Source organism: Arthrobacter sp. K410C (assembly GCF_059090105.1).
In genome coordinates, this window is record NZ_JBNHFJ010000002.1 from 1 (window position 1) to 57,152 (window position 57,152).

The following is a 57,152-nucleotide window of genomic DNA, read 5'->3' on the forward strand; positions in this document are numbered from 1 at the left end:
AATGGGACGGAGCGCTTTCCTGAGAAGTACCGGATCACTGGACGCTAAAGTGGACTCCTCGCACATTCACGAGTCCAACTTTTGGGGACCAGTTCAAAGCGGAGGACCGGGCTTTTCCGGAGTGGGACTACTTGGTGATGGGTTCGAGTACGGGATCGCCCTGGTAAGCGGTCTTCACGTTCTCGGCGGTGACGATGACTGGCTCCAGCAGGTAGGCCGGGACAGTCTTGACCCCGTTGTTGTAGGAGTTGGGATCGTTGATCTCCAGTTCCTTGCCGGCCTGGAGGTCCTTCACCATGGTGATGGCGTGCTCCACGAGCTTGCGGGTGTCCTTGTTGATGGTGGAGTACTGCTCGCCGGCCATGATCGACTTGACAGACTCAACCTCGGAGTCCTGGCCGGTGACGACGGGGATCTCCTTGCCGGCGGCCTTGACGGAGGTCAGGACTGCGCGGGCCAAGGTGTCGTTGGGGGAGAGGACGCCGTCGAGCGACTCGCTGGAGTAGCTGCCGGTGAGCAGGGTGTCTGCGCGGCGCTGGGCGTTCTCAGCCTTCCAGCCCTGCGTGACAGCCTGTTCGAAGTCGGTCTGGCCGGAAAGGACCTTCAGGGTGCCGTCGTCGATCTTCGGCTTGAGGACGCTCATGGCGCCGTCGAAGAAGACCTTCGCGTTGGCGTCGTCAGGGGAGCCGGCGAAGAGTTCGATGTTGTAAGGACCGGAACCCTTCTTCTCTTCGAGGCCTTCCAGCAGTGCCTGGCCCTGGAGCTCGCCCACCTTGAAGTTGTCGTAAGCCACGTAGTAGTCCACGTTCTCGGTGTTCAGCAGCAGGCGGTCATAGGCGATGACGATGGCACCGGAATCCTTGGCCTGTTTGAGCTGGGTGCCCAGCTGGGAGCCGTCGATGGCGCCCACGATGATGACCTTGGCACCCTTGGTGACCATGGCGCTGATCTGGTTCTGCTGTTCGGACACGCCGCCGTTGGCGAACTGCACGTCAGGCTTGAAGCCAGCCTCGCTGAGGCCCTCATTGAACAGCTTCTCCGCGAGGACCCAGTTTTCACTGGTCTTCTGCGGAAGTGCGACGCCAATGGAGGCGCCCTCTTCGAATCCGCCAGCACCCTCGGTCCCGCCGCCCGTGCCGGTTTCCGAACGGCCGCAGCCCGTCAGCGCCAGTGCTGCGATGGCAGCTACCGCTGCGGCCTTTCCTGCTTTACCAAACATACGCATTGTTGGTTCTCTTTCTCTTTTGTGGTGAAACGCTATTCAGGCTGTAAGGCTCAGGCTTCCCGGGCGATTGCTTCCTTGGTGGAGGTGGTCTCGTCCGGCTGGAGGGGGTTGCTGGGGCCGCCACCGGAGGGGCGGTTGAAGTTTTGGGTGAGCAGGCCGATGATCGACTTCTTGCCCTGGCTCTTGTTGTAGACGTCAAAGGCGACGGCGATCAGGAGCACCAGGCCTTTGATGATCTGGGTGAGGTCCGCGCCAATGCCCAGGAGCTGCAGGCCGTTGTTCAGGACTGCCATGACCAGGCCACCGATAATGGATCCGACCACGGTGCCCACACCGCCGGTGACAGCTGCACCGCCGATGAAGACTGCGGCGATGGCGTCAAGTTCCCAGCCGACGCCGTCGAACGGTCCGGATGCGGTGGACCGGCCCACGAAGATCATGCCCGCCAGGCCGGCCAGGATGGACATGTTCATCATGACCAGGAAGTTGACCTTCTTGGACTGGACGCCGGACAGTTCGGCCGCGTGACGGTTGCCACCCACCGCGTAGACGTGGCGGCCCAGGACGGTGCGGGAGGAGATGAAGCCGTAGATCAGGACCAGGACTGCCAGGATGAGGCCGGGGATCGGGAACGACGTGCCGGGCCGACCGGTGGCGAAGAGGTATGTGGCGTAGAGGATGGCGGCCGCGATCAGGACCAGTTTCAGTGCGGTGACCCACATTTCCGGGACCTCCGCGCCGAGGGCCTTGGCGCGTGCACGGGACCGGAGTTCGCCCCAGACCACAAATGCAGCGGCGGCGATGCCCAGCAGGAGGGTGAGGTTGTTGAACCCGGTGTTCGGGCCGACTTCGGGAAGGTAGCCTGCCCCGAGGTACTGGAAATCGCTCGGGACCGGGATGGTGTTGGACTTGCCGACGAACTGGTTGAAGCCGCGGAAGAGGAGCATGCCGGCGAGCGTGACGATGAATGCGGGTATCCCCACGTAGGCGACCCACCACCCTTGCCAGGCGCCGATCAGCGCCCCGAGCGCCAGGCCCAGGAGCACGCCGGCGTACCAGGGGATGCCCCAGTCCCTGATGGCCAGGGCAACGGTGACCCCTACGAAGGCTGCAATGGAGCCCACGGAGAGGTCGATATGCCCGGCGATGATGACCAGGACCATGCCGATGGCCAGGATCAGGATGTAGGAGTTGCCGTTGAAGAGGTTGATGACGTTGCCGGGGGTGAGGGTCCGGCCGTCGGTGGCGATTTGGAAGAAGACGATCAGTGCCACAAGGGCGAAGATCATGCCGAACTGGCGGGTGTTGCCGCCAAACAGCTTTTTGAGGGCGTTCATGGTGTCAGTCCTTGTGTCCGGAAGGTTCTGGGATGATCCAGAGGGTCAGGCGGCTTCGGCTTTTCGTGCGGAGGTCATTAGTTTCATCAGGCTTTCCTGGCTGGCCTCGTCTTTGTTGAGGACGCCGGTGATGGCGCCTTCGAAGATGGTGTAGATGCGGTCGGACAGGCCCAGGAGTTCGGGGAGCTCCGAAGAGATGACGATGACCCCCTTCCCCTGGTTGGCGAGCTGCTGGATGATGCCGTAGATCTCGTACTTGGCGCCAACGTCGATGCCGCGGGTGGGTTCATCCAGGATCAGCAGGTCCGGGTCGGTGAACATCCACTTCGACAGGACCACCTTCTGCTGGTTGCCGCCGGAGAGCTTGGCAACCCCTTCCTCCACGGACGGGGTCTTGGTGCGCAGCGACTTGCGGTACTGCTCAGCCACCGTGAATTCCTGGTTGGGATCCACCACGAAGTTGCGGCTGATCTTCTTCAAGTTGGCAGCCACCGTGGTGGTCTTGATGTCGTCCAGCAGGTTCAGCCCCAGGGACTTGCGGTCCTCCGTGACGTAGCCCAGCCCGGCGTCAATGGCCTGGCGGACGGACTTCAGGGTGATTTCCTTGCCGTCCTTGTAGATCTGGCCGCTGATGAACCGGCCGTAGGAGCGGCCGAAGACGGAGCGGGCAAGCTCGGTGCGGCCCGCGCCCATGAGCCCGGCGAACCCGACGATTTCGCCCCGGCGGACGAAGAAGCTGGAGTTCTTGCAGACCAGCCGGTCCTGCACGTTGGGATGCCCCACGGTCCAGTTCTTGACCTCGAAGAACACCTCGCCGATCTTGGGCGTGTGGTCCGGGAACCGGGATTCGAGCGCGCGGCCCACCATGCCCTTGATGATGCGGTCCTCATCCACGCCGTCGGCCTTCACGTTCAGCGTTTCGATGGACTTGCCGTCACGGATGATGGTGATCTCGTCGGCAATCTGCTCAATCTCGTTGAGCTTGTGGGAGATGATGATGCTGGTGATGCCCTTGCCCTTCAGGCCCAGCATCAGGTCCAGCAGGTGCTGGGAGTCAGACTCGTTCAGCGCTGCAGTGGGCTCGTCCAGGATAAGGATCTTCACGGACTTGTTCAGGGCCTTGGCGATTTCCACCAGCTGCTGCTTGCCGACGCCGATTTCCTTGATGGGGGTGTCGGGGTCCTCGCGCAGGCCCACCCGGGCCAGGAGGTCCAGGGACCGGAGCCGTGCTTCCGCCCAGTCAATGACACCGCGCTTGGTGGGTTCGTTGCCCAGGAAGATGTTCTCCATGATGGACAGTTCCGGGATCAGCGCCAGCTCCTGGTGGATGATCACGATGCCGGCGTGCTCGCTGGCCCGGATGTCCCGGAACTGCTGGACCTGCCCCTGGTAGACGATGTCGCCGTCGTAACTGCCGTAGGGATATACCCCCGAAAGGACCTTCATCAGGGTTGACTTGCCGGCGCCGTTCTCACCGCAGATCGCGTGGATCTCTCCCGCTTTAACCCGCAGGCTTACGTTATCCAACGCCTTCACGCCGGGAAATTCCTTGGTGATGGACCGCATCTCCAGGATGATCGGTTCGTTTTGCGTGGCCTGGGACGTCATAAGCCCTAACCCTCCAATGCAATGACTTCTTTGTCCGGCCGGCAAAGCGCAGGGCCGTCTGATGAAAAAGTAAACTGGATCACAGCTGTTGTCGTCAAGTCTTGAACGCAATTGCCGGATAACGAAACGGTCTAGCTTTTCCTGATTCCGGCATGCTGGAACACCAGCGCCGCCGCCCCAAGCGCTTCGGCGCGGTCCCCGAGGGAGGACATGGTCAGGGTGGTGGTTTCGCCGATCACGGGCACCGCGTGCCGCACGAGGCCGCGGCGGATCGGGTCCAGCAGCAGGTCGCCGAGGCCCGCCAGGGGCCCGCCCACTACGATCACTTCCGGGTTGATCAGGTTGGCGACATTGCCCAGGGCGCGGCCCACGGACAGACCTGCGTCGTCCACGACGCGCAGCGTCGCGGGGTCACGGTTCAAGGCCTTCCGGACGATGTCTGCAGGCGTCAGGGGCCGGTCCTCGCCGCGGCTCAGGAGCTCGATCATGGTGGTGGTGGAGGCAATGGTTTCCAGGCAGCCGCGGTTCCCGCAGCGGCAGACGAGGCCCTGCTCGTGAATGGTCGCGTGGCCTATCTCGCCGGTGATCCCAACGTTCCCGTAGTAGGGGGCGCCGTTGAGGATCAACCCTGCGCCAATGCCCGAACCGATCTTCAGGAACATCAGGTTGCTGACCCCTGTGTGCTGCCCCCAGGTCACCTCCGACCACGCGCCCAGATTCGCGTCGTTGTCAACAAGTACGGGGATTCTCAAGGTTTCCTCAAGGTGCTGGAGGATGTTGATACCCACCCATTCGGGAAGGATGGCCCCCTGCGCCACGGTTCCGGTCCGGCGGTCGATGGGTCCAGGAATTCCGACGCCGGCACCCACCACGGCGGACCGTTCAATGCCGCTGTCCTGCAACAGTTTGTCCAGCAGGACGACGGCGGCCTGGATCCCCTCCTCTGCCTGGTGGCCGAGGGGAAGCATCACCGATTCCTCCGCAATGATGTGGTAGCTGAGCGAAGCGAGGACCACCCGCAGATGCCGCCGGCCAAAGTCGATCCCCACCGCCACGGCACCGTTGCTGTTGAGCCTGACGTTCAGCGCCCGGCGGCCGGAACTGGTGATCGGTTCCGTGGATGCGAGGCCCGTGTCCAGCATGATTTTAACGATGTTGGACACCGTTGCGGTGGAGAGGCCCGTCTGCCGGGCAAGCTCTGCCTGGGTGGACGGACCGCCCATCAGGCTCTCGATGATCCGCTGCTGGTTCAACTGCCGCAGGGCAGACTGGGAACCCGGATTTTTTGGCTTGCTCCTCGTTGAGCGCGGGGTTGCGGACATGCTAAGAAGATTGCCCTATCCGCAGTCTTGGCGTCAAGAAGTTAACGCATTACTGCTGCAGGGCCGCGTGCGGAGGGCCGGGACGATCCGGCCGCCTAGGTTCGCCCTGCGGTGCAAATGGCCCCGTCCTTTGCCCGGCCTCTCTGGCTACGCTGGGAAGAGCGGCCCATCACGCGGCCGCTCCAACGATGGAAGGTGGTAGCGGTGCTGCTGGCACTCTTGCAGGCAAACTCTGCAGTCCTTGATCCTGAGGCCAACTGTGCCGTCATCGATGCCGCCGCCCGGGAAGCAGCAGCGGCCGGCGCCCGCGTGCTGGTCACCCCGGAGCTTTTCCCGGTAGGGTACGCCCCCCGGAAAGTCCGGTCCGGGCTGGATCCGGCAATCCTCCCCGTGCTTCGCGAAAGGCTCGCCGCCACCGCCCGCCATCACGGCATCGGGCTGGTCTACAGCCTTCCCCGTGTCACGGCCGAGGGGGACTGGCAGATCAGCGCCACCCTGCTGGCTGCGAACGGGGATGTGCTGCTGGAGTACGGGAAAATCCATTTGTTCGGACCCGACGAGCGTGCCGCCTTCAGTCCGGCAGCAGAGCGTCCCGCCGTCGTGGACTTCCAGGGGATCCCCACGTCCATGGTCATCTGCTACGACGTGGAATTCCCGGAAGCCGTGCGCGCCGCGGCGGCCGGCGGTGCCGAGCTGCTGTTGGTGCCCACGGCACTGGCCCATGGGTTCGACGACGTCCCCCAGGTGCTGCTGCGGGCCCGGGCACTTGAAAGCCAGCTGACCGTCGCGTACGCCAACCATTCGGGAGTGGAGGACGGGTGCAGGTTCCTCGGCGGCAGCGTTGTGGCCGGGCCGGACGGGAAGCTGCTGGCCGCAGCGGGGGAAGGGCCGCAATTGCTCTTCACGGAAGTGGATGCGGAAGCGGCGAAGCGTGAGCGGGCCGCCGTGCCCTATCTGGACGAGCGCCGCCCTGACCTCTACCGCGCCTGGGAAGCCTAAGTACCTGTATCGCCGGCTGGCGCTCCGCTGCCTGGCAACGCCGCGGAGTCGGCAAACTGCAGGGCGATCCATAGCTCGGCCCGCGTTCCGGCGTGCGCCAGGTCCACATCCAGGATTTCCGCCAGGGCGTTGATCTGCCGGCGGACGCTGTTCCGGTGCAGTCCTGTGTCCTTGGCTGTCGCGTCCCAGTTGCCGTTCGCGCCCAACCATGCACGGAGGACCTGGAGCTGGGCTTGGCGGCGCTCCGGCTCCTGCCCAAGAACAGGCGCCAGCAGGCGGGAAGCCAGCATCCCGCCTGCCTCAACGCCCAAAAGGCCCGTGACGGACCACGTCAGTTCTTCTTCCCGGACGGTGGTCCCGGTGGCCTGGACCCGGGGACGCAATGCCGAAGCGCTGCGGTAGGCGGCGGCAAGGCCTGGCAGTTCCGTGGCCCGGCCCACCACCAGCCGCCAGCCCAGCTGCTCCACCTCGCCCAGCAACTGGTCTTCCACCTTCAGCCGTGTCACGGCGGCAAAGCCGTAGTCCGTAAGTTCCACCATTTTCGTATCGAACAGCCGCCGCCACTGCAGCAGTTCGCGCACGGGACCGTCAGCGGCAGCCGCTGCCTTGGGCCGGATTCCCTGTACCACCCGGACCAGCCCGCTGCGGGTGCCCCCGACGCTCTGCGCCAGCAGGTCCCTCATGGTGTTCAGCTCCGTGGTGCTGGCCCCTGCAATGCTTTCCGGATGCAGGAGCAACGCCGTGGCCAGCTGGCTGGGAGCCAGGGAACCACTGGTTCGCTGCCGGACCAGGAGTTCCAGCAGGCCCACTACCGAGGAGACCACGTTGTTCTGCGCCGGGGTCAGCGGCTTGTCCGTGCCAAGCAGCAAGCCGCCCAGGGTGGCGTCCCTGGTGCTCCGCAGCGGGTGGCCGAACACCAACGCTGATCCTGGAACATCAAAGGCTTCGGTCTCCACGCGCGGGCCACTTCCGGTGAGGAGCCTTTTGAGCAGCGGCTGGAGTGTGGAAAGTTCGACGGCGGTGCCCGCCCGGGCGCGGACCCTGCCGTCCGCGCCAACCAGGATGGCCCATGCCGGAACCCGCTCTGCCAGGGCCGCCAGCAACTCGTGCTCCGGCCGTGGCGACAGGACCGCCCGCATGAGATGGCGGTTGGTCTCGGCGAGCTGGCGGAACACCTGGGCGTTTCCTGATTCCAGCAGCTTGGAGAACTCGAGTCCCAGCGCAGCGAACGGGATGCTGGCGGGCACCGCCACCAGCGTCAGGCCGTGTTTCCGGCAGGCCGCCACAACATCACCGGGCACAGCGGCGAAGTACGGTTCGAGGCCGAACCCGAGTGCCGCGACTCCCGCCGCGACGAGGCGGCGGACGTAGGCGTCGGCGTCGGCCCCCTCTGCGGCTCCCTCGCCGCCGCGGCCCGTACCGCCGTCGTCACCGGGGCCGCTGCCCCCACGCCTGAAAGGAAGCCCGGCGGTCAGCACGAACTCGCCATCAAGCAGGTACGGCGTAGGGTCCTCAAGTTCACTGGGCTCCACCCACCGCAGGGGAGTGTGGCCGTTGCCGGCATCGTGCAGCATCGCCACCCCGGCTGGCAGCCTGGCCAGGAACTGGTTCAGTGTCACCGCGTCCAGCTGGGCAGGCAGCCCGCCGGAAGCGGACTCGCTCTCTGGTGCATTGCGTCTCATGAGTGAAGACTATAGGGCATTTTGCACAGCTTGAGATGCGGCTCACACCCCTACGCTGGGTGAGGGGAAAACCAGTCCAACCATCCACCGACACGAACGGACGTCAACGATGACTGTGCCTACACTTTCGGGCCAGGTACCTGCCCGCGCGGCCGCCCGCCCCACCCTTGGAGCGCAGCTGCTGCGCCGTAAGCCCATCGCCCAGATGGTCAACGAGGCCGAGTCCGGACAAGGCGGACCCCGCCTTGTCCGCAGCTTCGGCGTCCTGCAGCTGACCATGATCTCCGTGGGCGCGACGCTGGGCACCGGCATCTTGGTTATCCTCGGTGAATCCGTGCCGCTGGCCGGTCCGGCCATCTGGATATCCTTTGCGATCGCCGGGCTGGCCGCGCTGCTGTCAGCGGTGTCGTATGCGGAAATGGCCGGCCTGGTGCCCGTGTCCGGCTCCAGCTATTCCTACACTTACGCCACCATGGGCGAGGGCATGGCGTGGATCTGCGGCTGGTGCCTGGTCCTTGAGTATGCGGTGTCCGTAGCCGCAGTGGCCGTTGGCGCCGGGCAATATGTGAACGAAGCCCTGGCCGTGTTCGGTACAGCACTGCCGGACGCCTTCTCCCAGCCTCCGGGCGACGGCGGCATGGTCAACATCCCCGCCATGGTCATCGTGGTGCTGGCCACCGTCCTGCTGGTCCGCGGCGCCAAGGAAAGTGCCTGGATCAACACCGCCATCGTGGTGGTCAAGGTAGGCATCCTGCTCTTCTTCTGCGCCGTCGCCTTCACCGCCTTCAACGCAGGCAACTTCGAACCGCTGCTGCCGATGGGCGCCGCCGGGGTTTCCGCCGCCGCGTCCCGCGTCTTCTTCTCCTACATCGGCTTCGACGCCGCCTCCACCGCCGGTGAGGAAGCCCGCAATCCCAAGCGGGACCTGCCGCGCGCCATCATGCTCTCCATGCTGATTGTCACCACCATCTACGTGCTGGTGGCAGTGGCCGCAATCGGCGCCCGCCCCTGGGGCTGGTTCGACGGCACCGAGGCGGCCCTGGTGAAGATCCTGGAAGAGACCACCGGCCAGCCGTGGATTGCCCTGGTCTTCGCCGTGGGCGCCGTCCTGGCAATCGCCAGCATTGTCCTGACCGTTCTCTACGGCCAGACCCGCATCCTGCTGTCCATGTCCCGCGACGGCCTCATTCCTGCCGTCTTCGGCCGCGTCTCCCGCCGTACCGGCACCCCCGTGGCCGGAACGCTGCTGGTGGGCATCGCCGTCGCGCTGACCGCCGGACTGGTGCCGCTGGGCGCGCTCGCGGACGCCACCAGCATCGGTACCCTGTTCGCTTTCGCCCTGGTGAATGTGGCGGTCATCTACCTCCGCCGCACGCGGCCAGAACTGGAACGGACCTTCCGGGTTCCGCTGTTCCCGCTCACTCCCATCCTTGGCGCGCTGATGTGCGGCTACCTGATGGCCAACCTCGGCGCAGACACCTGGGTGACCTTTGCCGTGTGGATGCTGGTGGGCCTGGCCGCCTACCTCGCCTACGGACGGCGCAACTCCAGGGTGGCGGCCCTGGATGAGGGGGAATACCGTGAATTGTCCGCCATGTCCCCTAACAAGTCCTGACCGCCCCTAGCCGCTTACCGACGCCCCGAATCAACAAAAGGCAGACCTTCCATGACCATCGCCACTGAACTTCCGGCCTCCGACCCGTCCAGCACCTCCACCCTGACAGAGGACGGCGTCAGCCGGCGCCCGGAAGAGCAAACCGCGCCCATCACCATGCTCAATCCGGACTTCCCGTTCAGCTACGACCACTACTTGGCGCACCCGGACGGGCTGGGATCCGTTCCGGAGGACATGCTGGGCACCGAAGTTGCGGTTATTGGTGCGGGGCTGTCCGGCCTGGTGACGGCATATGAGCTGATGAAGCTGGGCCTCCGCCCAGTGGTCTACGAAGCGGACCAGATCGGCGGGCGGCTCCGCACCGCCGCCTTCCCGGCTGCCCCGGGTGTGGTTGCGGACCTGGGCGGCATGCGGTTCCCGGTCTCCGGCAGGGCGTTCTACCACTACATTGACCTGCTGGGCCTGGAGACGCAGGATTTCCCCAACCCGCTGGCCGAGGCCACCTCCAGCACGGTGATCGAACTCGCGGGCAAGAAGCACTACGCGGAGAAGCCCACCGACCTTCCGCCCTTCTTCCGCGAGGTTGCGGACGCGTGGAAGTCGGCAGTGAACGACGGCGCCAAGTTCGCGCAGATGCAGGACGCCATCCGTGCGCGGGACACGGCCCGGATCAAGGAGCTGTGGAACGAGCTGCTGCCACTGATGGACGAGCAGACGTTTTACGGGTTCATCGCCGCCAGCGAGTCCTTTAAGGAGGCAGGGTTCGCGCACCGCGAGGCATTCGGGCAGGTGGGCTTCGGCACCGGCGGCTGGGATACCGACTTCCCCAACTCCATCCTGGAAATCCTGCGGGTGGTGTACACGGATGCGGACGACCAGCACCGGCTCATCCGCGGGGGAGCCCAACGGCTGCCCGAGGCACTGTGGCAGCACGCGCCGTCGGGCATGAGGCACTGGCCCGAGGGCACATCGCTGGCGTCACTGCACTCCGGCTCGCCCCGCGGCGCTGTCGGCAAAATCAGCCGCGACCCGGACGGTAACCTGCGGGTCCGCGAACGGTGGGGCCGCGAAGCCAGCTACCCGGCCGTGGTGACAACGTGCCAGTCCTGGCTGCTGTCCACCCGGATCCACACCGAGGAGGCGCTGTTTCCGGCGGAGCTGTGGACCGCCATCGAGCGCTCTCACTACATGCAGTCGTCCAAGACGTTCGTGATGGTGGACCGGCCGTTCTGGAAGGACATCGATCCGGAAACCGGCAACGAGGTCCTGTCCATGACCCTGACCGACCGGCTCAACCGCGCCACCTACCTGCTGGACAACGGCCCAGACCAGCCCGCCGTCATCCTGCTCTCCTACACGTGGAACGACGACGCGCTGAAGTGGCTCGCCCTGGACGCCGACGAGCGGGTGGAACTGATGCTGCACTCGTTGGAGCAGATTTACCCGGGCGTGGACATCGCCAGCCACATCGTGGGCCAACCAATCACCGTGTCGTGGGAGGCGGACCCCAACTTCATGGGTGCCTTCAAGGCCAACCTGCCGGGGCACTACCGCTACCAGCAGCGGCTGTTCACGCACTTCAAGCAGGACCGGCTGCCCGAATCCCAGCGCGGCATCTTCCTCGCCGGCGACGACGTCTCCTTCACCGCCGGCTGGGCCGAAGGTGCGGTCACGACGGGCCTGAACGCGGTGTGGGGCGTGGTGAACCACCTGGGCGGTTCGTCGGCGCCGGCCAACCCCGGCCCGGGCGAACTGCTGGGCGCCATCGGCCCTATCAACCTGGACTGATTCAGGAGTGAAGCTGCCGGTGCTGGGCCGCGAGCTCGACGTACCGGGCAGCGTTGGCGCGCACGCCGTCGTACTCCTCATCAGTGAGTTCACGGCGCACCTTCCCCGGAACGCCCGCCACGAGCGAGCGGGGCGGGACCACGGTTCCTTCCAGGACCACGGCGCCGGCCGCCACGAGCGAGCCGGCGCCGATCACCGCGCCGTTGAGGACCGTGGCGCCCATGCCGATCAGGCAGTCGTCTTCCACTGTGCAGCCGTGCACGACGGCGGCGTGCCCCACACTGACGCGCTCGCCTACCGTGCAGGGGAAACCGGGGTCGGCATGCAGCACCACGTTGTCCTGCAGATTGCTGCCCGCGCCCACCGAGATGGCAGCGGTGTCGGCCCGCACGGAGACGCCGTAGAAGGCGCTGGCGTCCGGGCCCAGGCTGGCGTTGCCGATGATGGACGCCGTAGGAGCAACGAAAGCTGATTCGTGGACTGCCGGGCTGCTGCCGGCGAAGGGGTACAGGGGAGCCATGGCAACACCCTAGGCCACTCCCGGGCGGGCTGGCTTGTGTGCCCCAAGTATGACTCTGTCGTCCGCGCCTAGTTGGGGGACCCCGGGGTGCGGAGGACCAGGAACTGGTAGTGCTGGGTCCAGGCGCCCCGTCCCGGCCCTGAGTCGTCCCCGGTTCCCTCCGGCCACGTACGGAAGTGTTCCACCTCGCCGTGTTCGCCGAAGATCCGGCGGACGGAAGCGTCGCTCCGGCGGCTGAAGAACCTGCGCGGCTCCTCGTCGTCTTCCGGGTTCAGGACTTCTTCATCGTCCCCGGACCAGAGTCCGACGGCGATGGGCGAGCCAGGCGCGCAGACCCGCACCAGCTCGCTGGCGACCTCGTGGATAAGGCTGTTGGGCACGTGCAGCAGGGTGCTCATGGTCCAGCCGGCAGCGAAGGAGCCATCCGGGAACGGCAGGCTTCGTCCGCTGGCCACACTGGCGTTCAAACCTTTGGCGGCTGCAAGGCGGACGCTTTCGCCGGACAGGTCCACGCCGCAGTAGTGCAGGCCGGCACGGACAAACTCAAGGCCCTCGACGCCCGTGCCGCATCCGAGTTCGATGACGGAGTGCCGGTGTTCGTCCTTCAGCAGCCGGATGAACCACTCCCGGCATTCGACACGGTTGGGTGTGGCAGCCCGGGTGTTGCGGACCCTGGCCTGCCGGTCATAGAACAGTGCGAGGTCGGCCTCGTGGTCCGCGTGCTTCGGTGCGTCAGCCATGGCTTCAGCCTAGGGCCGGGCGGCTGGTTCCGGAGCTAGTTGAAAACCACCGTCCGGTTGCCGTCCAGAAGCACCCGGTGTTCAGCGTGCCACTGCACCGCCTGGACCAGGGTGCGGCCCTCGACATCGCGGCCCATCTGCACAAACTGCTCGGGGGTACGGGCGTGGTCCACGCGGATGACTTCCTGCTCGATGATGGGCCCCTCGTCCAGTGCGGCCGTGACGTAGTGGGCGGTGGCGCCGATCAGCTTCACGCCGCGGGCGTGGGCCTGGTGGTACGGCTTGGCACCCTTGAACGAGGGCAGGAACGAGTGGTGGATGTTGATGGCCTTGCCCGTCAGTTCGGTGCACAGCTCATCGGACAGGATCTGCATATAACGGGCCAGGACCGTCAGCTCGACGTCGTGCTCGGCGATCAGGGCCCGCAGCTTGTCCTCGGCCTGGGCCTTGGTGTCCTTGGTCACGGGGATGTAGTGGAACGGGATCCCGTAGAAATCGGCCAGCCCGGCCAGGTCCTGGTGGTTGGAGACGATGGCCGGAATCTCCACCGGCAGGGTGCCGGAACGCTGCTGGAACAGAAGGTCGTTCAGGCAGTGGGCGGACGTGCTGGCCATCACCAGGGTCCGCACCTTCTGGCCCACGGCGTGCAGGCCCCACTGCATGCCGAAGGCCTCAGCCACCGGCTCAAGCGCCGCACGCAGCTCCGCTGCGGATGCCGCCGTCGTCACTTCCACGCGCATAAAGAAGTTCCCGGTGGCGGGGCTGCCGTACTGCTGTGAGTCCAGAATGTTGCAGCCTGCCACCAGCAGGGCACCTGCCACGGCGTGGACGATTCCGGGCCGGTCGGGGCAGGACAGGGTTACTACATACGCTTGGTTCAGCTGCTGTTCACTCACGCGTACAAGCCTACCCGCGCGGCGGGCACCGGTTTTGGTAGGCTGGAAGGGTCGCAACTGGCGTTGGGTGGCTAACCACCAGGGAGCGGCAATCACGAAGACCACGGATCGTACGCCTGGGCCGAGGGTCATGTCTTGCCGGAAGTGGGGCTGCACTTCGTCCAGTGCTGCAGCGCCATGCCCCGCGCTTTCACGCCCGTTCATCAACGCGGTGCGAAGACGCGCCAGCCGGTAGCCTGACCTAAGCAGTGCCCAATCCCTAGCCAGGAGTTCTCCGTGACTACCACAGCCACCTCAACCACAGCCGTCAGCAACCAGCCGCTGGCCGAGCTGGACCCCGAAATCGCCGCAGTCCTGGACCAGGAGCTTGGCCGCCAGCGCGGCACCCTGGAGATGATTGCCTCCGAAAACTTCGCGCCCCGCGCCGTGATGGAAGCCCAGGGCTCCGTCCTCACCAACAAGTACGCCGAAGGCTACCCGGGCCGCCGCTACTACGGCGGCTGCGAGTACGTTGACGTCGCAGAGCAGCTGGCTATCGACCGGGTCAAGGCCCTGTTCGGCGCCGAATACGCCAACGTCCAGCCCCACTCCGGTGCGCAGGCCAACGCGGCAGCCCTCTCCGCCATGATCACCCCTGGCGACAAGATCCTGGGCCTGTCCCTGGCCCACGGCGGCCACCTGACCCACGGCATGAAGCTGAACTTCTCCGGCAAGCTCTACGAAGTAGCGGCCTACCAGGTGGAGGAAGACACCTTCCGCGTCGACATGGACAAGCTCCGCGAACAGGCCATCAAGGAAAAGCCGCAGGTCATCATCGCCGGCTGGTCCGCCTACCCCCGCCACCTTGACTTCGCAGCCTTCCGCTCCATCGCGGACGAAGTGGGCGCACTACTCTGGACGGACATGGCACACTTCGCCGGCCTGGTTGCCGCCGGCCTGCACCCGAGCCCTGTCCCGCACTCCGACGTCGTCACCTCCACCGTGCACAAGACGCTGGCCGGTCCGCGCTCCGGCGTGATCCTGGCCAAGGAACAGTGGGCCAAGAAGCTGAACTCCAACGTGTTCCCGGGCCAGCAGGGCGGACCGCTGATGCACGTCATCGCCGCCAAGGCCGTGGCCTTCAAGATCGCCGGCACGCAGGAATTCAAGGAGCGCCAGGAGCGTGTCCTTGAAGGCGCCAGGATCATCGCCGACCGCCTGAACCAGGCGGATGTCGCCGAGGCTGGCGTCTCCGTCCTGACCGGTGGCACCGATGTGCACCTGGTCCTGGTGGACCTGCGCAACTCCCAGCTGGACGGCCAGCAGGCCGAGGACCTCCTGCACTCGGTGGGCATCACCGTCAACCGCAATGCCGTGCCGTTCGATCCCCGCCCGCCGATGGTCACCTCCGGCCTCCGGATCGGCACCCCGGCGCTGGCCACCCGTGGATTCGGCGCTGCCGAATTCACCGAGGTTGCCGAGATCATCGCCACCGCCCTGAAGGCCGGCAGCAGCGCCGACGTCGAGGCCCTGCAGGCACGCGTCGACAAGCTGGCCGCGGACTTCCCGCTCTACCCGCAGCACGAGCAGTGGTGACCCATGCCTGAAACCACAACTGCACAGATCCTCGACGGCAAGGCTACCGCCGCTGCCATCAAGGCGGAGCTGACCGAACGCGTGGCCGCACTCAAGGCCAGAGGCGTCGTTCCCGGCATTGCCACTGTGCTGGTGGGCGCGGACCCGGCTTCGCAGCTGTACGTCTCCATGAAGCACAAGCAGTCTGTGCAGATCGGGATGAATTCGATCCAGCGCGAGCTTCCGGCAGATGCAACCCAGGCGCAGGTGGAGGCCCTCATTGATGAACTCAATGCGGATCCCGCCTGCCACGGGTACATCGTGCAGCTGCCCCTGCCCAAGCATTTGGACACCGACGCCATCCTGGAGCGCATCGACCCAGCCAAGGACGCCGACGGACTGCACCCCACCAACCTTGGCCGGCTGGTGCTGAACGTCAACAGCGAGATCACCTCGCCGCTGCCCTGCACCCCCCGGGGCGTCATCGAACTGCTGGAGCGGAACGGCTACAGCCTTGCGGGCAAGCACGTGGTGGTGGTTGGCCGGGGCGTCACGATCGGCCGGTCCATTGGGCTGCTGCTCACGCGCCGGAACGTCAACGCCACAGTCACCCTGACGCACACCGGCACCACGAACCTGTCCGGGCTGCTGCGGCAGGCCGACGTGATCGTGGGCGCCGCAGGCGTGAAGCACATCGTCAAAGCGTCCGACGTCAAGCCTGGCGCGGCCCTGCTGGACGTCGGCGTCACCCGGGAAACCGATCCCGAAACGGGCAAGAGCAAGGTCCACGGCGACATTGACCCCGCCGCCGCCGAGGTGGCGGGCTGGATCTCGCCGAACCCAGGCGGCGTTGGGCCCATGACCGTGGCGCTCCTGATGACCAACGTGGTGGAAGCCGCGGAACGCCAGGCAGGCATCACAGCCTAGTTCCCTTCCAATGCGCACGACGGCGGCGCGGCACCTTTCGCACGAAAGGCGCCGCGCCGCCGTCGTCCGTTAATCCCCTCCGGCACGCCGGAACTGCAAGTCCCCTTCCACATCCCCTGGCCCTCCACTAGTCTGCGGAGGGTGCACAACGAAGCCATCCTGCCCGCGGGCGCACGGGCCGGCAGCCCGCCGCCGCGCGGCACAGTCATCGCGGCCGAAAACCTGACCAAGACGTACGGCGACGTGGTGGCGGTGGACGGCATCTCGTTCACGGTGCCGGCGGGCGAGTCCTTTGGCCTGCTGGGTCCCAACGGTGCGGGCAAGTCCACCACCATGAAGATGATCGGCGGGGTCACCGGGCGCACCTCCGGCAGCCTCAGCATCATGGGCCTGGACCCGGATTCCTCGGGGCCGGAAGTGCGGGCGCACCTGGGCGTGGTGCCGCAGCAGGACAACCTGGACGAGGAACTGCGCGTCCGGGACAACCTCATCGTGTACGGGCGCTACTTCGGCCTGCCGCTGAGCTACCTGCGCCCCAAAGCCGACGAACTGCTGGAGTTCGCCCAGCTGACGGACAAGGCGAAGTCCAAGGTGGACGCCCTCTCCGGCGGCATGAAACGGCGCCTCACCATCGCCCGCTCGCTCATCAACGAACCACGCATCCTGCTGCTCGACGAACCCACCACAGGCCTGGACCCGCAGGCCCGGCACGTCCTGTGGGACAGGCTGTTCCGGCTCAAGGAGCAGGGCGTCACGCTGATCCTCACCACGCACTACATGGACGAGGCGGAGCAGCTGTGCGACCGGCTCATCGTGGTGGACAAGGGACGCATCATGGCCGAGGGTTCCCCGGCCAGGCTCATCCGGGAGCATTCCACCCGCGAGGTGGTGGAACTGCGGTTCGGATCAGAACGGAACGCCACCATCGGCGCGGAGCTGGACGGCATCGGGGAACGGCTGGAAGTGCTGCCGGACCGGGTGCTGATTTATGCGGACGACGGCGAGGGCGCGCTTGAGCAGGTGGCGTCCCGTGGCCTGCGGCCGCTGACCTCGCTGGTCCGGAGGTCATCACTGGAGGACGTCTTCCTTCGGCTTACAGGCAGGAGCCTCGTTGACTGAGCAGGGGCTGCCAGGCCCTTCCGCGCTGCAGGCGCACGGCCCTGAAGTCGCCGCTGCCAAGGCCCGCCGCTGGGGTGCCTTCTACTTCGCGGAGCAAGTGCTCCGGGTCATGAAGAACTACGGCTGGTCCATCCTGATGTACAGCGTGGGCCAGCCGGTCGCCTACCTCTTTGCCATGGGGGTAGGACTTGCCACGCTGGTGGACGGGCAGGGTGCCGACGCTTTCGGCGGAGTCAGCTACCTGACCTTCATCGCGCCGGCGCTGCTGGTGTCCGCCGCGGTGATGACGGCCGCCAACGAGTTCACCTTCCCAGTGATGGCCGGCTTCAAATGGCGCCGGACCTACTTTGGCCCCCATGCGTCCCCGCTGACGCCGGCCCAGATCGCGGCCGGCCACATCATGGCCGTGACGCTCCGCCTGCTCCTGCAGTCCGCTGTCTACTTCGCCGCCGTCGCGCTGTTTGGCGCCGCCCCGTCCGGCGGCGCGTGGGCAGGCATCCTGGTGGCAACACTCGCCGGGCTGGCCTTCGGGCTGCCGCTGATGGCCTATTCCGCGTCCATCACCGAGGACAAGGGCCAGTTCGCCCTGGTGATGCGGCTGATCGTGATGCCGCTGTTCCTGTTCTCCGGCACCTTCTTTCCGCTGGACACGCTCCCGCTGGCGGTCCGCTGGATCGGCTGGATCTCACCCATCTGGCACGGCACCGAACTGGGGCGCGTGGCCAGCTACGGCTACCAGGAACCGCCGCTGCTGACACTGGTTCACGTGGGGGTCCTGGCGGGCCTCGCCGTGATGGGCTGGGTCCTGACCCGGCGCCGGTTCGCGGCAAGGATGGGCCAATGAGCCGGACAGCACCTCCGGCAGGGGGACGAAGCGCCACTGAGGAAGCCCTCAACAGGCCTTTCGGCAGGCTCTATTCGGGCAACGCCAGGGCGGTCATCTCGCGCGGGCTGATGGCCACCCGGAGCAGCAACTGGCTGGTGATGCTGTCCGGGTTCTTCGAACCGGTCCTGTTCCTGGTGTCCATGGGTGTGGGGCTGGGAGCCATCGTGGGGACGGTGGAGGGCCCGGGCGGCGGCGAGATCAGCTACGCGGCCTACATCGCACCGGCCCTGCTCGCCGTCTCGGCCATGAACGGGGCGGTGTACGACTCCACGTGGAACGTCTTCTTCAAGATGCACTTTGCCAAGCTGTACCAGGGCATGCTGTACACCTCGCTGGGACCGCTGGATGTTGCCCTGGGCGAGATCTTCCTGGCGCTGCTGAGGGGGATGCTCTACGCCACCGGGTTCACCGCCGTCATGGGGGTGATGGGGCTGATCACCTCGCCCTGGGCGCTCCTGATGGTCCCGGCCTCGGTGCTCATCGCGTTTGGCTTCGCCAGCATGGGGATGGGCATCACCAGCTTCCTGAAGACCTTCCAGCAGATGGACTGGATCAACTTCATCCTGCTCCCCATGTTCCTATTCAGCGCCACGTTCTATCCGCTCAGCGTCTACCCGCAGCCCATCCAGTGGTTCATCCAGGCCATGCCGCTCTGGCACGGGGTGGAACTGCTCCGCCAGATCAGCGTGGGGACCTTCACTGCCGCAACACCCCTGCACATTGGCTACTACCTGGCGATGACCGCCGTCGGCATGCTGCTGACCACGCTGCGCCTGCGGGCCTTGTTCCTCAAGTAGTCCCCGGGCCCAACCAAGCCGCGCCAACTGTCGTTTTGGCGCCCCGTAACGACAGTTGGCGCTAATGGGTTGGGGGAGGGAGGCGCTGTTCGCCGGAGGTGGAAGCGGGCGGGAGCACACCCCGGGGTTTGAGAGAATAGGTTCATGCAATCTCTGGGCAGCTCCAAGTCATCCGCCAAACCCGCCAGGGGCGGTTTCTCCTTGTTCCGCATCAGCGGTCCCGGGCTGATGGTCCTGGTGACGGCGTTCGTTGTGGCCGTCATCTTCGCGGCCAACCAGAACGACGTCGTGGGCTGGGTTGTTGCCGTGATCGCCCTCTTCTGGCTCCTGCTGGCCTGCTTCGTGGTGTTCAGCATCCAGAAGGCTGCCAAGAAGGCCGGAGCCAAGCTGACTGAAGCCCAGAACGCCTTCACTACGGCAGCCGGCCGCGGCCCGTCGTCGTCCGCGGTCAACCATGGCGGGACGCGCGTGGTGTCCGAACGCAGCGAGGCGGACGAGGTCCGCGACCTTAAGCTGGACCACTCGTTCAAGATCGTGCAGGTGCAGGTCCGCGTGGTGGAGGATGAGCGCGCCAAGGGAGCCGCGGCCAACCAGGACACCATTAACCGTGCCCTGGAGACCATCGAGATCACAGCCACCAACGCCCGCGACATGATCAAGTCTTCGGGCGGCAGCGGAGAACCGGTCACCGGCACCATCATCGACTAGAGTGGAGCGGGTGAGCTCGGCATTGAAGAAGGACCACCTTCGCATCGCATCGGTCAACGTCAATGGCCTTCGGGCCGCCTACAAGAACGGCATGGCGGCCTGGCTGGAACCGCGCGAGGTGGATATCCTTTGCCTCCAGGAGGTCCGGGCCCCGGACGCGGTCGTGCGCCAGCTGCTGGGTGATGGCTGGCACATCCTGCACGCTGAGGCGGAAGCCAAGGGCCGCGCAGGGGTGGCCATCGCCTCCCGGGAAGAGCCCCTGGCCACCCGGAACGGCATCGGTGACGACTACTTCGCCACCGCGGGGCGCTGGGTGGAAGCCGATTTCCGGCTGACCGACGCTGCCGGTGAGCGCGTGCAACTGACTGTCGCCAGCGCCTACGTGCACTCCGGCGAGGCGGGCACGCCGAAGCAGGATGACAAGTACCGCTTCCTCGACGCCATGAGCACGCGCCTGCCGGAACTGACCAAGCACAGCGACCACGCCCTGGTGGTGGGGGACCTGAACGTGGCCCACACGCCGTTGGACATCCGGAACTGGAAGGGCAACCTGAAGAAGGCGGGCTTCCTCCCGGAGGAACGCGCCTACTTTGACCGGTTTTTCGGTGAAGAGATCGGCTGGCGCGACGTCCACCGCACCATGTCCGGTGAGATGGACGGGCCCTACACCTGGTGGTCCTGGCGCGGCAAGGCCTTTGACAATGACGCAGGCTGGCGCATCGACTACCACATGGCGACACCCGCGCTGGCAGCCTCGGCGATCTCCGCCGTCGTGGACCGCGCTGCCTCGTACGACACCCGCTTCTCCGACCATGCACCCCTGGTAGTGGACTACCAGCTCTAAGCCCGCAGCTCCAAGCCCCGAAAGTTTCCTTCCCATGACTAGCCAGACCTCCCCGGCCGCCAAGAAGCGCATCCTCTCCGGTGCCAAGCCCACTGCGGACTCGCTGCACCTCGGCAACTACATCGGTGCCGTCCGCAACTGGGTGGACATGCAAGCGGAGTACGACGCCGTCTTTTTCATTCCCGACCTGCACGCCATCACCGTCGACTTCGACCCCACGGACCTGGCCAGGCGCACCCGGATCGTGGCCGCACAGTACATCGCCGCCGGCATCGATCCGGACAAGAGCATCTTCTTCGTCCAGTCCCACGTGCCCGAGCATGCGCAGCTGGCATGGGCGCTGAACTGCATCACGGGCTTTGGTGAGGCCTCCCGGATGACGCAGTTCAAGGACAAGACCCAGAAGTCCGGTGCGGACGCCGCCACGCTCGGGCTTTTCGCGTACCCCACCCTGATGGCAGCGGACATCCTGCTCTACCAGACGGACTTGGTACCGGTAGGGGAGGACCAGCGCCAGCACCTGGAACTGACCCGCAACCTGGCCCAGCGCTTCAACACACGGTTCGGGACAACGTTCACCGTTCCGGAGGCGACGATCGTCAAGGAAACCGCGAAGATTTACGACCTCCAGAACCCGAGTGCCAAGATGTCCAAGACCGGTGAGTCGCCCAACGGGGCCATCCAGCTGCTTGAGGACCCCAAGATCGCGGCCAAGCGCATTAAATCCGCAGTGACGGACGCGGGCACCGAGATCAGGTTCGACCGCGAGGAGAAGCCCGGGGTTTCGAACCTGCTGACCATCTACTCCTCGCTGACCGGCAAGTCCATCGCGGAGCTGGAGGCGGAGTACCAGGGCAAGATGTACGGCCACCTGAAGGTTGACCTCGCCGAAGTGGTGGTCGAGTTCGTCACCCCGCTGCGGGACCGCACCAACGAGCTGATGTCCGACCCGGCAGAGCTGGACCGGCTGCTGGCCCTCGGTGCTGAACGTGCCCGCGAGATTGCCTCGGTCACCCTTGGCCAGGTGTATGAGCGCATGGGCTTCCTGCCCTCCCTGAGCCTCGCGGGAGTCCGCTAGCGCCATGGCATCCAGCGTAGGCGTCATCCTGGGGTTCCCTCCTGACATTGCGGAGGAGCTGCAGCGCTGGCGGGCGTCCTTCGGCGACCCGCTGGCGGATGTTGTGCCTGCCCACATCACCCTGGTGACCACCACGCCCACGCATGACTGGGAAGCCACGTGTGAGCACGTGCGCGAGGTGGCGCGTCGGCAGAGCCCGTTCATGGTGACGATCGCCGGCACGGGGACTTTCCGACCCGTTTCACCGGTGGTCTTCATCAACGTGGAGGAAGGGTTCGAGGACTGTGTTGAGCTACACGGGAAACTCCAGCAGGGCCCGCTCCAGCGGGAACTTCCCTTCGCCTACCATCCGCACGTCACCATAGCCCACGACGTCGCCCCGGAAAGCCTTGATGAGGCGGAAACGGCGCTGAAGAACTACAGGGCCACCTTCCCCGTGGTTAGCATGGGTCTTTACGAGCACGATGCAGACGGCATTTGGCAGCTACGGGAAGAGCTGGACTTTGGGAGCGAAACTGACAACCACGCCGGCACCAGATTCGCGGAAGCCGCCGCGGAAGCCGCAGCCAAAGCAGGCGGAGCAGCAGCCTCTTCCCACTGAACGTGCCCAGCTGAAGCTTGCCGTCATCCAGAAACGGATTGACTGGGGAAGGGCACGCAGGTCCGGCGGAGGCCCCCTGGCCGCACTGATGGCCATGTTCCAGTGGATCCTGGCCCGGCTCAACGTATTTCGGCCGATGCGCGCGCTCCGGCACTACACCCTTCAGCGCGGCCCGCTGATGAGCGCCGGCATCGGCTTCAACATGTTTTTCTCCATCACCGGCCTCCTCACCACCGGCTTCTCCATTGCCGGCCTGGTCCTGCGGGGACAGCCGGCCCTGCTGGAGACGGTGATCGACAGTGTGGCATCGAGTGCGCCCGGGCTCTTGAAGCTCAACGGCGACCCCGGGCTGGTGGATCCGCAGGACCTGTTGAACCCGGATGGGCTGGGCTGGACAGCTGTGATCGGCTCGTTGGTCACGGTGGTCACCTCGCTGCGCTGGATTTCCGGTATCCGGGAGGGGCTGCGCGGCGTCCTGCAGCTGGCGCCGCTGACGGTCAACCCCATCCTCCTGAAGCTGCGGGATGCCGGAACGCTGCTGCTGCTGGGTGTTGCGCTGGTGATCAGCGCGGGGGCTTCCCTGGTGTTCGGAGCCGCTGCGGGGTGGGTCTCGGACTTCCTGCGGCTCGATGACGCGCTGGCGGGGCCGTTGACCACCTCCGTCAAGATTGCTGTTCCCCTGGTCCTGGGCTGGGCAACGGCGTTCATCATGTATAAGGTCGCTGCGAGCCTCAAACTGTCCCGCAGGGCACTGCTGGAAGGCACCGTCCTGGCGGCGCTGGGCACCGGCGTGCTTCAGATCTTCAGCACCGAACTGCTGGCAGGCGCCAGCCGCAACCCCATCCTTGCGCCGTTCGCCATCATCATCGGCCTCCTGATCTGGTTCAACCTGGTGAGCCAGGTGTACCTGATCTCTGCAGGTTGGGCTGCCATCCGGGAAGCAGACCTTCGGCACGGCCCCTCAGGTCACGACAAGGGCATGTGGGGCGCACGCCAGGTGCAGCCGGGTAAAGTACCGGTCCAGCCCGGGAAGGCCCCGCTCTACTCCGAGGACGGCAAAGCCGCTACTGCCCGGCGTCGAGGTACTGGTCGGCCCACGCAGCGATAATCCGTGCGGCCCGTGCCGCCTGGCCCTTGCCCGTCAACAGATGGTCGCTGCCCTCCAGGGACACAAAATTGCGCGGGTGGCGGGCCGTCTGGAAGATGGTGCTGGCATTCTCGATTCCCACGGTGTTGTCCGTGGGGGAGTGGAGCACCATCAGTGGCTTGTGCAGCTGCCGGATGCAGTCTGTGAGGTCAGCCCTCTCCAGGTCCTCCACGAAGTGCTTGCGGATCTCCACCCGCTTGCCGCCAAGGTCCACCTCGGCGCTGCCCTCACTCAGGATCTTGTCCAGTGCAGCGTCAAAGACATGCGCAACGTGCTTGGGTGAGAAGGGGGCGCCGACTGTTGCGACGGCGTCGAGCTCCGGAATCTCCCTGGCGGCGGCCAACACTGCGGCGCCGCCGAAAGAGTGCCCCACCAGCAGGGAAATCGCCTTTCCTTCATTCCGCATGAACTCGGCAGCCTTGACCGTGTCCGCCACCTTATGGCTGAACGAACCCGCGGCCCACTCCCCGCCGGAACCGCCAAGGCCCAGGTTGTCGAAGCGCAGCATGCCTACGCCGCTGTCCGCCAGGGCTTTGCACATGCGGGAAGCCGACGGTGCATCCTTGCCCAGGGTGAAGCCATGCGAGAAGACGCCCCAGCCCTTCACCGGGCCTTCCGGCACATCGATGATGCCGGAGAGGATTTCCCCCGTGGAGCCGGCGAACGAGACTTTTTCGGAGCGGGACACCGCGTCCCCTTTCTGTCGTTGATACGACGACGGCGCCGCTCACCGTACGTTTTCCGTACAAGTGAGCGACGCCGTCGTCCGCTTGATCCCTGGTCAGATCTTGCGGGAAAGAATTGCCTGCTTGACCTCGGCGATCGCCTGCGTCACCTGGATGCCGCGGGGGCATGCCTCGGAGCAGTTGAAGGTGGTGCGGCAGCGCCACACGCCTTCCTTGTCGTTCAGGATTTCCAGGCGCATGTCACCGGCATCATCGCGGGAATCGAAAATGAAGCGGTGTGCGTTCACGATGGCCGCCGGGCCGAAGTACTGGCCGTCGGTCCAGAACACGGGGCAGGAGGACGTGCACGCGGCGCACAGGATGCACTTGGTGGTGTCATCGAAACGCTCTCGGTCCTCGGCGGACTGCAGGCGTTCCCGGGTGGGCTCGTGGCCCTTGTTGATAAGGAACGGCATGACCTCGCGGTAGGACTGGAAGAACGGCTCCATGTCCACGATGAGGTCCTTCTCCACCGGCAGGCCCTTAATGGGTTCCACCGTGATGGGCTTGGACGTGTCCAGGTCCTTCAGCAGGGTCTTGCAGGCCAGGCGGTTGCGTCCGTTAATGCGCATGGCATCGGATCCGCACACGCCGTGGGCGCAGGAGCGGCGGAAGGACAGGCTGCCGTCCATCTCCCATTTGACCTTGTGCAGGGCGTCCAGGACGCGGTCCGTGCCGTACATGGTGAGGTGGAAATCATCCCAGGTCGCCTCTTCGGAGACCTCCGGGTTGTACCGGCGGACGCGCATGTGCACATCGAACGTCGGGATCTCGCCGCCACCGCCGACGCCGGCAGGCAGTTCAATCTTTGAGGCTGGCTCAGCGATTTCAGCGGACATCTTAGTACTTCCTCACCATCGGCTCGTAGCGGGTAAAGACAACCGGCTTGGTGGCGAGGCGGATGCCGGCAATTGCTTCTGCCGATCCGTCAGCCGGAGCGTGGTCGTCCTTGTACGCCATGGAGTGCTTCATGAATTTCTCGTCGTTACGTTCCGGGAAGTCCTCGCGGAAGTGTCCGCCGCGGGATTCCTCGCGGTGCAGCGCGGCCACGGTCATTACCTTGGCCAGTTCCAGCAGGAAGCCGAGCTCAACGGCTTCGAGCAGGTCCAGGTTGAAGCGCTTGCCCTTGTCCTGGACGTTGATGCGCTTGTACCGCTCCTCGAAGGAGGCGATATCCTGCAGCACCTGGTTCAGCGTTTCTGCGGTACGGAACACCTGCATGTTCGCGTCCATGGTGTCCTGCAGTTCCTTGCGGATCTGCGCCACCTTTTCGTTGCCAACGCCGTTGCGGGCAATGTCCAGCAGTTCGGTGGTGTACGCCGTCGGGTTCTCCGGCAGTTCCACAAAGCTGGCGGTCTTGGCGTACTCAGCCGCCGCGATGCCCGCGCGCTTGCCGAACACGTTGATGTCCAGCAGCGAGTTGGTGCCCAGGCGGTTGGAACCGTGCACGGACACACATGCCACCTCGCCGGCGGCGAACAGGCCGGGGACAACGGTGTCGTTGTCCTGGAGAACCTCGGTTTCGATGTTCGTCGGAATGCCGCCCATGGCGTAGTGCGCCGTGGGGAACACCGGAACGGGCTCGGTGTAGGGCTCGACGCCAAGGTAGGTGCGGGCGAACTCGGTGATGTCCGGAAGCTTGGCGTCGATGTGGGCCGGCTCCAGGTGGGTCAGGTCCAGCAGCACGTAGTCCTTGTTCGGGCCGCAGCCGCGGCCTTCACGGACTTCGTTGGCCATGGACCGGGCCACGATGTCACGGGGTGCCAGGTCTTTGATGGTGGGGGCGTAGCGCTCCATGAAGCGCTCACCCTCGGAGTTACGCAGGATGGCACCTTCACCGCGGGCAGCCTCGGAGAGGAGGATGCCCAGGCCGGCCAGGCCGGTCGGGTGGAACTGGAAGAACTCCATGTCCTCCAGCGGAATGCCCCGGCGGAAGGCGATGCCCATGCCGTCACCGGTGAGGGTGTGGGCGTTCGAGGTGGTCTTGAAGACCTTGCCGGCGCCGCCGGAAGCGAACACCACGGATTTTGCCTGGAAGACGTGCAGTTCACCGGAGGCGAGGTCGTAGGAGACCACGCCCGCCACGCGCTTCTGCTTGTAGGGGGTGCCGTCCTCGCGGACCGCGTCCTCTTCAACCGTCAGGAGGTCCAGGACGTAGTACTCGTTGTAGAACTCGACGTTGTGCTTGACGCAGTTTTGGTAGAGCGTCTGCAGGATCATGTGGCCGGTGCGGTCCGCGGCGTAGCAGGCGCGGCGGACGGGCGCCTTGCCGTGGTCGCGGGTGTGGCCGCCGAAGCGGCGCTGGTCGATGCGGCCTTCGGGCGTGCGGTTGAACGGCAGGCCCATCTTTTCCAGGTCAAGCACGGCGTCGATGGCTTCCTTGGCCATGACCTCCGCGGCATCCTGGTCAACCAGGTAGTCGCCACCCTTAACGGTGTCGAACGTGTGCCATTCCCAGTTGTCTTCCTCGACATTGGCAAGGGCTGCACACATGCCACCCTGGGCCGCACCGGTGTGCGAGCGGGTGGGGTAGAGCTTGGTCAGTACTGCTGTGCGGGCACGCTGACCTGATTCGATCGCGGCGCGCATGCCAGCGCCACCGGCACCGACGATGACGACGTCGTACTTATGGACCTGCATACCAGATGCTCTTTCTCTCAAAATTCGCTATGGAACAACGGGGCGGCGTTGCCTGCTCCGCAAAACAGGGCCCGCGGGAAAGCCCGCGGGCCCGGGGTGGTGCCGGTGCTAGGCAGGGCAGAATCCGCCCGGCAGGGGAACGCCGTCCACGACGGGGCACGGATCGAAGGTGAAGATCACCAGGGTGCCCAGGACGATGATGACCACGGTGGCGGAGTACAGGACAGTCTTCAGCCAGCGGCGGGTGGTGTCCTTCTCTGCGTAGTCATTGATGATGGTGCGCACGCCGTTGGTGCCGTGCAGCATGGCCAGCCACAGCATGGCCAGGTCCCAGAACTGCCAGAAGGGATCCGCCCACTTGCCGGCCACGAAGCCGAAGTCGATGGCGTGGATGCCTTCGCCCACCATGAGGTTCACGAAGAGGTGTCCGAAGATGAGGACTACCAGCACCACGCCGGAGAGGCGCATGAACAGCCAGGCGATCATTTCGAAGTTGCCGCGGGTGCCGCCGTTGCGCCGGTACTGGGGGGCGATCCGCCCGCTGCGGGGGCTCTCGATGGTTGCAGACATGGCTTAGTGGCCTCCGAGGGCGAGGGACAGGTGGCGGATGGAGAAGGCGACCATGGTCACGACCCACAGGCCCAGGACTGCCCACAGCATCTGCCGCTGGTACTTGGCACCCTTCTTCCAGAAGTCGACTGCGATGATCCGCAGGCCGTTGAAAGCGTGGAACACGATGGCGGCGACAAGGCCGGTTTCGCCAAGGGCCATCAAGGGGTTCTTGTATGCACCGATCACGGCGGTGTAAGCCTCGGGAGACACACGCACCAAGGAGGTGTCCAAAACGTGGACCAACAAGAAGAAAAAGATCACTACACCGGTAATACGGTGTCCTACCCAGGACCACATGCCTTCACGGCCGCGGTACAAGGTGCCAGCTGGTTTTGTCGGCACTGATAAACCTCCCTGCAACACAGCGGCGCTGGCATGAGATCCACGCGGGGGGAACGCCTGCTGCGAGAGCACTCGTAGCTCAGGCCTAAATCTAGGCTCAGCTAACAGCTTATTCAATTTAGGAACGCCTTGGTGCCCTGTAGTGGCGCGGATTTCTGAAAATTATGAGACAAACGCCACACCGCCCGCCCGGTTCATGGCCACACTGTGTCAGCGCTCCGGTTCGCGCGGGAGGCTCCAACGGCTCGTCAGCTAAAGTAGGCGGTGATGAGTACAGACAAAGTGACAAGCCCGGCATCACCCCTTGACCGCTTCATCGCGGTGATCCCGGCCGGCGGAGTGGGGACCCGCCTCTGGCCTCTGTCACGAGCCGCAGCTCCCAAGTTCCTCCACGACCTCACGGGTTCGGGCAGTACGCTGCTGCGCGCCACCTACGACCGGCTGCACCCGCTGGCCGGAAGCCGGATGCTGGTTGTCACTGGCAAGGCGCACCGCGATGCAGTGTGCCGCCAGCTGCCCGAGGTCACGGACTCGGATCTGGTGCTCGAGTCCGAGCCCAAGGACTCGGCGGCAGCCATCGGGCTAGCCGCGGCCATCCTGCACGAGCGCGATCCCGGAACCATCATGGGTTCCTTCGCCGCCGACCAGGTGATCAGCCCGGACGATCTCTTCCAGGCGGCCGTCCGCGAGGCCATCCACACCGCCGCCGCGGGCAAGATCGTGACCATCGGCATCAAGCCCACGCACCCCTCCACCGGTTTTGGGTACATCCGTTCCGGCCAGGACCTCCACATCGAGGGCGCACCCAGCGCGCAGGACGTGGTGGAGTTCGTGGAAAAGCCGGACGAGGCGGTGGCGCAGCAGTACGTGGACAGCGGCAACTACGTGTGGAACGCCGGCATGTTCGTTGCGCCGGTTGCGCTGCTGCTCAAGCACCTCGAAGCCAACCAGCCGGAACTGTTCCAGGGCCTGCAGGAGATCGCGCGTGCCTGGGACACCCCTAACCGGGACGAGGTCACGTCGCGCATCTGGCCCACCCTGCCGAAAATCGCCATCGACTATGCCGTCGCGGAGCCCGCCGCGGAAGCCGGGGACGTCGCCGTCGTGCCCGGAACCTTCCGCTGGGACGACGTCGGTGACTTCGCCTCCGTGGGCAGGCTCAACTCCGCCAAGGAAGTGGATGACGTCACTGTCCTCGGCGAAGGCGCGCGCGTCTTCACCGAGAACTCCAGCGGCGTGGTGGTTACCGACACCAAGCGCGTGATCGCCCTGATCGGCATCGAGGACGTGGTCATCGTGGACACCCCCGATGCCCTGCTGGTCACCACCATGGCCAACTCGCAGCGGGTCAAGGCAGCCGTTGACGCCCTCAAGGCCAGCGGCGACACGGACGTCCTTTAACCCAAAGTTTGCCCGCAGTTCTTGCCGTCACGGTTGCCCGGGATGTAACGCGGTAACCGTGATGGCCTGTATTGCGTCCATCCTCGCTAGAGTGATGAAGTGCGCAATTACACTACTGAAGCCGAGCCCACCGCCCTGGTGTCGCCCTGGCTCGAACCGCTCCTGCCGGAACTGATTGAATTCCGCCGGGACCTGCACGCGCACCCCGAACTCTCCTTCAAGGAGTACCGGACCACGGACAAACTGGCCGAGCGCCTCGAGGAGGCCGGCCTGAAACCCCGCCGCCTCGAGGGCACCGGGCTCACGGTGGACGTCGGCGACGGTCCCATTGCCACCGCCCTGCGCGGCGACATCGACGCCCTGCCCATCATCGAGGAAACGGGCCTGCCGTTCGCGTCCAAGAACCACGGCGTCACCCACGCGTGCGGCCACGACGTACACACCGCCACCATGCTGGGCATTGCCCTGGTACTGCACCGCATGCACCAGGAGACCCCCCTGGGCGGGACCATCCGGATCATCTTCCAGCCCGCCGAGGAGACCATGCCGGGCGGTGCCCACGCCTGCATTGAGCAGGGCGTCCTGGAGGGCGTGCCCCGCATCATGGCGCTGCACTGCGACCCGCGCATCGAAGTGGGCAAGATCGGAACGCGCATCGGGGCCATCACCTCGGCATCGGACACCATCCGGATCGAGCTTTCCGGCCGGGGCGGGCACACCTCCCGGCCGCACCTGACGGAAGAGCTGGTGTTCGCCCTGGCCCAGATCGCGGTCAACGTTCCCGCCGTCCTGTCCCGCAGGGTGGATGTCCGCAGTGGAGTGTCCGTCGTCTGGGGCCAGATTTCCGCCGGATCCGCGCCGAATGCGATTCCCGGCACCGGCTACATGGCGGGAACCATGCGCTGCCTGGACCGCGAGGCCTGGCACGAGGCCGGCGAGCTGCTGGACGAGGTGGTCCACCAGGTGGCGGCGCCCTACGGTGTGGACGTCCGGCTTGAACACACCCGGGGTGTGCCCCCGGTGGTGAACTCCGAACACGAAACGGCGATCATTGAGGCAGCCGCGCGCGCGGAAATCGGCGAGAGCGCCGTGGTGCTGACGCCCCAGTCCATGGGCGGGGAGGACTTTGCCTGGTTCCTTGCCGAGCTCCCCGGCGCCATGATGCGCCTGGGCACCAAGACCCCCGGCGGCGAGGAATATGACCTGCACCGCGGCGACTACATCGTGGACGAGCAGGCCCTGGGCCTGGGCATCCGGGTCCTCACCGCGGCCGCCCTGCGCACCATCCGCGACTTCTAAACGCTTTCGGGAAAGCCCGACGCCGGCACGTGCTGAAGTGCCGGCGTCGGGCTTTTTCATGCCTTACCTGCGCCTCGGAGCTGGGTAAGTTGTGCACAACTTAGTTGCCCGCTACTGTTGGTGCCATGAGTGAAGCTCCCCGCCTGGACCGCCAGGTCTGTTTTGCGCTCTACTCCGCTTCCCGCGCAGCAACCGCCGTATATCGGCCCGTCCTGGAAGACCTGGGCCTGACCTACCCGCAGTACCTGGCCATGCTGGTTCTCTGGGAGAACGAGCCGCGGGGCGTGAAGGAACTGGGCGATGAGCTCGGCCTTGACTCCGGCACCTTGTCGCCGCTGCTCAAGCGGCTTGAGGCCCTCGGCCTTGTTGAGCGGCGCCGATCCGGCGAGGATGAGCGCCGGGTGGCCATCCACCTCACTCCAGCGGGTAGGAGCCTGAGCGCAAAGGCGTCTGCCATTCCGCAACGGCTCGCCGATGCTGCAGGACTCTCTGCCGCGGAGCTCGAGCAACTGCGCGAGACCCTGGGCAAGCTCACCGCCGCCCTGCACGCTGCGCTTTGACCGCCTTCCCGGAACCACCCCACGAGTATTGATCCCGACAGAACGGATATATCCATGAAGCCCCTTTACACTGCAGTTGCCCTTGCCTCCGGCGACGGCCGCGACGGCACCGCCCGTACCCGTGACGGCAGGCTGGACGTTTCCCTCGCCAGCCCGGTTGAACTCGGCGGCACCGGCGACGGGACCAACCCCGAGCAGCTCTTTGCCGCCGGGTATGCCGCGTGCTTCCACTCGGCCCTCCGCCTGGTGGCACGCCAGGAACGCGCCGACCTGACGGATTCCGCAGTGGCTGCCAAGGTGCACCTTGGCCGGCTTGACGGCAGGGAGGGCTTCGGCCTGGCCGCCGAACTGGAGGTTGCGCTGCCTGCCCTGGACAGGGATACAGCCGAGGCCCTGGTTGCCAGGGCACATGAGATCTGCCCCTACTCCAATGCCACCCGCGGCAATATCAGCGTGGACATCAAAGTCCTTGAGTACGCGGCATGAGAGCCGCCACCCTTCCTGCCGCCACCCGGGAAATCCGTCTCGCCTCCCGCCCGGTGGGCCGTCCCGCAGCAGCAAACTTCCGGCTCGCAGAATCGCCGCTGCCCGCGCTGGGCGACGGGCAGGTCATGGTGCGGAACCTCTTCATCTCTGTTGATCCCTACATGCGCGGCCGCATGAACGACGTCAAGTCCTACTCGACGCCCTTTGCCCTCGACGAAGCACTCGACGGCGGTGCGGTGGGCGAGGTGATTGCGTCCCGTTCCACGGCGCTCCAGGAGGGCGACGTCGTCGTACATTCGCTCGGCTGGCGGGAATACGCCGTCCTTGACGGGGAAGCCGCGAAGCCGGCCCGCACCGACTTGGCGCCGGCGTCGGCCTTCCTGGGCGCCCTCGGCATGACCGGCCTGACCGCCTACGCGGGACTGCTCAAGGTCGCCGAGTTCAAACCGGGCGACGCCGTGTTTGTCTCGGGTGCGGCAGGAGCCGTCGGCTCGCTGGTGGGCCAGATCGCCAAGGCCATGGGTGCCTCCCGTGTCATCGGTTCTGCGGGTTCCCCGGCCAAGGTAGCCAGGCTCCTGGAGCTTGGCTTCGATGCCGCCTTCGACTACCACGACGGTCCGGTGCGGGACCTGCTTGAAGAGGCGGCCGGCAGCCGGGGCATCGACGTCTACTTCGACAATGTGGGCGGAGAGCACCTTGAAGCTGCCCTGTCCGTGCTGGACGTGGGGGGACGGGTGGCCATGTGCGGCGCCATAGCCCAGTACAACTCTACCCAGCCCACGCCGGCCCCGCATAACCTGGCGCTGGCCATCGGGAAGCAGCTCACCCTCCGCGGCTTCCTGGTGGGCGGCCAGCGGCAGCACTCCGCAGAGTTCGCCGAGAAAATGGCAGGCTGGCTGGCCGACGGCACCGTCCGGTACGACGAGACCATCGTGGACGGGCTGGAAAACGCTCCGCAGGCATTCATGGACCTGCTGGACGGTGCCAACACGGGCAAGATGCTGGTCAGGCTCTAGCACCTCCGCCTGCCCTGCCCAGTAGGGGGTGCCGCGCGGACGCGGCACCCCGTACTGGTTGGTAACAACTTGTAAACAATCTTAAGGAAGTTGCCTTGCCGTGCTATTGGACGTGGCGCAGGCCACTAAAGTGGGTGCCATCAGTGCGCTCCGGCGCAGTGCTGCGAGCCCTCAGTGAAAACAGAATTTCAGTGCAGAAACGGACACTCATTGAATTCGAGCCGTAGCGCCACTCTCTTCATCCTGGAGGAATCTTGATGTCATCACTGCGTGCACACCTCAAGCGCGGTTCCGTTGCCGGCCTGGCCACGGTGGGCGCCACAGCGCTCGTGCTGGCCGGTTGCGGTGCGCCTCCCGAAGCCGGCGGCGGCTCCACTGCCGGCGCCAGCGACTACACGGGCTGCATCGTCTCCGACTCGGGCGGGTTCGACGACCAGTCCTTCAATCAGTCCTCCTACGAGGGGCTGAAGAAGGCCGAGACGGACCTTGGAATCAAGGTCAACCAGGTGGAGTCCAAGACCAACAACGACTTCGAGCCGAACCTGCGGGCCATGGTGACAGCAGGCTGTGACCTCACGCTGACCATCGGCTTCCTGCTCGGCGACGCGACAAAGAAGCAGGCCGAGGCCAACCCGGACAGCCACTTCGCCATCGTCGACTACAGCTACGACCCGCCGATCAGCAACGTCAAGCCGATCATCTACGATACCGCGCAGGCCGCGTTCCTGGCCGGCTACCTTGCCGCCGGCACCACCAAGACCGGAACCGTGGCAACGTTCGGCGGCATCAAGCTTCCCACCGTGACCATCTTCATGGACGGCTACGCGGACGGCGTGAAGTACTACAACGAGCAGAAGGGCAAGGACGTCAAGCTCCTTGGCTGGAACAAGGAAGCCCAGGACGGCAGCTTCACCGGCGACTTCGAAAAGCAGGACGTTGGCAAGCAGCTCACCCAGAACTTCCTGGACCAGGGCGCAGACATCGTGATGCCCGTTGCCGGCCCGGTGGGCAAGGGTGCCGGTTCCGCCCTCAAGGAAGCCAAGGCTGCCGGCAAGGACGTCAAGCTGATCTGGGTCGACTCCGACGGCTACCTCACCGCCCCTGACTACAAGGACATCATGCTGTCCTCGGTCATGAAGACCATGGGTGAGGCCGTGGAAGCCGTGGTTAAGGATGACAAGGAAGGCAAGTTCAGCAACGAGCCCTACGTCGGTACCCTCGCCAACGAAGGCGTCCAGCTGGCACCCTTCCACGATCTTGACTCCCAGGTTCCTGCGGACCTGAAGTCCGAGCTGGAGCAGATCGAGAAGGACATCATCGACGGAAAGCTGAAGGTGGAATCCGCGGCCAGCCCGAAGGCCTGATTCCTGCATGAGCGCCACCGCCCGGCCCGTTACCGACAGGCCGGGCGGTGGCGCTTTTTGCTGGCCGCATTTCGGGCCCGCCGCCCGCTCATCCTCCGGCTGCACCCACTAGGCTGGTGCTGCAGCCTCATATCCCGTCCGGTGGACCACCGGACGCTTCGAGATTGGTCAGAGTTTTGAAACTTGAACTCAGAGGGATCACCAAACGATTTGGCACGCTGCTGGCCAACGACCACATAGACGTGGTGGTTGAGCCGGGACAAATCCACTGCCTGCTCGGCGAGAACGGGGCAGGAAAATCAACCCTGATGAATGTGCTGTACGGGCTGTATGAGCCCACTGACGGGGAAATCCTCGTTGACGGCAAACCCGTAACCTTCCGCGGACCGGGCGACGCCATGGCCGCCGGCATCGGCATGGTGCACCAGCACTTCATGCTGGTCCCTGTTTTCACAGTGGCCGAAAACGTGGCCCTGGGCGCCGAGCCCACCAAGGCCGCGGGCTTCCTGAACCTGGACGAAACCCGCCGCCGGATCAAGGAGATCTCGGACCAGTACGGGTTCGACGTCGACCCCGACGCCCTGGTGGAGGACCTTCCGGTGGGCGTCCAGCAGCGCGTGGAGATCATCAAGGCCCTGGTCAGGAACGCCAAGGTCCTGATCCTTGATGAGCCCACAGCCGTCCTGACGCCGCAGGAGACCGACGAACTCCTGGACATCATGCGCCAGCTGAAGTCCGGTGGTACCTCGATCGTCTTCATCTCGCACAAACTGCGGGAGGTCAAAGAGGTGTCCGACACCATCACGGTGATCCGGCGCGGCAAGGTGGTGGGTTCGGCCGATCCCTCCGCCGCCACCTCGGAGCTGGCCTCCATGATGGTGGGCCGTGCTGTCAGCCTCAACCTGGACAAGGCGCCGGCAAAGCCCCAGGAAAAGACGCTCGTGGTGCGCGACCTCACGGTGATCGCACCGAACGGCCAGCATGTGGTGGACGGACTCGGCTTTGACATCGCCCGGGGCGAGATCCTCGCCCTCGCCGGGGTGCAGGGCAACGGCCAGACCGAGCTGACGGAAGCCATCCTTGGCCTGCAGGAGCGGGTCTCCGGTTCGGTCACCCTCGACGGCAAGGAACTCCTGGGCCGCCCCGTCAAGGAAGTCCTCAAGGCCGGCGTCGGTTTCGTGCCCGAAGACCGCAAGGTGGACGGCCTGGTGGGGACCTTCTCCGTGGCGGAAAACCTCGTCCTGGACCTGTATGACAAACCGCCGTTCGCCAAAGGCATCAGCATGAGCCCGGCAAGGATCCTCGAAAACGCCAAGGCACGGATCGGTGAGTTCGACGTCCGCACCCCCTCCGCGGCCGCGGCCGCCGGGACACTGTCCGGCGGCAACCAGCAGAAGGTGGTGATGGCGCGGGAGCTCTCGCGGCCCCTGCGGCTGTTCATCGCCTCCCAGCCCACCCGGGGCGTGGATGTGGGCTCCATCGAATTCCTGCACCGCCGGATCGTTACCGAGCGCGACCAGGGCACGCCCGTCATGATCATCTCCACCGAACTGGATGAGGTGATGGAGCTGGCGGACCGGATCGCCGTTCTCTACAAGGGCAAGCTGGTGGGCATCGTCCCGGCCGGCACCAGCCGTGAAACCCTGGGCCTCATGATGGCCGGGATCCCGCCGGAGGAGCACGCGCACACTCCACAGGCCGGACCCGCCGCGGCCACAACCACCGCTTCCACTCCAGACGCCGAGGGAGACGACCATGTCTGACAACCATCCCCCCAAGCACGCGGCCGGGGAAGGGCATGGCACCAAGCCTTCCGGCAAGCCCCACCACAAGGCCAGCCAGGCGGAGGAGGAAACCGCCGCCGTCGTCTCCGTTGACACCGCCGGCGGTGCCATGGAGCCCTCCGCCGTACCTGCCACCGCCCAAAGCGGACAGCTTCCGGGCGGCCCCGACACGGTGCTCCGCAGGATCTTCACCGGCAGCGGCATGGTCTCGCTCCTGGCGGTGCTGCTGGCCCTCATCATCGGCGGCCTCCTGATCGCCAGCACCGATGCGCGGGTGGCCGCCACCTCCACCTACTTCCTTGCCCGGCCCACGGACTTCCTCGCCGCCGTCTGGGACGCAGCCACCCGATCCTACGTCGCCCTGTTCCAAGGCTCAGTGTTCAACCCCCGCGGAAACAGCGTGGCCGCCCAGTTCGCGCCGTTCATGGAAACGCTCACCATCGCCACGCCGCTTATCACGGCCGGCCTGGGTGTGGCACTGGCGTTCCGGGCAGGCCTCTTCAACATCGGCGCCCAGGGGCAGATCATCGTGGCGGGCATCCTTGCCGCGTGGGTGGGCTTCGCGCTGCACCTGCCGTTCGGCTTGCACCTCCTCCTGGTGCTGGTGGCAGGGATCGTCGGCGGCGCCCTGTGGGGCGGGCTGGTGGGCGTGCTCAAGGCACGAACCGGTGCCCACGAGGTCATCCTCACCATCATGTTCAACTACATCGCACTGTATTTCCTGCGGTACCTGCTGAACACGCCGGCGTTCCAGCGCCCGGGGGAGTCCAACCCCATTTCCCCCATCCTGGACCCCTCGGCCGTCTATCCGCAGATCTTCGGCACGCAATACCGGCTCCACCTTGGCTTCATCCTGGCCATCGGCGCCACCTTCCTGGTGTGGTGGCTGCTGAACCGCTCTACCGTCGGGTTTGAATTCCGGGCTGTGGGCGCCAACCCCAAGGCGGCCCAGACCGCCGGCATTAACGTTTCCCGGTCCACCATCCTCGTGATGGCCATGGCCGGCGCACTGGCCGGAATGTCCGGCGTCGCGCAGGTGGCCGGAACCGAGAAGGTGCTTACCGACGGCGTTGCCGCCACCTACGGTTTCGATGCCATCACCGTCGCGCTGCTGGGACGTTCGACGCCGTGGGGCACCTTTGCAGCCGGCCTGCTGTTCGGCGCCTTCCGCGCCGGGGCCGTCCAGATGCAAATCCAGACCGGCACCCCCATCGACATCGTCCTGGTGGTCCAGTCCCTGATTGTCCTGTTCATCGCGGCGCCGCCGCTGGTCCGCGCGGTCTTCGGACTGAACCCGCGGCGGAAGAAGCCTGCCCGTCCGGCGAAGTCCCGGCAGGCAGCAACTACCGGAGGTGCAGCATGAGCACAACAGTTTCGTCCCCGCGCCCGGGAACACCCCAGCCAGCCGGAACCGACGCCGGTGCCGCCGCCCTTTCCGCCAAGCCGGTGGGCTGGAAGACGCCCGTCCTGCTGGCAGCCTTCGGGCTGATCGCACTGGTCTTCTTCGGCCTCCTGGCCCCCAACCAGACGGCAAGTTTCGGCATCTCCACCGGCGAGGACTTCTTCCAGCTGCCTGCCCTGGCGGTGAACGCGTTCGCCGGCGGCATCGTGCTGTCCGTGCTGATGCTGGGGCTGGCCGCTTACGCGGTCTACCTCAAGACCAAGGACCGGGCCGCGCCGGGCTGGCTGCCGGTGACCTTCATCGTCCTGTTCGTCGCAGCATTCCTTATCTGGGTTGTGGGCGGCGCCCGCACCCCCAGCATCTCGCTGGCCGGGCTGATCGCCGGCTCGGTCACGCTGGCCGTTCCACTCGTGTTCGGCTCGCTCTCAGGCGTCCTCTGCGAACGGGTGGGCGTGGTCAACATCGCCATCGAAGGCCAGCTGCTCGGCGGTGCGTTCACTGCTGCCATTGTGGCCAGCATGACGCAGAACCCGTTCGTGGGGCTCCTGGCTGCCGCGATCGCCGGTGCACTGGTGTCCATGGTGCTGGCACTGTTCAGCATCAAGTACCTGGTGAACCAGATCATCGTCGGCGTCGTCCTGAACGTGCTCGTCTCCGGCGTCACCGGCTTCCTGTTCAGCACTGTCATGCAGGAGGACAGCGAACGGTTCAACTCCCCGCCCGGGCTGGAGGCCATTGAGATTCCGGTCCTCTCCAGCATTCCGGTGATCGGCCCCATCCTGTTCCGGCAGACCCTGGTGGGTTACCTGATGTACATCGCAGTCTTGGTGGTCTGGGTGGGCCTGTTCAAGACCCGGTGGGGCCTGCGGGTCCGGGCTGTAGGTGAACACCCGCAGGCCGCGGACACCCTGGGCATCAACGTGAACGCCACCCGCTTCTGGAACGTCACCCTGGGCGGTGCCGTCGCCGGGATCGGTGGTTCCTTCTTCACCCTGGTGGCCATTGACAGCTTCACCAAGGAGATCTCCGGCGGCCGCGGCTTCATCGCCCTCGCTGCCCTCATCTTCGGCCGGTGGAACCCGATCGGTGCGTTCTTCGCGGCGCTCCTGTTCGGTTTCGCGGACAACCTGCAGAGTATCGTCACCATCATCGGAACCCCGGTTCCCAGCCAATTCATGGCCATGCTGCCGTACCTGGTGACCGTCCTCGCAGTCGCCGGCCTGGTGGGCAAGTCCAGGGGACCGGCAGCCAGTGGCATACCCTACGTCAAGGGATGACCGGCGTGGACCAGGCAACCACGGTGGACTGGCAGGCGCTGGAAGCCGCCGCCGTCGCCGCCATGCGCAACGCTTACGCCCCCTACTCCAAGTTTCCGGTGGGGGCCGCTGCCCTCACCGGTGACGGGAGGATCGTCAGCGGCTGCAACGTGGAGAACGCCAGCTACGGGCTGACCCTCTGCGCCGAGTGCGCCCTGGTAGGCAACCTGCAGATGACCGGCGGCGGACTGCTGCGCGCGTTCTACTGCGTGGACGGCAGCGGCAACATCCTGATGCCCTGCGGCCGCTGCCGGCAGTTGCTCTACGAATTCCGCGCCCCGGACATGGAACTCATGACCACCCGGGGCATCAAGACCATGGACCAGGTGCTGCCCGACGCCTTCGGTCCCGAACACCTGGAGGAAACCCGGTGACTGACAGCAAAGCTGAAGCATTCGACGCCGTTGACATCATCCGCATCAAGCGGGACAAGGGCACCCTGAGCCCCGAACAGATCGACTGGACCATCGACGCCTACACCCGGGGCGCCATCGCCGACGAGCAGATGGCCGCGCTGAACATGGCCATCCTGCTGAACGGCATGAACCGGACGGAGATTGCCCGCTGGACCGCAGCCATGATCGCCTCCGGCGAGACCATGGACTTCTCCAGCCTCCGGCGGCCCGACGGCGGCCTGAAATACACCTCGGACAAGCACTCCACCGGCGGCGTGGGGGACAAGATCACACTGCCCCTGGCCCCACTGGTTGCCGTGTTCGGGGTGGCAGTGCCGCAGCTGTCCGGCCGCGGCCTCGGCCACACCGGCGGGACGCTGGACAAGCTGGAGTCCATCCCGGGCTGGCGAGCGTCCCTCAGCAACGAGGAAATGATGGCACAGCTGCAGGACGTCGGGGCGGTCATCTGCGCCGCCGGTGCCGGCCTGGCCCCGGCGGACAAGAAGCTGTACGCCCTGCGCGACGTCACCGGAACCGTGGAAGCCATCCCCCTGATCGCCTCGTCCATCATGAGCAAGAAGATCGCCGAGGGCACCGGCTCCCTGGTCCTGGACGTGAAGGTGGGCAGCGGCGCGTTCATGAAGGACGAAGCCTCTGCCCGTGAGCTGGCCGAAACCATGGTGGCGCTGGGCAAGGACGCAGGGGTCAACACCGTCGCCCTGCTCACCAACATGGACACCCCGCTGGGCCTCACGGCAGGAAACGCCATCGAGGTGGAGGAGTCCGTGGAGGTCCTTGCAGGGGGCGGCCCGGACGACGTAGTGGAGCTGACGGTCCGGCTCGCGGAGGAGATGCTCGCCGCCGCAGGGGTGCACGACGCCGACCCCGCGGACGCCCTCAAGGACGGCCGGGCCATGGACGTGTGGAACCGGATGATCCAGGCGCAGGGCGGCGATCCCCGCGCCAAGCTGCCGGCGGCGCGGGAATCCGAAACGGTGTACGCACCGGCCGACGGGGTCCTCGTGGAACTGGACGCCCTGGCCGTTGGCGTTGCCGCATGGCGCCTGGGAGCAGGACGCGCACGCAAGGAGGACGCGGTACAGGCAGGCGCCGGCGTCAGGATGCACGCCAAGCCGGGCGCAGTGGTCCGGGCCGGGGAACCGCTGATGACCCTGCTTACCGACACCCCAGAGAAATTCACGCGGGCCAAGGAGGCCCTGGAACAGGCTGTGGTTATCGCCCCGGAAGGATCAAGGCCGGCGCAGCGGCTGATCCTGGACCGCATAGCATAGGGGATCATGCACGCCATCAATGACTTCATCGTCGCCGCAGCCGGGCAGCCCTGGGTGCTCTTCCTGGTGTTGGCGTGCTGCATCATTGACGGCTTCTTCCCGCCCATTCCCAGCGAGTCCGTGGTGGTGGGGCTGTCCGCCGTGGCCGCCACGGCGGATGTCCCCAACCCCTGGCTTTTAGTGCTCGTGGCCGCCCTGGGCGCCTTCTCAGGGGACAACATCGCCTACCTGATCGGGCGCCGTGTCGGCACCACCCGCTGGTCCTGGATGCGGCGTCCACGCATGCAAAGCGCCTTCCGCTGGGCGGGCGGCGAACTGCGGAAGCGCCCTGCATCACTCATCCTCGTTGCGCGGTTCGTGCCCATTGGCAGGGTCGCGGTGAACCTGACGGCGGGTGCCACGCAGTACCACCACCTTCGCTTCATCGCCCTCACAACCCTTTCGGCCGTCCTCTGGGCGGTGTACTCCGTGGGGATAGGGCTGTTCTTCGGCCAGTGGTTCGAGGAGAACCACCTGCTGGGCGCCGTCATCGCCATCGTGTGCGCCGTGGCGCTCGGCATCGTGGTGGACGTGGTGATCAACCGCCTGCGGCGGCAGACCCCCGTGGTCGAACGCATGCGGGAACCCGAGGCCTGACCGGGACCGGAAAATCACCCCCAGGGACGACGCATCGGGCCCCGGCCGGGGATAGCGTGGGAAAGGTGTTTCCCGGCCCCGGGCGTAGCGGACGGAGCCCGGGCCATGGGACACTTAGGAACGATTTCCGCTACGGCAGCGTCGCTATAGCTGCGTCATCATTGTCTAGGAGCAAGACCGCGTGGAGTTTATTAATGAGGCCGTGCTCCATGCAGCGGGCCAGTGGTGGATATACCCGGTCCTGCTCGTGTTTTTCTTCGTGGACGGCTTCGCCATGGTGGTGCCCAGCGAAACCCTCATCGTCGCCCTGTCAGCCTTCGCCCGGCACAGCGGCGAGCCCAACCTCTGGATCCTTGGCACCACCGCGCTGATCGGGGCCATCGCCGGGGACAACATGGCCTTCATGCTGGGACGCCGGATCGGGCTGGACCGGTGGAAATGGATGCGCCGGCCCAAGGTCAGGAAGGCCTTCAGCTGGGCGCGCTACGAGCTCGACAAACGCGGGGCGGTCCTGATCTTCACGGCCCGCTACATCCCCTGGGGCCGCGTGGCCGTCAATTACGTCGCGGGCAGCACCGGCTTCGGCCACCGCAGGTTCTTCCTGTTGGATGCCTTCGCGTGCATCACCTGGGTGGGCTACTCCATCGGGATCGGGCTGCTGGCCAGTTCCTTCCCCTGGCTGCACCACAACCCGCTGCTCAGTGCCGGCATCGCCGTTGTCTTTGCCATCGTCCTGGGCATCCTGATCGACCACCTGCTCCGCTGGTGGCACAAGCACCTTGCCCGGAACGACGCCCAAGAAGTGGACGAATGGCTCGACGGCGGGCCCTCCGGTGCCCGCAACGGCAAGCCCGGGTCCGGCGTCCTCGCGCCGTCCGCCGACGGCGGGCCGGCAACACCCTAGCCGCTGGCTTTGCGCCCCCGCCCACCCTAAGGTGGGAACGTGACTGAGCCTATTGTTGACGCTGCCCCTGCCATCGATTTTGACCTGAAGAACCTGCCCAAGGTCTCGCTTCACGACCACCTGGACGGAGGCCTCCGTCCGGCCACCATCATCGAACTTGCCGAGGCAGTCGGGCACACCCTTCCGTCCACCGATCCCGTGGCACTGGGCCAGTGGTTCCGGGAGTCGGCCGATTCCGGTTCCCTGGTCCGTTACCTGGAAACCTTCGACCACACGGTGGCGGTTATGCAGACGCATGAAGGCCTGTACCGGGTGGCCAAGGAATTCGTCGAGGACCTGGCAGACGACGGCGTCGTATACGGCGAAGTGCGGTGGGCCCCCGAACAGCACCTCCAGAAGGGACTCACGCTGGATGAAGCCGTGGAGGCCGTCCAGGAAGGCCTGGAAGCCGGGGTCGAGGCGGTAGGGGACAGCGGCCGCGAGATCCAGGTGGGCCAGCTGATCACGGCCATGCGCCATGCCGACCGCGGCCAGGAGATCGCCGAGCTCGCCGTCCGCCACCGCAACCGCGGTGCCGTGGGCTTCGACATTGCCGGAGCGGAGGACGGCTTCCTGCCGTCCCGTTTCAGGGACGCCTTCACCTACCTGGCCCAGCAGAACTTCCCTGCCACGGTGCACGCCGGTGAAGCCGCCGGACTGGAAAGCATCCAGTCGGCGCTCGTGGACGGCCGCGCGCTCCGCCTGGGCCACGGCGTGCGGATCGCCGAGGACATCATGGTGGAATTCGACGACGACGCCGAGGACACCATCGGCCTGGTCACCCTGGGCGACCTGTCGAGCTGGATCCGCGACCGCGGCATCGCCCTGGAAATCTGCCCTTCCTCGAACCTTCAGACCGGTGCGATCGCGCCCTTCGGCGAAGGTATCGACAGCCACCCCCTGGACATGCTGTACCAGCTGGGCTTCAACGTCACCATCAACACGGACAACCGGCTGATGAGCGGCGTCACCCTCACGGACGAGTTCGAGCTGCTGGTGGAGACGTTCGACTACGACCTCGACGACCTGCTCGAGCTCACCCTGAACGCCGCCGAGGCTTCCTTCCTGCCCCTGGAGGAGAAGGAGGCGCTGGTGGAGTACATCAACGACACCTACGCCAACCTTGGCTGAGCAGCCGGACCACAGCACCCCCGTGGGGGAGCTGTTGTCCGTGATTGCTGCGCTCCGCGAGCACTGCCCCTGGATCGGCGCGCTGACGCATAGCTCGCTCGTGGAGTACCTCCTCGAGGAAGCCTACGAAGTTGCCGAAACCATCGAGGCGGGCCATCCCGACGCCGAGCTCCAGGCCGAGCTGGGTGACGTCCTGCTCCAGGTGGTGCTGCACGCCCGGCTCGCCGAGGAGCGCGGGGCATTTAAGTTCGACGACGTTGCCCGCGGCCTGGCTGCCAAGATGGTCCGGCGGAATCCGCATGTCTTCCGTCCCGACGGCTCGCTGCAGGACACTTTCCCGGCCACGGTGGATGAGATCGTGCGGAAGTGGGATGCGGTGAAGCGGGCGGAGCGGCCAGCGCGCACCAGCCACTTCGAAGGGATCCCGCACGCCCTGCCCGCGCTGGCCCGGGCGCAGAAGTCGGTGGACCGCGCAGCCCGCGCGGACGCACCCCTGCCGGCAGGGACGCCCGTCCCCGCAACTGAGGAAGAGCTCGGGGAGCTGCTCCTCGCCCTCGTACGCTCCGCACATGACGCCGGATTCGACGCCGAACGTGCCCTGCGCGGGGCTGTTCGGCGCTACCAGCAGGAGAAATCCCCCTCCCAACACCATCATGACGTCCGCGGCCCGGACCGGTTTCCGTAACCCGCACCACTCTCGACTACGCTGGTCCGTGACGAGTACGTCGAGTCTTTCTGCAAGATCCCCCGTTAATCGCCCATAAGGAGCAAATTCATGGCGCTTATCGATGCCATCCACGCCCGCGAGATCCTCGATTCCCGTGGCAACCCGACCGTAGAAGTTGAGGTCCTGCTCTCCGACGGCCAGATTGGCCGGGCAGCAGTACCTTCCGGCGCTTCCACCGGCGAGCACGAGGCCGTCGAACTGCGTGACGGCGACAAGGGCCGCTACCTTGGCAAGGGCGTCCAGAAAGCTGTCGACGCGATCATCGACCAGATCGCACCGGCGCTGACCGGTTTCGACGCGACCGACCAGCGCTCCATCGACCAGGCCATGCTGGACCTGGACGGCACCCCGAACAAGGGCAAGCTGGGCGCCAACGCCATCCTGGGCGTTTCCCTGGCCGTGGCCAACGCAGCCGCCGCCTCCGCCGACCTGCCGCTCTACAAGTACCTGGGCGGCCCCAACGCGCACGTCCTGCCCGTGCCGCTGATGAACATCCTGAACGGCGGCTCCCACGCGGACTCCGACGTCGACATCCAGGAATTCATGATCGCTCCCATCGGCGCCGAAACCTTCTCGGAAGGCCTGCGCTGGGGCGTTGAGGTGTACCACAACCTCAAGTCCGTCCTGAAGGAAAAGGGCCTGTCCACCGGCCTGGGCGACGAGGGCGGCTTCGCCCCGAACCTGCCCTCCAACCGTGCCGCGCTGGACCTGATCCAGGAAGCCATCAAGAACGCCGGCTACACCCCGGGCAAGGACATCGCCCTGGCCCTGGACGTGGCATCCTCCGAGTTCTTCAAGGACGGCGCCTACCAGTTCGAGGGCAAGTCCCTGAGCTCGGCCGAGATGAGCGCCTACTACACCGAACTCGTGTCCGACTACCCGCTGGTGTCCATCGAGGACCCGCTGGACGAGAACGACTGGGACGGCTGGAAGACCCTCACCGACGCCATCGGCGACAAGGTCCAGCTGGTGGGTGACGACCTCTTCGTCACCAACCCCTCCATCCTGCAGCGCGGCATCGACACCCACACCGCCAACTCGCTGCTGGTGAAGGTCAACCAGATCGGCTCCCTGACCGAGACGCTGGACGCCGTCAGCCTGGCGCAGCGCTCCGGTTACACCACCATCACCTCGCACCGCTCCGGCGAGACCGAGGACACCACCATCGCCGACATCTCGGTGGCAACCAACGCCGGCCAGATCAAGACCGGCGCGCCGGCCCGCTCCGAGCGCGTTGCCAAGTACAACCAGCTGCTGCGTATCGAAGAGGAACTCGACGACGCCGCACGCTACGCAGGCCGCAGCGCGTTCCCGCGTTTCAAGGGCTAGTAGCCGCATAAAGCAATAAACGGTGGCTATGGTTGAAAAGACCATAGCCACCGTTGTTGTTTCAGCAGCATCCGTCAGCCCGGTTGTTGTCCAGCGCCGTTTTGTTGTTCAGCACAGACAGTGGCGGCCGCAGGCAGGCCGCGATCAGGAGTGTCATGGCTACCCGCCGTCCCAAAGTCCCCAAGGTCAGCCCCGCCCGTCCAGGAAGCGAAACCTCCGACGGCGCCGACGTCATCCAGGCGGATTTCGGCTCGGCCAAGGACAACCCGGGCCCGGCAGGACGCCCCGGCGCCGACAGCAAGCCCCCGAAGGCACCAGCCGGACAGGCACCGGCCACGGGCGCACCCGCAGGGCGTGCCAGGCCGGGAAAGGGCAGCAGCGCAACCAACGGTGCCGCGAACCAACCCGCGGAAGAGGAGCAGCACCCTGTTCCGGCGAAGGCTTTTTCCGGCCGGATGCTGGCACTGGCCGTGGTGATGGTTGCGATCACCATCATGCTGGCGCCCACGGTGAAGATCTTCTTCGACAAGAAGTCGGAAATCGACGCGCTGAATGCCGATATCGCCGCCCGCGAGGCTGAAGGCGACCGGCTCCGCCAGCAGGTCTCCCGCTGGCAGGACCCCAACTACGTGAAACAGCAGGCCCGGGACCGCATTAACATGGTTATGCCGGGCGAAACCGGCTACTGGGTCTTCGGCAGCGATTTGCCCGCGGGAGAAGCCAGCAGCCACACCGGTGCAGCAGCACAAGACCCCGCCGATCTGCCGTGGGTGGATTCCCTGTGGGAGTCCATCGAGCGCGCGGCCACAGACTGAACCGCAAAAGGAAGGACGGCCCGCGACAGTGGAACACAACACGGCAGCCGCCCGGGACGACTCCCGCCAACCATCAGCACACGATCTTGAAGTATTGAGCCGGCAGCTGGGACGTCCGGTCCGCGATGTGGTGGAAATCCCTGCCCGCTGCGTGTGCGGCAATCCGCTGGTGGCGGCAACGGCTCCGCGGCTGAGCAACGGCACCCCGTTCCCCACCACCTTCTACCTGACGCATCCCGTGATCACCTCCGCGGTGTCCCGGCTTGAGGCGGCGGGGGTCATGAACACCATGAACGAGCAGCTGGCCGCCGACCCGGAACTGGCAGCCGCCTACCGGTCTGCGCATGAAGCCTACCTTGCCGCGCGGGACGCGATTGGCCGGCGGTCCGGCATCGGCGCTGTCCCGGAAATCGACGGAGTCTCCGCCGGGGGCATGCCCACCCGTGTCAAGTGCCTGCATGTCCTGGTGGGGCAATCGCTCGCTGCCGGACCGGGCGTGAATCCGCTGGGGGATGAGGCGCTGCAACAGATCCGCGAATGGTGGACGGCGGACAGGTGCTACTGCGAGGGGGCCTGGGACACCACCGGTGAAGCTCCTTCCCGGGACCTCAGCCGGCACGGTCCGCAGGGCCTGCCGGACATCGTGGGCCGCCCCGCCCCTGTGCGGAAGTCGGCCAATCCTGCCGAGGCTGCCCAGTGACCCGGGTAGCCGCCATTGACTGTGGCACCAATTCGATCCGCCTGCTGATCGCCGACGTACACCGCAGCAACGGCACCACCAGCCTCACCGACGTGGTGCGCGAGATGCGCGTAGTCCGGCTTGGGGAGGGCGTGGACGCCACCGGTGAACTCGCCCCCGCAGCACTGGAGCGCACGTTCGCCGCCACTGCCGATTACGCACAGCTGATCCGGGACCACGGCGCTGAGTCCGTCCGGTTCGTTGCAACCTCCGCCAGCCGGGATGCCCGGAACCGGGACGTCTTCGTGGATGGAATCCGCAACCTCCTGGGCGTGGAACCGGAAGTGATCTCCGGCGACGAGGAAGCTGCGTTGTCCTTTGCCGGTGCCAGCAGTGTCCTGCCCATCCTGGACGGCCACCAGGTTCTGGTGGTGGACCTGGGCGGCGGCAGCACCGAGTTCGTCCTCGGCACCGCACAGGGCGTCACCGCGGCGAAGTCGGTGGACGTCGGCTGCGTCCGGCTGACCGAACGGCACCTGCGGAACGATCCGCCCAGCGCGGAACAGATCGCGGCGGCGGAAGCTGACGTGGACGCAGCCATGGCCCTCGCCGGACAGCACGTTCCGCTGGAACAGGCAACCGCCGTCGTCGGTGTTGCCGGCTCCATCACCACCATCACCGCCCACGCCCTCCGGCTGCCCGAATACAAGCCGGACGTCATCCACGGCGCGGAACTGCCCATTGACACCGTCCGCGCCGCCTCGACGGACCTCCTGGAGATGGTCCGGTCCGAGCGCGCCGGACTGCCCTACATGCACCCGGGACGCGTGGATGTTATCGGAGCAGGGGGACTGGTGTGGCGCAGGATCCTGGAACGCCTGGGCGAACTCACCGGCGGCAGGATCACCACGGCGACGGCCAGCGAGCACGACATCCTTGACGGCATCGCCCTGAGCATCGGCTGAACCCGGATGCGATCCATCACCCACCCCGTATTGCGCCGGACCGGAGCGGCGGCGCTTGCCTTGGTCCTCGCCGCCTGCTGCCTCGCTGCCGGTCTTATCACGGCTCCGGCGGCCCAAGCGGACGAGTGGCGGGACAAGCAGTACTGGCTCGCAGACTCCGGCATTACCAAGGCCTGGGAAGTGTCCAGGGGTGCCGGCGTCAAGGTGGCCGTCATCGACAGCGGCGTGGACGCGCAGCATCCGGACCTCAAGGGCGCGGTGGCAGGCGGCTACGACGCGTCCGGCTCCGGCCAGCCGAACGGCCAGAAGAGCGTCGGGTCGAAGCCCGAACACGGCACCCTGGTGGCCACTATGCTTGCCGGCCGGGGACACCAGCCCGCCGACAAAACGGCCACCCCCACGCCCGGCCCCGCTGCGCCGCCACCGGACGGCATCATCGGTGTGGCCCCCGAGGCCCAGATCCTGTCTGTGTCCACATGGCTTGGCTCACCGAACCCCTCCGGCAAAAGTGACCAGGACCAGATTCCGGAAGCGGTCCGCTGGGCCGTGGACAACGGAGCGAAAGTCATCAACATCTCGCTCGGCAGCACCGCCCCGCAATGGCCGCAAAGCTGGGACGCCGCCTTCCTGTACGCCGAGCAGAAGGACGTGGTGATCGTCGCGGCAGCCGGCAACCGGATCGGCGGCAACACCCAGGTGGGAGCCCCGGCCACCATCCCGGGCGTCCTCACTGTCGCCGGCCTGGACCGCTCGGGGACTGCCAGCGTCGACGCGTCCTCGCAAGGCATCAGCATCGGCGTGGCAGCACCGGCCCAGAACCTGCTGGGCGGCCTCCCGGGCGGGGGGTATGCCGAATGGGCAGGGACCTCCGGATCCACACCCATCGTTGCCGGCGTGGCGGCACTGATCCGCTCCAAGTGGCCTTCCATGAGCGCCGAGCAGGTCATCAACCGCATCGTCTCCACCGCAAAGGATGCCGGACCGCCGGGCAAGGACCCCCTCTACGGCTATGGCATCCTCAACGCCGAAGCGGCGCTGAAGGATAACGTGCCCGAAGCGAAGAACAATCCCCTGGGAACCATCGCCGAGTGGATCAGGGTGCACCGGCGCGGCAACCTTGCCACCCCCACCCCGGTCCCCACGGCAGAGGCGCCGGTTGCTGCGCCGGCACTTCCGGAGGCAACCGTCCCGGCTGCAGAGCCGCCGTCGAAGCGTGATACTGCCATTGGAGGTGCGGTCGTCATCGGATTTGCCCTGCTGTTCGCGGCCATCATCGCTGCGGCCGCGATCCAGCTGCGGCGGGCGGCGCGGGACCCGGCGCTAGCGGGCGAGGAACCGGAAACAGGTGTGCTGGAAAAGGTGCATCCGGTGCGGAAAACCTAGCTTTACGGGCGCTTCGAGCAGTTAGTGAAGATTTTCACAAACTGCGCTATCCTTAAACTATGGCAACCACCCCAGAGCTCCAGGACCGTCCCAGGGTACTCGTCGTCGGCGGCGGGTACGTCGGCCTGTACGTAGCACTCAAACTGCAGAAGAAGATCGCGAATGCCGGTGGCATCGTCACCCTCGTGGATCCACTGCCTTACATGACCTACCAGCCGTTCCTCCCCGAGGTGGCGGGCGGCAACATTGAAGCCCGCCACGCGGTGGTATCCCACCGCAAGCACCTCAAGCAGACGGAACTGATCCAGGGCCGCGTCACCTCGATCGACCACACCAACCGCACTGCGGTCATCGCTCCGTCCGACGGCGGCGAAAACTTCGAGGTCCCCTACTTCGACGTCGTCCTGGCGGCAGGTGCCATCACCCGTACCTTCCCCATCAAGGGCCTCGCGGACAAGGGCATCGGCCTGAAGACCATCGAGGAAGCCGTTGCGCTGCGCAACAAGGTCCTGGAGCGCATCGAGGTTGCCTCCACCATGACCGATCCTGCCGCGCGCGCCAAGGCCCTTACCTTCGTGGTGGTTGGCGGTGGTTTCGCCGGCATCGAGTGCATCACCGAAATGGAGGACCTGGCCCGCGCCGCGGTCCGGAACAACCCGCGGATCAAGCAGGAAGAAGTCCGTTTTGTCCTGGTGGAAGCCATGGGCCGCATCATGCCCGAAGTCACTGCCAAGCAGGCCGAATGGGTCGTTGAGCACCTGCGCAGCCGCGGCATCGAGGTCCTGCTGAACACCTCGCTGGATAGCGCCGAAGGCACCCTCAAGCTCATCAACCTCCCGGACAAGTCCCCTGCCCAGGAGTTTGAAGCCGACACCCTCGTGTGGACGGCCGGCGTCCAGGCCAACCCGATGGTCCGCTCCACCGACTTCCCGCTGGAGCCCCGTGGCCGCGTCCGCGTCCTCCCGGACCTCCGCGTTGCCGGAGACGAAGGCATTGTGGACAACGCCTGGGCTGCGGGCGACATCGCCGCCGTGCCCGACCTCACGGGCAAGGGCCTGCCTGACGGTACGTGCGTTCCGAACGCACAGCACGCGCTCCGCCAGGCCAAGCGCCTGGCCAAGAACCTCTGGGCTTCGCGCTGGGAAAAGCAGCTGAAGGACTACAAGCACAAGAACCTCGGCGCCGTTGCAGGCTTTGGCGAGTGGAAGGGCGTAGCCAACATCAACCTGGTTGGCAGCATCGGGCTCAAGGGCGGGCTCGCCTGGTTGGCCCACCGCGGCTACCACGGGCTGGCCATGCCCACGTTTGAGCGCAAGTTCCGGGTGATCTTCAACTGGATCATCAGCTTCTTCGTCGGCCGTGACACCACCCAGCTGATGGACCTGGACAACCCGCGCGGTGCTTTCGTTGCCGCAGCCACCCCGGCGCCCAAACCGGCTGCTGCAGCCGCACCCGCGGCGACAGCCCCGCCGGCAGCCAGTGGTACCGGCTCCACAGCGGTGCAATCCAAGGAATCTGTGACGGCACAGGCCAAGTAGCACACGCAGTGCCCGACGGCGGCTGTCCCCTTCGCGGGGGCGGCCGCCGTTTGCGTCCCGGCGGCCATTCAGCGGACAGGCACCCATTCCTGACCCCGGTCCTGCTGCCGGTGCTGCCTGCCTCCTAGACTGGGCCCATGACTGCCGAAGTGAAGCTGCAGGAGCTGCTGGCCGGTATGCACCCCGTTCAGCGCGAGGGGGAGTACGTCTACGTCCTGTGGCCGCACGGACGGCCCCTGGCAGCCGGCATCGAGGCGGCAGTACGCGAGGCTGAGGGCCTGACAGTGGTCCTGCCGCGTGCTGACGCGGACCGGCAGGGGCTCAGCTATGACTTTGTGGGAGCCTGGATCACGCTGCAGGTCCATTCGGCCCTCGAGGCGGTGGGCCTTACCGCAGCAGTCAGCAGGGCCCTTACGGACGCCCGCATCAGCTGCAACGTCCTGGCCGGTTTCCATCACGATCACCTGCTGGTGCCGGTAGCGGATGCGCCGCGGGCCCTTGAAGTCCTGGCCGAACTCGCTGCCCGGAGCCGGGATGCCCCGCGCCGGGAGCTGGTGCTGCGCAGCGAGAACCCTGCAGACCGGGACGCAATCCTGGCCCTGACGGCCGACGCTTTCGCAATTTCGCCGGCCACAGGCCTGCCGGCAGGAGGGGAGCCGGTGGAAGTGGGGGTGCTTCGCGCACTCTTTGACGCCGAGGAGTACATCCCGGACCTCAGCGTAGTGGCCGTCCAGGACGGGGAGATCGTGGGCCATGTCATCAGCACCCGCGGGTGGGTGGGGGATCAGGCGCTCCTCGGCCTTGGCCCACTCGGTGTCACTCCGCGGCTGCAGCGGCAGGGCATCGGTTCGGCACTCATGCGCGAGACAATCGACAGGGCCAATGCCGCTGGGGAGCGCGGCATCGTCCTGCTTGGAAGCCCGGACTACTACTCCAGGTTTGGCTTTATCCCGGCGTCCAGTTTTGGTGTCCAGGCGCCCGAACCGGAGTGGGGCGACTACTTCCAGCTCCTGCCGCTCGCACTGTGGTCCGGCGGTGTCCACGGTGTGTTCCGGTACGCCGGACCATTCTCACTCACCTGACGGGATACCATGGACCCGGCGCCCCAGTAGCCCAATTGGCAGAGGCATCGGACTTAAAATCCGCGTGTTGTGGGTTCGAGTCCCACCTGGGGTACAGAGAAGCAGGGGACTTCAGGGTCTCCGCGAGGAAGCCGCCCGCATCTTATGGGCGGCTTCCGCCGTTTAATTCCACATATGCAACGACTGTTATAAGGATGTGACCTCAGTCACTTATCTTCGCCTGTGATTTGCATTAGCTTGAAGCTAAATCAGGAATCCCTGATTTTTCGTGTCGAAGGCCGTTCGCACCTTTAGATCGAGGAGCTCGTAAATGACTTTATTCCCCCAGGCGGGAGCCCGCGCTGCCAAGCTGACAGCGCTTGGCATCGGCGTTGCCTTCATGGCAACGGCTTGCGGCGGTCCGTCCACACCCACGGCCACCGAAACCACAACTGGAGCAGCAGCGGCCGGAATCGCATGCCCGGCACCGGGCGCAACCGGCGAAACCAGCGCGCCGGCCACGGGCGGCGCTGGCGGTGGTTCGGTGCCGCCGTCCACTGGAACAACCGAGACTCCTTTGAAACTCGGCTCGCTGTTGCCCACCACCGGTTCCCTGTCTTACCTCGGGCCACCCGAAATTGCCGGTGTGAACCTTGGCGTGAAGGAAGTCAACGACGCCGGTGGTGTCCTGGGCAAACCTGTGGAAGTAATCCACCGCGATTCAGGTGACACCAAGACGGACATCGCCACCCAGTCGACAAATGCCTTGCTGGGGCAGGGTGTCAACGCCATCATCGGTGCAGCCTCGTCGGGTGTCTCCAAGACCGTCATCAACCAGATCACAGGTGCTGGGGTCATCCAGTTCTCGCCGGCTAACACTTCGCCGGACTTCACCACCTGGGACGACAAAGGACTGTACTGGCGCACGGCACCATCCGATGTCCTTCAAGGCAAGGTCCTTGGCAACTACATGGCTACCTGTGGCGCCCAGACAGTGGGCATGATCGTCCTCAACGATGCGTACGGCACGGGCCTGGCAAAGAACATCAAGGCCGCGTTCGAGTCCGCAGGCGGCAAGGTTGTGGCCGAGGAGCTGTTCAACGAGGGTGACACCCAGTTCAGCAGCCAGGTGGACAAGGTTATCGCGGCCAAGCCCGACGCAATTGCCCTGATCACCTTTGACCAGGCCAAGAGCATCGTTCCCCTTATGACAGGCAAGGGGATCGATCCCACCACGATGTTCCTGGTGGACGGCAACACCGCAGACTACAGCAAGGACTTCCAACCTGGCACCTTGCAGGGTGCACACGGCACCTTCCCGGGGACATTTGCAAACGAAGCGTTTACAAAGAAGCTCCTGGAGATCGATCCCGCACTGAAGGACTTCACCTACGGCGGTGAGTCATACGATGCTGTCAACCTGATCGCCCTCGCTTCTGAAGCCGCAGGGAGCACCAGCGGCGTCGAAATCGCAAAGCAGCTCAAGGCGGTCTCGGAGTCGGGTGAGAAGTGCAGCGACTTCCCCTCCTGCGTTACTTTGCTGCGTGAGGGCAAGGACATCGACTACGACGGCCAGTCGGGTCCGATCACCTTCTCCGACGCCGGTGACCCGACCGAGGCTTACATCGGTATCTACGAGTACACCGCGGACAATAAGCTCCAAGCCGTACAGTCGGAATTTGGCAAGCTCTAGTAATCGTCAGTACGCACGAAGGAGCCCCCGTCCTGCCGGACGGGGGCTCCTTCGTGCAGTTCTGCTGGCCGCTACTAGACGGTGTCGGCCAGGGTACCGAGATAGAGCTGGATGACCTTGGGATCCTTCATCAGTTCACGGCCGGTGCCGGTGTAGGCATCCCGGCCCTGGTCCAGGACGTAGCCGCGGTCGCAGATCTGGAGGCAACGGCGCGCGTTCTGCTCCACCATGATCACTGACACCCCTGCACGGTTGATCTCATGCACGCGGAGGAACGTTTCGTCCTGCTTGACGGGGGAGAGGCCCGCGGACGGCTCATCCAGGAGCAGCACGGCCGGGTCCATCATTAGGGCACGGCCCATGGCCACCATCTGCCGCTCGCCCCCGGACAGGGAACCTGCCCGCTGGGCACGCCGCTTGCCCAGTTCGGGGAAGAGGCTGGTGACAAAGTCGAACCGCTCCGCAAAGTCCTTGGGCCGTTGGAACATGCCCATCTGGAGGTTCTCCTCGATGGTCAGCGTGGCGAACACATTGTTGGTCTGCGGGACGAATCCGACACCACGCGTCACCAGTTTGTTGGCCTTCAGCCCGGTGATGTCCTGGCCCCGTACCACGACGGTACCCGAATGGACTTTTACCAGACCAAACATGGCCTTCAGGAGCGTGGACTTGCCAGCGCCGTTTGGACCGATGATGCCGATCAGCTCACCCTTACGGGCCTCGATGCTGCAGCCGTTGAGGATGTTGACCCCGGGCAGGTAACCCGCCACAACGTCGGTGACTTTAACGACGGACCCGCCATCTTCCACCGGCTGTGCGGCGGCTGCCGCGCTGGTGCTGCTCATTGAGTGTCCTTCCCCGTGCTGCCTGTCTCCGTGCTACCGTGCCGGCCCTGCGGCTCCGTGCCGCTGGGCCGCTTCCCGCCCCGGCGGGCCTCTTCGGCTTCATTGGACACAACGTCCAGCGAGATGATGCCGGCATTTTCGGTTCCGACGATGGATTCCTCGTCGGCCTCGAGCTCGGCTGCCAGTTCCTTGAGGCCCTCGGAGTCGCCAAGGTCGACGTCGTGGTGGGCGCCAAGGTAGGCATCGATGACGGCGGGGTCCTTCATCACTTCGCCGGGCGGGCCCTCTGCCACCACTTTTCCCTCCGCCATGACCACTACCCAATCGGCAATGTGCCTGACCATATGCATGTCGTGTTCCACGAACAGGACGGTCATGCCCTCGGCCTTGAGGTTTTTGATGTGGTCCAGCAGCGATTGGGTCAGCGCCGGGTTGACGCCGGCCATGGGCTCGTCCAGCATCACGAGCTTGGGCTGCACCATGAGGGACCGGGCCATCTCCAGGAGCTTGCGCTGGCCGCCGGAGAGGGACGCTGCGTAATCGTCCTTTTTGACGTCAAGCTTGAACTTCTCAAGGAGCACGTTTGCCTGGGCCGTGATCTCCTTCTCCCGGCCGCCCCAGATGCCCTTGAACAACGCCCTGGAAAGGCGCTCGCCGGACTGGTTGGCCGCGCCGAGCCGCATGTTCTCCATGACCGTCAGCTTGCCCATAACCTTGGTCAGCTGGAAGGTCCGCACCATACCCATCCGTGCAACCTTGTAGGGTGACACCCCCGCGAGGCTCTTGCCCTCGAACTGCCACTTTCCGCTGTTGGGGGTATCGAACCCGGTCAGCAGATTGAAGAGCGTTGTCTTGCCGGCGCCGTTGGGGCCAATCAGGGCAGTGATTTTGTGGCGGGGAATCTCCAAGTACTCGACGTCCACGGCATTAATGCCGCCGAAGCTGCGGGTGACATTCTCTGCGACAAGAATCGGGTCGCGCTTTTTGCAGCCCGGGCCCGTTTCGCCGGCCGGAATAGGACGGTCGTCGGTCATGTAGTCCGGCGAGTCGGTGCCGGTGGTTGCAGGTATCTCGCTGTGCATGCTCATGCGAACGCCAGCTCCTTCTTGTTTCCGAACACGCCCTGCGGCCTGAAGATCATCAGCAGCATCAGGGCGACGCCAACCAGGATGTAGCGCAGCTGGCCGGCCTGGACCGTGTTAAGCCAGTTCACAGCACCCGACTCGATCAGGCCATACAGGATGCCCTGGGTCAGGGACAGGACCACCCAAAAGATCATGGCGCCGATTACCGGCCCGAGGACGGTACCAAGGCCGCCGAGCAAGAGGCAGGTATACAGGAAGAACGTCAATTCCGTGCCGTAGTTCGCCGGCTGGACTGCTCCGCGGGGGAGCGTGAAGACCATGCCGGCAAGGGCGCCGAGCACACCGCCGATGATCAGTGCCTGCATTTTGTGGGCGTAGACGTTCTTGCCCAGCGAGCGGACGGCGTTCTCGTCTTCGCGGATGCCCTTCAGGACGCGGCCCCACGGGCTGCGCATCAGCAGCCATACCAGCGTGCAGCACAGTGCGACCAGAACCCAGGCGACAACCCGGATAAAGAAGTCGCGATTGTTCATGCCGAAGTAGTCACCCTCCGGGAAGGGGTTCATGGCGTAAAAACCGCCTTCAAACGCCGCCAGTCCGTTGGCCGACCCCGTGATGGAGGTGAGCTGGTTTGTGGTCACGATATAACGGACGATCTCCGCCGATGCGATGGTGACGATGGCGAGGTAGTCAGCCCGCAGCCTCAACGTGGGGATGCCGAGCAGCAGGGCGAAAATCGAAGAGGCGAGGACGGCGATCAGCAGCCCGACGAAGAACGGCACCCCGAAGGTAAGGGTGGAGATGGCGAACCCGTACGCCCCCACCGCCATAAAGCCGGCCTGGCCGAAGTTCAACAGCCCTGAATATCCGAAGTGCACAGCGAGTCCGAGGGCGGCCAAAGCGTAGGCGGCGGTCGTCGGACTGAAGATTTCACTGGCAGCGCTGGCAAGAATGAATCCAAAATCCACGTCTGTCTCCTAACCCACGCGCTCGCGCCGGCCCAGGATGCCCTGCGGCCGGAACAAGAGGACAACGATCATGATGAACAGGGCTCCCACGAACTTGAGGTCGGCGGCGAGGCCGAACACTGTGGTGAGCTCGACGAAGATTCCGACGATGACGGATCCCACCAGTGCACCGAATACGGTTCCGAGCCCGCCAAGGGTGACGCCCGCGAAAATCAGCAGGAGGATGGCGGATCCCATATCGAAGGTGACGCCCGGCCGGTAGTAGGCCCAGAGTATGCCGCCCAGGGCAGCCAGCATCCCGCCGGTGATCCACACCAGCCGGATGACGGCGTCCACGTCAATGCCGGAGGCAGCAGCCAGGGCGGGATTGTCCGCCACAGCGCGGGTGGCCTTGCCCAGCCGCGTCTTCAGTAGGACGATGCCGAGAATCGTGATCACCACCGCACTGATGCCCAGGGACCAGAGGTTGTTGGGCGAGATGGATACCGGCCCCAACTGGATTTCCGGGCTCTGGGCAAAGGGAAGCTGTTGCGTGGCGCCGCCAAAGTAGAACTGGATGACGTAGCGCACGGCCAGCGCGAGGCCGATGCTGACGATCATCATGGGCACCAGGCCGGTCCCGCGGCGTCGCAGCGGCCGCCACAGGCCCCGGTCCTGGGCATACCCGAAGAGGGCGCCGCCCAGCAGGGCCAGGATCAGTGCCAGCCAGAAGGGCAGCCCGGCCGCATTGAATGCAAACACCAGCACGGCGCCCAGGGTCACCATCTCACCATGGGCAAAGTTGGTGAGCCCGGTGGTTCCGAAGATCAGTGACAGTCCCACGGAAGCCAGCGCCAGGAGCAGGCCGAAGCTCAGACCTGCCACCAGGCGGTTGAGCAGGTTCTGCCCGAAGTTCTGTTCCTGGACCACGATGCCTTTGCCGAAGGCAAAGATCACTGACAGGTTCGAGGTCTGGCTGAAAGTGACCTCACGCGGGTTATCCTGGCCCTCGGCGAGGGTGATGCCCTCAGGCAGGGTGGATTCGTCCAGTTCCACGGTGTAGGTGCCCTGCTCGGGCACGCCGATGTTCCAGGAGCCGTTCGCTGACGACTTGGCCGTGCCGGTGAAGTCGCCCTTCCTGGCAGTGATGGTCACATCCGCCAGGGGTGCGCGGGTGTCGTCGCGGAGGAAACCGCTGATGTTGTTCTGGAAGGTCTGGTTCGACGGGGATGGTGTCGGTGACGGGGAAGCGGCCTGGGTTGCCGGTGCCGCGAGGAGGAGGATCGCCAGGATGGTTGCACTGATGGCTCCCATGATTCCCGGCAAGCCCCGCCGTCGTTTGGCCGGC

General features: G+C 65.7%; 53 protein-coding genes, 1 tRNA gene and 1 riboswitch. Of the genes, 37 read left to right on the top strand and 17 right to left on the bottom strand.

The window, feature by feature from the left end:
* Positions 1-127 precede the first annotated feature (127 nt).
* From AC5RU7_RS05010 to AC5RU7_RS05025, 4 genes are all read right to left on the bottom strand, one after another.
* Complete coding sequence (locus AC5RU7_RS05010; protein ID WP_494051367.1) at positions 128-1,225, bottom strand: substrate-binding domain-containing protein; 1,098 nt, start codon at positions 1,223-1,225, stop codon at positions 128-130.
* 50 nt (positions 1,226-1,275) lie between these two features.
* A complete protein-coding gene (mmsB, locus tag AC5RU7_RS05015; protein ID WP_494010685.1) occupies positions 1,276-2,562 on the bottom strand; it encodes a multiple monosaccharide ABC transporter permease in 1,287 nt (428 codons plus the stop codon).
* 45 nt (positions 2,563-2,607) lie between these two features.
* Positions 2,608-4,170, bottom strand: coding sequence for a multiple monosaccharide ABC transporter ATP-binding protein (mmsA, locus tag AC5RU7_RS05020; protein WP_494051368.1), 1,563 nt, complete (start codon positions 4,168-4,170; stop codon positions 2,608-2,610).
* Positions 4,171-4,301: 131 nt separating this feature from the next.
* Complete coding sequence (locus AC5RU7_RS05025; protein WP_494010683.1) at positions 4,302-5,492, bottom strand: ROK family transcriptional regulator; 1,191 nt, start codon at positions 5,490-5,492, stop codon at positions 4,302-4,304.
* Between the two features lie 204 nt (positions 5,493-5,696).
* Here AC5RU7_RS05025 and AC5RU7_RS05030 point away from each other — a divergent pair, with 204 nt between their 5' ends.
* Positions 5,697-6,491, top strand: coding sequence for a nitrilase-related carbon-nitrogen hydrolase (locus AC5RU7_RS05030; protein WP_494051369.1), 795 nt, complete (start codon positions 5,697-5,699; stop codon positions 6,489-6,491).
* Here AC5RU7_RS05030 and AC5RU7_RS05035 read toward each other — a convergent pair.
* Positions 6,488-8,173: a PucR family transcriptional regulator gene (locus AC5RU7_RS05035; protein ID WP_494051370.1), complete on the bottom strand. Its 1,686-nt coding sequence runs from the start codon at positions 8,171-8,173 to the stop codon at positions 6,488-6,490. The two genes, AC5RU7_RS05030 and AC5RU7_RS05035, sit on opposite strands and share 4 nt — an antisense overlap.
* Before the next feature lie 109 nt (positions 8,174-8,282).
* Between AC5RU7_RS05035 and AC5RU7_RS05040 the strand changes: the two genes are divergently transcribed.
* Positions 8,283-9,788 (top strand): amino acid permease, encoded by a 1,506-nt coding sequence (locus AC5RU7_RS05040; protein ID WP_494051371.1) that lies wholly within the window; start codon positions 8,283-8,285, stop codon positions 9,786-9,788.
* A gap of 51 nt (positions 9,789-9,839) precedes the next feature.
* A complete protein-coding gene (locus AC5RU7_RS05045; protein WP_494051372.1) occupies positions 9,840-11,576 on the top strand; it encodes a flavin monoamine oxidase family protein in 1,737 nt (578 codons plus the stop codon).
* A 1-nt stretch (position 11,577) separates the two neighbouring features.
* On the opposite strand, the gene AC5RU7_RS05050 is transcribed toward AC5RU7_RS05045, so the two are convergent.
* The 3 genes from AC5RU7_RS05050 to purU form a co-directional block, all read right to left on the bottom strand.
* The gene (locus AC5RU7_RS05050; protein WP_494010678.1) at positions 11,578-12,096 is read right to left on the bottom strand and encodes a gamma carbonic anhydrase family protein; all 519 of its coding nucleotides are present in this window, start codon (positions 12,094-12,096) and stop codon (positions 11,578-11,580) included.
* Positions 12,097-12,164: 68 nt separating this feature from the next.
* Positions 12,165-12,836 carry a class I SAM-dependent methyltransferase gene (locus AC5RU7_RS05055; RefSeq protein WP_494051373.1) on the bottom strand — a complete coding sequence of 224 codons (672 nt, stop codon included), beginning with the start codon at positions 12,834-12,836 and terminating at the stop codon, positions 12,165-12,167.
* A 35-nt stretch (positions 12,837-12,871) separates the two neighbouring features.
* Positions 12,872-13,732 carry a formyltetrahydrofolate deformylase gene (gene purU, locus AC5RU7_RS05060; protein ID WP_494051374.1) on the bottom strand — a complete coding sequence of 287 codons (861 nt, stop codon included), beginning with the start codon at positions 13,730-13,732 and terminating at the stop codon, positions 12,872-12,874.
* A 43-nt stretch (positions 13,733-13,775) separates the two neighbouring features.
* Positions 13,776-13,861: riboswitch (ZMP/ZTP riboswitch) on the top strand.
* A gap of 147 nt (positions 13,862-14,008) precedes the next feature.
* On the opposite strand from purU, the gene glyA reads away from it, so the two are divergent.
* From glyA to AC5RU7_RS05110, 10 genes are all read left to right on the top strand, one after another.
* Positions 14,009-15,307 (top strand): serine hydroxymethyltransferase, encoded by a 1,299-nt coding sequence (glyA, locus tag AC5RU7_RS05065; RefSeq protein WP_494010675.1) that lies wholly within the window; start codon positions 14,009-14,011, stop codon positions 15,305-15,307.
* 3 nt (positions 15,308-15,310) lie between these two features.
* A complete protein-coding gene (locus AC5RU7_RS05070) occupies positions 15,311-16,213 on the top strand; it encodes a bifunctional methylenetetrahydrofolate dehydrogenase/methenyltetrahydrofolate cyclohydrolase (RefSeq protein WP_494051375.1) in 903 nt (300 codons plus the stop codon).
* A gap of 141 nt (positions 16,214-16,354) precedes the next feature.
* On the top strand, positions 16,355-17,332 hold the full coding sequence (locus AC5RU7_RS05075; RefSeq protein ID WP_494051376.1) for an ABC transporter ATP-binding protein: 978 nt from the start codon (positions 16,355-16,357) through the stop codon (positions 17,330-17,332).
* The gene (locus AC5RU7_RS05080; RefSeq protein ID WP_494051377.1) at positions 17,325-18,176 is read left to right on the top strand and encodes an ABC transporter permease; all 852 of its coding nucleotides are present in this window, start codon (positions 17,325-17,327) and stop codon (positions 18,174-18,176) included. Before AC5RU7_RS05075 ends, AC5RU7_RS05080 begins: the two co-directional genes overlap by 8 nt.
* The gene (locus AC5RU7_RS05085) at positions 18,173-19,015 is read left to right on the top strand and encodes an ABC transporter permease (RefSeq protein ID WP_494051378.1); all 843 of its coding nucleotides are present in this window, start codon (positions 18,173-18,175) and stop codon (positions 19,013-19,015) included. Before AC5RU7_RS05080 ends, AC5RU7_RS05085 begins: the two co-directional genes overlap by 4 nt.
* 144 nt (positions 19,016-19,159) lie before the next feature.
* The gene (locus AC5RU7_RS05090; protein WP_494010670.1) at positions 19,160-19,723 is read left to right on the top strand and encodes a hypothetical protein; all 564 of its coding nucleotides are present in this window, start codon (positions 19,160-19,162) and stop codon (positions 19,721-19,723) included.
* Positions 19,724-19,733: 10 nt separating this feature from the next.
* Entirely contained in the window at positions 19,734-20,567 is an 834-nt protein-coding gene (locus tag AC5RU7_RS05095; RefSeq protein WP_494051379.1) for an exodeoxyribonuclease III, read from the top strand.
* Positions 20,568-20,601: 34 nt separating this feature from the next.
* Positions 20,602-21,645, top strand: a complete 1,044-nt coding sequence (gene trpS, locus AC5RU7_RS05100) for a tryptophan--tRNA ligase (protein WP_494051380.1) — start codon at positions 20,602-20,604, stop codon at positions 21,643-21,645.
* Between the two features lie 4 nt (positions 21,646-21,649).
* Positions 21,650-22,246 carry a 2'-5' RNA ligase family protein gene (locus AC5RU7_RS05105; RefSeq protein ID WP_494051381.1) on the top strand — a complete coding sequence of 199 codons (597 nt, stop codon included), beginning with the start codon at positions 21,650-21,652 and terminating at the stop codon, positions 22,244-22,246.
* Positions 22,247-22,334: 88 nt separating this feature from the next.
* Positions 22,335-23,354 (top strand): YihY/virulence factor BrkB family protein, encoded by a 1,020-nt coding sequence (locus tag AC5RU7_RS05110; RefSeq protein WP_494051382.1) that lies wholly within the window; start codon positions 22,335-22,337, stop codon positions 23,352-23,354.
* Here the strand turns inward: AC5RU7_RS05110 and AC5RU7_RS05115 are convergent.
* The 5 genes from AC5RU7_RS05115 to sdhC form a co-directional block, all read right to left on the bottom strand.
* Positions 23,311-24,081 carry an alpha/beta hydrolase family protein gene (locus AC5RU7_RS05115; RefSeq protein WP_494010665.1) on the bottom strand — a complete coding sequence of 257 codons (771 nt, stop codon included), beginning with the start codon at positions 24,079-24,081 and terminating at the stop codon, positions 23,311-23,313. The genes AC5RU7_RS05110 and AC5RU7_RS05115 overlap by 44 nt on opposite strands.
* Before the next feature lie 93 nt (positions 24,082-24,174).
* Positions 24,175-24,957 (bottom strand): succinate dehydrogenase iron-sulfur subunit, encoded by a 783-nt coding sequence (locus AC5RU7_RS05120; protein ID WP_494051383.1) that lies wholly within the window; start codon positions 24,955-24,957, stop codon positions 24,175-24,177.
* A gap of 1 nt (position 24,958) precedes the next feature.
* Entirely contained in the window at positions 24,959-26,758 is a 1,800-nt protein-coding gene (sdhA, locus tag AC5RU7_RS05125; protein ID WP_494051384.1) for a succinate dehydrogenase flavoprotein subunit, read from the bottom strand.
* Between the two features lie 108 nt (positions 26,759-26,866).
* Positions 26,867-27,328 (bottom strand): succinate dehydrogenase hydrophobic membrane anchor subunit, encoded by a 462-nt coding sequence (locus AC5RU7_RS05130; protein ID WP_494010662.1) that lies wholly within the window; start codon positions 27,326-27,328, stop codon positions 26,867-26,869.
* Positions 27,329-27,331: 3 nt separating this feature from the next.
* Entirely contained in the window at positions 27,332-27,712 is a 381-nt protein-coding gene (gene sdhC, locus AC5RU7_RS05135; protein WP_015936418.1) for a succinate dehydrogenase, cytochrome b556 subunit, read from the bottom strand.
* A 267-nt stretch (positions 27,713-27,979) separates the two neighbouring features.
* Here sdhC and AC5RU7_RS05140 point away from each other — a divergent pair, with 267 nt between their 5' ends.
* The 24 genes from AC5RU7_RS05140 to AC5RU7_RS05255 all read left to right on the top strand — a co-directional run bounded on the left by AC5RU7_RS05140 (position 27,980) and on the right by AC5RU7_RS05255 (position 52,927).
* The gene (locus tag AC5RU7_RS05140) at positions 27,980-29,113 is read left to right on the top strand and encodes a mannose-1-phosphate guanylyltransferase (RefSeq protein ID WP_494010661.1); all 1,134 of its coding nucleotides are present in this window, start codon (positions 27,980-27,982) and stop codon (positions 29,111-29,113) included.
* Positions 29,114-29,212: 99 nt separating this feature from the next.
* Complete coding sequence (locus AC5RU7_RS05145) at positions 29,213-30,412, top strand: amidohydrolase (RefSeq protein WP_494051385.1); 1,200 nt, start codon at positions 29,213-29,215, stop codon at positions 30,410-30,412.
* A 125-nt stretch (positions 30,413-30,537) separates the two neighbouring features.
* Positions 30,538-30,972 carry a MarR family winged helix-turn-helix transcriptional regulator gene (locus AC5RU7_RS05150; RefSeq protein ID WP_494051386.1) on the top strand — a complete coding sequence of 145 codons (435 nt, stop codon included), beginning with the start codon at positions 30,538-30,540 and terminating at the stop codon, positions 30,970-30,972.
* Between the two features lie 54 nt (positions 30,973-31,026).
* Positions 31,027-31,458, top strand: a complete 432-nt coding sequence (locus tag AC5RU7_RS05155) for an organic hydroperoxide resistance protein (RefSeq protein WP_494051387.1) — start codon at positions 31,027-31,029, stop codon at positions 31,456-31,458.
* Positions 31,455-32,474 (top strand): NADP-dependent oxidoreductase, encoded by a 1,020-nt coding sequence (locus AC5RU7_RS05160; protein WP_494051388.1) that lies wholly within the window; start codon positions 31,455-31,457, stop codon positions 32,472-32,474. Before AC5RU7_RS05155 ends, AC5RU7_RS05160 begins: the two co-directional genes overlap by 4 nt.
* Before the next feature lie 257 nt (positions 32,475-32,731).
* Positions 32,732-33,838: a BMP family lipoprotein gene (locus tag AC5RU7_RS05165; protein ID WP_494051389.1), complete on the top strand. Its 1,107-nt coding sequence runs from the start codon at positions 32,732-32,734 to the stop codon at positions 33,836-33,838.
* 176 nt (positions 33,839-34,014) lie between these two features.
* Positions 34,015-35,601: an ABC transporter ATP-binding protein gene (locus AC5RU7_RS05170; protein WP_494051390.1), complete on the top strand. Its 1,587-nt coding sequence runs from the start codon at positions 34,015-34,017 to the stop codon at positions 35,599-35,601.
* The gene (locus tag AC5RU7_RS05175; RefSeq protein WP_494051391.1) at positions 35,594-36,985 is read left to right on the top strand and encodes an ABC transporter permease; all 1,392 of its coding nucleotides are present in this window, start codon (positions 35,594-35,596) and stop codon (positions 36,983-36,985) included. The genes AC5RU7_RS05170 and AC5RU7_RS05175 overlap by 8 nt, the downstream gene beginning before the upstream one ends.
* The gene (locus AC5RU7_RS05180; RefSeq protein ID WP_494051392.1) at positions 36,982-38,301 is read left to right on the top strand and encodes an ABC transporter permease; all 1,320 of its coding nucleotides are present in this window, start codon (positions 36,982-36,984) and stop codon (positions 38,299-38,301) included. Before AC5RU7_RS05175 ends, AC5RU7_RS05180 begins: the two co-directional genes overlap by 4 nt.
* Positions 38,298-38,714, top strand: a complete 417-nt coding sequence (locus AC5RU7_RS05185; RefSeq protein ID WP_494051393.1) for a cytidine deaminase — start codon at positions 38,298-38,300, stop codon at positions 38,712-38,714. Before AC5RU7_RS05180 ends, AC5RU7_RS05185 begins: the two co-directional genes overlap by 4 nt.
* Complete coding sequence (locus tag AC5RU7_RS05190; RefSeq protein ID WP_494051394.1) at positions 38,711-40,027, top strand: thymidine phosphorylase; 1,317 nt, start codon at positions 38,711-38,713, stop codon at positions 40,025-40,027. Before AC5RU7_RS05185 ends, AC5RU7_RS05190 begins: the two co-directional genes overlap by 4 nt.
* A 6-nt stretch (positions 40,028-40,033) precedes the next feature.
* Positions 40,034-40,663: a DedA family protein gene (locus tag AC5RU7_RS05195; RefSeq protein WP_494051395.1), complete on the top strand. Its 630-nt coding sequence runs from the start codon at positions 40,034-40,036 to the stop codon at positions 40,661-40,663.
* Between the two features lie 181 nt (positions 40,664-40,844).
* Entirely contained in the window at positions 40,845-41,567 is a 723-nt protein-coding gene (locus AC5RU7_RS05200; RefSeq protein WP_494051396.1) for a DedA family protein, read from the top strand.
* 39 nt (positions 41,568-41,606) lie between these two features.
* On the top strand, positions 41,607-42,737 hold the full coding sequence (locus AC5RU7_RS05205; protein WP_494010649.1) for an adenosine deaminase: 1,131 nt from the start codon (positions 41,607-41,609) through the stop codon (positions 42,735-42,737).
* On the top strand, positions 42,730-43,422 hold the full coding sequence (locus AC5RU7_RS05210; protein ID WP_494051397.1) for a MazG nucleotide pyrophosphohydrolase domain-containing protein: 693 nt from the start codon (positions 42,730-42,732) through the stop codon (positions 43,420-43,422). Before AC5RU7_RS05205 ends, AC5RU7_RS05210 begins: the two co-directional genes overlap by 8 nt.
* A 90-nt stretch (positions 43,423-43,512) precedes the next feature.
* Positions 43,513-44,793, top strand: a complete 1,281-nt coding sequence (eno, locus tag AC5RU7_RS05215) for a phosphopyruvate hydratase (RefSeq protein WP_494051398.1) — start codon at positions 43,513-43,515, stop codon at positions 44,791-44,793.
* A gap of 155 nt (positions 44,794-44,948) precedes the next feature.
* Positions 44,949-45,608 carry an FtsB family cell division protein gene (locus AC5RU7_RS05220; protein WP_494051399.1) on the top strand — a complete coding sequence of 220 codons (660 nt, stop codon included), beginning with the start codon at positions 44,949-44,951 and terminating at the stop codon, positions 45,606-45,608.
* A 28-nt stretch (positions 45,609-45,636) separates the two neighbouring features.
* Positions 45,637-46,308 (top strand): DUF501 domain-containing protein, encoded by a 672-nt coding sequence (locus tag AC5RU7_RS05225; protein ID WP_494051400.1) that lies wholly within the window; start codon positions 45,637-45,639, stop codon positions 46,306-46,308.
* Positions 46,305-47,252 (top strand): Ppx/GppA phosphatase family protein, encoded by a 948-nt coding sequence (locus tag AC5RU7_RS05230; protein WP_494051401.1) that lies wholly within the window; start codon positions 46,305-46,307, stop codon positions 47,250-47,252. The genes AC5RU7_RS05225 and AC5RU7_RS05230 overlap by 4 nt, the downstream gene beginning before the upstream one ends.
* 6 nt (positions 47,253-47,258) lie before the next feature.
* Positions 47,259-48,635, top strand: a complete 1,377-nt coding sequence (locus AC5RU7_RS05235) for a S8 family serine peptidase (protein WP_494051402.1) — start codon at positions 47,259-47,261, stop codon at positions 48,633-48,635.
* A 59-nt stretch (positions 48,636-48,694) separates the two neighbouring features.
* Positions 48,695-50,173, top strand: a complete 1,479-nt coding sequence (locus AC5RU7_RS05240) for an NAD(P)/FAD-dependent oxidoreductase (RefSeq protein WP_494051403.1) — start codon at positions 48,695-48,697, stop codon at positions 50,171-50,173.
* 137 nt (positions 50,174-50,310) lie between these two features.
* Positions 50,311-51,255: an N-acetyltransferase gene (locus tag AC5RU7_RS05245; protein WP_494051404.1), complete on the top strand. Its 945-nt coding sequence runs from the start codon at positions 50,311-50,313 to the stop codon at positions 51,253-51,255.
* A gap of 20 nt (positions 51,256-51,275) precedes the next feature.
* Positions 51,276-51,349 (top strand) — tRNA-Leu (locus tag AC5RU7_RS05250).
* A 216-nt stretch (positions 51,350-51,565) separates the two neighbouring features.
* Positions 51,566-52,927 (top strand): ABC transporter substrate-binding protein, encoded by a 1,362-nt coding sequence (locus tag AC5RU7_RS05255; RefSeq protein WP_494051405.1) that lies wholly within the window; start codon positions 51,566-51,568, stop codon positions 52,925-52,927.
* Positions 52,928-53,001: 74 nt separating this feature from the next.
* Here the strand turns inward: AC5RU7_RS05255 and AC5RU7_RS05260 are convergent, their stop codons facing one another.
* Genes AC5RU7_RS05260 through AC5RU7_RS05275 form a run of 4 tightly spaced genes read right to left on the bottom strand, consistent with a single transcriptional unit; the run spans position 53,002 to position 57,118 of the window.
* Positions 53,002-53,772 (bottom strand): ABC transporter ATP-binding protein, encoded by a 771-nt coding sequence (locus AC5RU7_RS05260; RefSeq protein WP_494051406.1) that lies wholly within the window; start codon positions 53,770-53,772, stop codon positions 53,002-53,004.
* Entirely contained in the window at positions 53,769-54,860 is a 1,092-nt protein-coding gene (locus AC5RU7_RS05265; RefSeq protein ID WP_494051407.1) for an ABC transporter ATP-binding protein, read from the bottom strand. Before AC5RU7_RS05265 ends, AC5RU7_RS05260 begins: the two co-directional genes overlap by 4 nt.
* A complete protein-coding gene (locus AC5RU7_RS05270; protein WP_494051408.1) occupies positions 54,857-55,825 on the bottom strand; it encodes a branched-chain amino acid ABC transporter permease in 969 nt (322 codons plus the stop codon). Before AC5RU7_RS05270 ends, AC5RU7_RS05265 begins: the two co-directional genes overlap by 4 nt.
* 9 nt (positions 55,826-55,834) lie before the next feature.
* Complete coding sequence (locus AC5RU7_RS05275; RefSeq protein WP_494051409.1) at positions 55,835-57,118, bottom strand: branched-chain amino acid ABC transporter permease; 1,284 nt, start codon at positions 57,116-57,118, stop codon at positions 55,835-55,837.
* Positions 57,119-57,152 lie beyond the last annotated feature (34 nt).

Excerpts from the sequence above, each read along its gene's own strand:
- AC5RU7_RS05010 (WP_494051367.1), bottom strand. The coding sequence starts at position 1,225 with ATGCGTATGTTTGGTAAAGCAGGAAAGGCCGCAGCGGTAGCTGCCATC.
- mmsB (WP_494010685.1), bottom strand. The coding sequence starts at position 2,562 with ATGAACGCCCTCAAAAAGCTGTTTGGCGGCAACACCCGCCAGTTCGGC.
- mmsA (WP_494051368.1), bottom strand. The coding sequence starts at position 4,170 with ATGACGTCCCAGGCCACGCAAAACGAACCGATCATCCTGGAGATGCGG.
- AC5RU7_RS05025 (WP_494010683.1), bottom strand. The coding sequence starts at position 5,492 with ATGTCCGCAACCCCGCGCTCAACGAGGAGCAAGCCAAAAAATCCGGGT.
- AC5RU7_RS05035 (WP_494051370.1), bottom strand. The coding sequence starts at position 8,173 with ATGAGACGCAATGCACCAGAGAGCGAGTCCGCTTCCGGCGGGCTGCCT.
- AC5RU7_RS05040 (WP_494051371.1), top strand. The coding sequence starts at position 8,283 with ATGACTGTGCCTACACTTTCGGGCCAGGTACCTGCCCGCGCGGCCGCC.
- AC5RU7_RS05045 (WP_494051372.1), top strand. The coding sequence starts at position 9,840 with ATGACCATCGCCACTGAACTTCCGGCCTCCGACCCGTCCAGCACCTCC.
- AC5RU7_RS05050 (WP_494010678.1), bottom strand. The coding sequence starts at position 12,096 with ATGGCTCCCCTGTACCCCTTCGCCGGCAGCAGCCCGGCAGTCCACGAA.
- AC5RU7_RS05055 (WP_494051373.1), bottom strand. The coding sequence starts at position 12,836 with ATGGCTGACGCACCGAAGCACGCGGACCACGAGGCCGACCTCGCACTG.
- AC5RU7_RS05070 (WP_494051375.1), top strand. The coding sequence starts at position 15,311 with ATGCCTGAAACCACAACTGCACAGATCCTCGACGGCAAGGCTACCGCC.
- AC5RU7_RS05085 (WP_494051378.1), top strand. The coding sequence starts at position 18,173 with ATGAGCCGGACAGCACCTCCGGCAGGGGGACGAAGCGCCACTGAGGAA.
- AC5RU7_RS05090 (WP_494010670.1), top strand. The coding sequence starts at position 19,160 with ATGCAATCTCTGGGCAGCTCCAAGTCATCCGCCAAACCCGCCAGGGGC.
- trpS (WP_494051380.1), top strand. The coding sequence starts at position 20,602 with ATGACTAGCCAGACCTCCCCGGCCGCCAAGAAGCGCATCCTCTCCGGT.
- AC5RU7_RS05105 (WP_494051381.1), top strand. The coding sequence starts at position 21,650 with ATGGCATCCAGCGTAGGCGTCATCCTGGGGTTCCCTCCTGACATTGCG.
- AC5RU7_RS05110 (WP_494051382.1), top strand. The coding sequence starts at position 22,335 with ATGGCCATGTTCCAGTGGATCCTGGCCCGGCTCAACGTATTTCGGCCG.
- AC5RU7_RS05120 (WP_494051383.1), bottom strand. The coding sequence starts at position 24,957 with ATGTCCGCTGAAATCGCTGAGCCAGCCTCAAAGATTGAACTGCCTGCC.
- sdhA (WP_494051384.1), bottom strand. The coding sequence starts at position 26,758 with ATGCAGGTCCATAAGTACGACGTCGTCATCGTCGGTGCCGGTGGCGCT.
- AC5RU7_RS05130 (WP_494010662.1), bottom strand. The coding sequence starts at position 27,328 with ATGTCTGCAACCATCGAGAGCCCCCGCAGCGGGCGGATCGCCCCCCAG.
- AC5RU7_RS05140 (WP_494010661.1), top strand. The coding sequence starts at position 27,980 with ATGAGTACAGACAAAGTGACAAGCCCGGCATCACCCCTTGACCGCTTC.
- AC5RU7_RS05150 (WP_494051386.1), top strand. The coding sequence starts at position 30,538 with ATGAGTGAAGCTCCCCGCCTGGACCGCCAGGTCTGTTTTGCGCTCTAC.
- AC5RU7_RS05155 (WP_494051387.1), top strand. The coding sequence starts at position 31,027 with ATGAAGCCCCTTTACACTGCAGTTGCCCTTGCCTCCGGCGACGGCCGC.
- AC5RU7_RS05160 (WP_494051388.1), top strand. The coding sequence starts at position 31,455 with ATGAGAGCCGCCACCCTTCCTGCCGCCACCCGGGAAATCCGTCTCGCC.
- AC5RU7_RS05165 (WP_494051389.1), top strand. The coding sequence starts at position 32,732 with ATGTCATCACTGCGTGCACACCTCAAGCGCGGTTCCGTTGCCGGCCTG.
- AC5RU7_RS05175 (WP_494051391.1), top strand. The coding sequence starts at position 35,594 with ATGTCTGACAACCATCCCCCCAAGCACGCGGCCGGGGAAGGGCATGGC.
- AC5RU7_RS05180 (WP_494051392.1), top strand. The coding sequence starts at position 36,982 with ATGAGCACAACAGTTTCGTCCCCGCGCCCGGGAACACCCCAGCCAGCC.
- AC5RU7_RS05185 (WP_494051393.1), top strand. The coding sequence starts at position 38,298 with ATGACCGGCGTGGACCAGGCAACCACGGTGGACTGGCAGGCGCTGGAA.
- AC5RU7_RS05195 (WP_494051395.1), top strand. The coding sequence starts at position 40,034 with ATGCACGCCATCAATGACTTCATCGTCGCCGCAGCCGGGCAGCCCTGG.
- eno (WP_494051398.1), top strand. The coding sequence starts at position 43,513 with ATGGCGCTTATCGATGCCATCCACGCCCGCGAGATCCTCGATTCCCGT.
- AC5RU7_RS05220 (WP_494051399.1), top strand. The coding sequence starts at position 44,949 with ATGGCTACCCGCCGTCCCAAAGTCCCCAAGGTCAGCCCCGCCCGTCCA.
- AC5RU7_RS05235 (WP_494051402.1), top strand. The coding sequence starts at position 47,259 with ATGCGATCCATCACCCACCCCGTATTGCGCCGGACCGGAGCGGCGGCG.
- AC5RU7_RS05240 (WP_494051403.1), top strand. The coding sequence starts at position 48,695 with ATGGCAACCACCCCAGAGCTCCAGGACCGTCCCAGGGTACTCGTCGTC.
- AC5RU7_RS05245 (WP_494051404.1), top strand. The coding sequence starts at position 50,311 with ATGACTGCCGAAGTGAAGCTGCAGGAGCTGCTGGCCGGTATGCACCCC.
- AC5RU7_RS05255 (WP_494051405.1), top strand. The coding sequence starts at position 51,566 with ATGACTTTATTCCCCCAGGCGGGAGCCCGCGCTGCCAAGCTGACAGCG.
- AC5RU7_RS05260 (WP_494051406.1), bottom strand. The coding sequence starts at position 53,772 with ATGAGCAGCACCAGCGCGGCAGCCGCCGCACAGCCGGTGGAAGATGGC.
- AC5RU7_RS05265 (WP_494051407.1), bottom strand. The coding sequence starts at position 54,860 with ATGAGCATGCACAGCGAGATACCTGCAACCACCGGCACCGACTCGCCG.
- AC5RU7_RS05275 (WP_494051409.1), bottom strand. The coding sequence starts at position 57,118 with ATGGGAGCCATCAGTGCAACCATCCTGGCGATCCTCCTCCTCGCGGCA.